Here is a 51819-nt window from a genome sequence, read left to right as displayed (position 1 = left end):
GACCGGCGGGCACGCGTGCTGCCGTGCCCGCCGGTCCCGCGTGCTCCGCGTCAGGCGGCCGTGCAGGTCACCGTGGCGCCCGCACCCGACCCGGTGCCCTGGAACCCGAACACGGTGCTCTGTCCGGCGCCGAGGCGCCCGTTCCACGGCGCGTTGGTGACCGTGAGCGGTGAGGTGCCCGTCGACTGGCCGCTCCACACGTTCGTGACCGTCCCCGACGGCAGGGTCACGGCGACCCGCCACCCGTCGACCGCCGCGTTGGCGGCGACCTTCACCTCGGAGACGAACCCGCCGGGCCAGCTGCTGACGACCGTGTACGTCGCGGTGCACCGGCCCTGCGGGGCGGGCGAGCTCGTGGTCCCGCCGGTCGGCTCGTCCGTCGGGCCGCCGGTCGGCTCGTGGGTGGGCTCGTCGGTGGGCTCCTGCGTGGGCTCGTCCGTCGGGCCGGGACCCGGGTCGACGTCGGCCCAGGCGTCCTTCAGGAACGCGGCGATCGTGTCCCAGCTCGGGTTCGGGCTGCCCTGCGTGACGGTCTCACGGCACCCCTGCGTCGTGCGGACCGTCTGCTGGCCGTAGCGCGACGAGCTCGTGACGTCCGCGTGGCTGTGGCCGGCGCCCGGGACGGAGAAGAACCGCGTGTCGACGCACGCGGCCTTGAGCGCGTCGTACAGGATCTCGGTCTGCGCGTGCGGCACGACGTTGTCGGCCCGCCCGTGCAGGAGCAGCATCGGCGGGTCGTTCGCGTCGACGTAGCGGATCGGGTCGGCCTGCCGGGCCTTGTCGGGGCACGACGGGACCGCGCAGCCGAGCAGCTGCGCCTCGGGCGCGTCGGGGCTGTTGTGGTCGATCCAGCCGCCCTGGTCCTGCTGCGCGAGCCGGATGAAGTCGGTGGGGCCGAAGAAGTCGACACCGGCCTGCACCGCGCTCGACACGCCGGTGGTCCCGATCTGCCCCTCGAGCGCCGCCACGCCGCCGGTGAGGGCGCCCATCGCGGCGACCCACCCGCCCGACGAGTCGCCCATCGTCGCGAACCGTGCAGGGTCGATCCGGTACTGCGCCGCGTTGGCGCGCAGGTACCGGATCGCCGCCTTGATGTCGTACACCTGGGCGGGGAACTTCGCCTGCGAGCTCGACCGGACGCTGACGCCCGCCACCGCGATCCCGCGGGGGTTGAGCTGCTGGGCGATGGCGTTGGCCCCCGACTTGCCGTCGTCGGACGTCCAGGCGGAGCCCGTCGACCACACGACGAGCGGCCACGGCCCGGCGCCGTCGGGGACGTACAGGTCGAGCAGGTGCCCGCGGCTGCCGGCCGGGTCGGCCGGTGCGTACGCGACGTTCGTCGTCGTCTGCACCGCGTTCGCCTCGGTCCCGACGGCCGCCACGACCCCCGCGGCGACGAGCGCGGCGACCGCCCACCGCGCCGTCACCCTGATGCGTGCGCTCCACATGACTGTGTCTCCCCTCGAGCGTGGTGTGATCGATCACACCTTCCTGAGGAAGATCGGTGCGGGACCAGGTCCCGAATCCTTTCGGCGTCATGCCCGCACATTTCGGACGAGAGGCCACGAGGGGCGCCCCGCGAACGGGACGCCCCTCGTGCCGAACTGATCGGGAGCAGCCGATCAGACGTCGAAGTAGAGCCTGGTCCACGGTTCCTCCTGGGTGTCGTCGCAGGTCACAGGCCTGGGACCTGCGGTCCTGCCGGATGGGTTGCATCTGCTGTGCGTCTCCGGGGCGCCTGATGAGCGTCCCTGGGACGCTGTTGTGGCAAAGATGTGTCAGCAACCTGGGCGCGGAGACGACTGGTGCCAGGTGGCGAGTCGGTACCCGTCATCGCCCTGGCGAGGGCGACAAGGATGAGCAACCCGTTCGGCGGATTGGGCGCTACGCGGGCACCCCGAGGATGCAGGACGCGACGCGCTGGGCGAGCGGCTCGGAGATGCTGAGTCGGGCCATCGACCTCTCGACCGCCACGAGGTCCAGCGGTTCGCGATCGAGGAACGGCTCGATGTCCGCCAGGCGGCTGTAAGGGCTCCGTCGTCGCTCGATCCGCGCCTCCAGCCGCGCCGGCTTCACGAGTGTGAGCCACGTCTCGGCGGCCTGATGCAGATCCACCGTTCCGGCCTCGAACTCTCCGCGAGCCACGGCGGCCACGATCTCCCACCGCTCCGCCTCGTCGGTACGCCCGCCGCGGCGCGCCGCCTCGGCCCAGCGTCGGGTCATTCGCTGCATCTGCTCGAGTGCCCGCTGGTGCCGGCGAGGAAGCAGCTCGACTTCGATCTCCTCCGCGCGCAGGAGGAAGCGGGCAAGGAGGTCCTCGCAGCGGTCGTCGAACGACGCACTGGGTGGGTCCTCGACCAGGAGCTCACGCAGGCGCCCGGCCACGCGGTCCAAACCGACGACGGCGTCGCGGCGACCGTCTTCCAGCAGGAGCCATCGCGGCGCGCCGGATGCTGCGCCACGGACCGCGAAGAACGTCCACGCGGTCCGGGTCCGCACGGGACTGATGCGTGCCAGGACTCGGTGGCGTGCGTCGCGGTGAGCCTCGTACGTCTCGGCGGGGATCAGCGCGGTCGGCCCGGAGACCAGGGCGCGGACCGGTTCCAGGGCGTCCTGCAGGCCGTCCCACTGGCCGCGCGCCGCGGCCGCCAGACTCACGAAGTCCTCAGGAGTCACGACCGTCCCAGGTGTCGACGGGATCGGCAGGTTGGACCCGAGCAGCGCCGCGCTCTCCTCGTTGCGAGCCGCCAGCAGGTCGTCGGCGCGGGTGGCGAAGGACGGCGAGTCCGCCGGCCAGAACACCTCGATGCGGTCGTGGGGGCTGTCCATGCGATCGACCCGACCGACCCGTTGCTCAGCCACGCGCAACGTCGTGGGCATGTCGAACTGCACCACCGCAGAGCCGCCCTGGAGGTTGATCCCCTCGTTCATCGCGTCGGAGCAGAGCGCGATTCCGCGTGTCTGCGAGTCCACGGCGAAGATCCGCCGTACCTCCTCGCGCTCCTTCCTGGCGCCGCCAGTCGCCACGACCACCGGTGCCCCGACCTGCGGCGTCAGCGACTTGATGACAGCCAACGTGATCGGGTGGTGGTCGAAGGCGAGGACCCGCTCGTGTCGGCGCGCGAGGTCGGCGACGAACGCTGCCTTGGTCCGCTCACGACGGTCGCCGAGGTCGAGGGCGAGACGTTCCAGGACGCGGTACCGGTCCGCCTCGTCCTCGCACGCGTCGCGCCATGCCGCGGCGTCGGAGAGCCACGCGGGGAGCTCACAGGCGAGATCGATGCGCGGAGGCCCAGCCTCCTGTGCCGCCATCAGGCTGGCGTACATGTCGCCGGTCGGCTGAGGCTTGGCCAGACCGCTGATCCCCAGTCGTCGCACGGCCTCGTCGGTGCCGACGACGTGCTCGAGCAGCGCGGCCTGCGACGAGCGCATCGCGGCCCGCACCTGGTGGGCGGCCAGTCCCCGCGCAGCGCCGACCCTGGTGTCGAGCCACTGTTGATCGGTGTACTCCCGGCGCAGCCACTCGGGCAGGGTGATCGTCCGCCCGATGCGCGCGATCCCGGTGAGCTGGGCGGCAACGTCCCGAGTCTCGTCGGCGATGCGGCGTTCACGCTCCGTCTCACCGGTCGCGTAGGTCCGGGTGACGTGCTCGGGGTAGCGGCAGACGCGCCCGGTCACGGGGTGCAGATACGCGCTCGGATCCGCGTCGACGAGCTCGTTCAGCATGCCCTTGGTACGCCGGACGGTGAAGCGTTGGATCTCGGACCGAAGAAGCGCCTGCTCGTCGGACGTGAGCTTCCACTCGGTGTGTCGGCGGTTGAGGCGGTCGAGGATCGACAGCGTCGCATCCTCGAAGTTGTCCGCGCCGAGCTGGTCGACGAGCGACAGCAGGTCCTGTGCGCTGCGGTTGATCGGTGTCGCCGTGAACATCAGCACGTGGTCGGCGGCAGTAGCACGGACCTGAACGGAGCGGTTCGAGCCCCGGGCCAGGAAGTTGTGGGCCTCGTCGATCGCAAGGATCTGCGCGGCCGCGACCGCGCCTTCCTCGACGCGGGGGCCCTGCTTCGACGCCCGGCTGAGCTTGCCGTGCGAGACGGTATTGAGCGTCAGGCCACAGGACACGGCCTCCCGTCGCCACTGGTCTTCGACAGCAGGAGGGCAGACGAGCACGGTCAGGTCACCCCGGACGCGTCCCGTGCTCCACAGACGGTCCCGAACGGCGCGCGTGAGGTGCGCGCCCATGCGCGTCTTGCCGGACCCGGTGGCATCCGCCACCAGCACGCTCCCGACGTTCTCCACGACCCACAGCGCTTCGGAGATCCCCGCGATCTGTGACGGCCACAGCCGGGAGAGACCGGCGGTCTCGCCGAGGTACCCGGCCGCCCACTGCCCTTCGAGCAGGTCCGCGCACGCACGGGCGAGGGCCTCCTGCCACGAGACGAACTGCAGCATGTCCCGCAGCAGCGCACGGAGCTCCTCGCCCCACGGCTGTCCGACCGACCAGTAGTTCTCCGCCGCCTTCCGCGCACGGTCGTAACCTTCCCAGTCCGACGAGCGCGTGTAGCGGACATTGGCCTCGAACTGCGTGCTCAGGCCGGCCTCGGTGAAGTTGCTGGACCCGATCGTCGCCGCCCGATCGCCGACGTAGATCTTGGCGTGCAGGCGAGTGCGACCCGGCACGAACCGCACCTCGAACCAGCCTTGGTCGAGCGCCTCGATCGTCTGCACGATCTTGGCCGACAGAAGCAGAGAGACGCCGTGCTGCTCGATCCAGTACGAGCGGACGTCTTCCGTAAACGCTGCAGATGCTGACCCGAAGGCGACCCGCTCCGTCGCGAACGGCTCCGTGCCGAGCAGCACGCGCACCGAGCCATGGTCAGCCCTGTGCGCCGCCGCCGCGACCAACTCGATGAGCTTGGTGATCGAGGCGAAGCCCGCCAGGACCAGCGGCGCGCGAGACGAGACGAGGTCTTCCCACACGACGTCGCGGACGTGAGCGCCGGCGTGGTTCACGGGGAGCAACGCGGGGTCCGGCCAGGTGAGATGTCCGAGCTGCAGGCTGAGGTGAGGCTCGGGAGTCGACGAGAAGAGATCCGGCATGCCGGGGTCGGGACGTCCGCGCCCGCGTCCGTGCCTGACCATGCGTTCCTCCAGCGGCGAGTGGTGCCCGCAGCGTAGAGCGGGCCACTGACATGCGGTTTCGCCGACGGCGCAGCAGGGCTCAGGGGGCGGTGTCGTCGTGCAGCACGACCCGCGAGAGCTCGACAAGGTCGCCGCGACGCCAGTAGTGGAGGCGCCGCGCCGACGGGGAGTTGCGCTGCAGCGCGACGCGGTAGCAGACCGCGCCGTCCTTGCGCGCCACCGCGGGCGCCCCGCCGCTCTCGGTCACTCGCAGCTCGTGGTTCTCGAGCGCGGACAGCCGGGCGGGATCGGCGACGACGACGTCCGCCACGACCTCGGCGAGCTTGCGCCACGACACCGGTCCGAGGTTGTCGAGCGAGTCGGCGAAGCGGTCACCGACCTTCCAGTCGCCGAGCGGCCAGCGCGGCTTCTCCCCGGCGGGGACACGGCGCGCCCATGCCTGCGTCACGCTGAGCCGGAGCGCGTCGACGGGGTCGCCGAACCATTCTCGAGGGTCGCTGTCGTCGATGTCCGTGCTGCCCGTCGTCGCCTTGGCCGCTCGCTCGAGCTGCTGGCGCCGGACGTCGGTCCGTCGGTACTTCTCCCGGAATGCACGCAAGCTCGCCTCCACGGAGTCGAGCTCACGCTCGAGATGCTCAGCATGGCGGCGCAGCTCCGTGAGCTCGTGGGAGGCGCCGAGGGCTAGGTCGAGGCGGCGTCTCAGCTCGGCTGAGCGGCTCTGCTCGGCCGAGAGGGCGAGACTCAGGTCGCGGACGGCTCCACGATCTGCAGGCGACGGAGCGGGGACCGGCTCGTCGGGCGCTCGGACCGCCGGACGAACAGCAATGCCTGCGCGGACGTCGCGCGGCGTCGGCCCTCCCGGTGCCGACGGAGCCTGCGGCACAGGCCCGGCCTCGGACTGGAGTTCCGCGTCTACCGATTCCGCCGGGGGAAAGCCGAGCGCGGCATCCGGCGCCGGGCTAGGGAGAGCATCGTCGGCAGGGGCAGAGAGCTGCGGCGCTGCGGGGGCGACGAGCCAGGGCGGTCCGCCGTCGAGGAGCGCCGGCGCTTGCATCGTCGCCTCGTCGTCGTCGACGTCGAGAAGCGACAGCTGGATCACCGGCTCGCTGTCGGTGACACGCGCGACGACGACGTCGCCGACGGTGAAGAGCGCTGTGAGCCGGTCCAGCTCGTTCGCTGTCACCGAGCCAGCGGTGGTGACCACCTCAGTGCCCGGCTGGAGGCGCAAGGTCAACGCTGCGTCGTCGACGGCGGCCACCTCGGCGAGCACCGCTACACCCGCACGGTAACGGGGCCGCGTGCTGGCGGGTACGCATTCGTCCGGCGGTTCGAGGTCGAGCCGCCTGGTGGCCGGGTCGATCCGTCCCCGCACACGTTGGCCGTTCCGGACGAGCCGCTCGAGGGGCACGTCGAACCCGCTGAGCTCCTCCCAGAGCGTCGCCATGCTGCCGTCATCGAGCCGGACCATGGCTCTGCTGCCGAACAGGCCCACGACGGTACCGTCGACCGCCGGACGCGACGCCACGGAGGCCCGCGGCGTGTACAGCCCCGCAGAAACGGCGGCCGCCATCGCATCGCTGAGGATCTGGTCCGTCACGCGGTCGCGCTCGCGGACCGAGTACGCGAACCGCAGGGGCGCCGTTCTCGGCGCCGACACCCAGTCGTGGTCGACGGGGTACACACGGGAAGCACCGCCGTAGACCTGGGTCAGAGGCGGCATCACCGACGAGAACGCCCACGACACGTCAGACGTCGGCATGACGACGACCTCAGCGAGCCCGCGCAGGTCGTCGACGAGGGCGTCCACGTCGGCGTACGCCTCGCTCGCCCCGTTCGCGACCGTGACGACCGCAACAGGCCACCGCCGTCCGGGCGTCAGCAGTCGGTGCGCGAGGAGGCGAGCAGCGTCGTCATCGGCGATGTCCACGCGGCCGGTCGGCACGGTGACGGCCCCGGGCGGCTCGACGCTCGATGCCCGGCCGGGCGTCTTCAGCTCGCGGCTGCGCTTACGCCTGACCATCTGGGCTCCCATCCGCCATCGACATGCTGCACAGCATCCCGGGACCGGCTGACATCGCCGTCACCTGAGCGCGGTGGGCGTGCCGGAGGCGACGCCTGCGAGCGGCTCGGCGCCGAGAGCGACGATCGTCGCGGCGAGGTCGGTGACCTGGGCGAGCAACGCCGCTGGCTCGACGTCGAGGTCGAGGGCGTGCTGGTGGATCTCGACCCTCGAGCCGACGACTCGGTGACGCGCCTCGGTCTCGTTGCCCTTCGCGTACACCAGGTGGCCTCGCGCGAGCCCGCGGACGGTGCAGTAGGCGAGCATCTGGTACAGGTCCGCGTTCGGGTACCCGCTCGGCTTCTCCGCCTTGTACTTCGCGTCGACGACGGCCGTCGGCCGACGCGAACCCGGGCCGTACCAGACGATGTCCGGCTTCATCGAGACCGACGCTGCCTCGTCCAGGTGCCACCGGTCCTGCGCGCGGCAGCGCCCGCCGTGGGCGGTGAGCGCGGCGCCGAGCGCCTCGGTCAGGAAGTCCTCGAACAGTTTGGCCATGTCGAGCATGAAGCCGTCGATGCGGACGAGCCCGGCCTCCTGTTCGACGGAGCTCCCGCGCAGGACCAGCTCGCCGAGGCCGAGGGCGACCTGGTATCGCGTGTTGAGCCGCGACCGCGACCAGGCCGGAAGGACAGTCCCGCTCGGCAGAGCACTCACGTCCGCGAACGCGCGCGCGAGGTGTCGCAACGTCCGACGCGTGCCAGCCGGCAACCCGTCCAGGCGGAGGAGCCGGTGGGTGGCGGCACGCAGGATCTGGTTCTCGGGGATGTCGACGTCGAAGTCGTCGTAGCGGATCTCGAGCGGCAGGGGCAGCCCGTGGTGACGGGTGAGCTGGTCGGTGGTGCGGATGCGGCCACGGAGTACCGGTGAGGCGACTTCCTCGACGCGGTAGCCCTGCAGCAGGCCCTGGGCGGTTGCCTTCTCCGCCTGGCGCGCGAAGGCCGATGCGACGGCCGTGAGCAGGTCGGAGTTCTCGTCGAGCTCGACGTCCTCGTCGCGCCAGAGGGCCCCGTCCCGGGCGTAGCCGACGAGGAAGAGCAGCCGGCGGATGTCGACCTTCGGGCGGACCAGCAGGTCGACCCCGGCGACGCGCGCGACCCCGACCTTCGCGGCCGGCCCGACGACCCACCACCCGGACGCGACCGCGGGGACCGCCGTGACGAGTCCGCTGGCGCGCAGGGCGAGGCCGGTCTGGTCATCGAGTCGCACCTCGACGGACGGTCCGTTCTCGACCAGCTCGACGGCGGTCATGGGGCGGGGCTGTCCGTCGGGGCCTCGGTGCCGTCGGAAGGCTGGTGCGCGTCGGACGCCGAGCTCGCCGTCCGAGCAATCCGCGCTCGGATCGTCGTCAGCGAGTAGTGCGCCTCGACGTCGATGCCCTCACCGAAGTGATGCTCCTCGAGGAGCGGCAGGATCGACGTCTCCCAGACGGTCTCCAGCCCGCCGTCGCGGTACACCTCGTCTCGCATGAAGTACGACGGGCCGATGCGGAAGTCCTGGTCCTGGATCAGGTCGTTGAGGTGGTCGAGTACGTCGGCCGTGGTGTGCGGCAGCCCGCGGCGGTCGAGCCACCGGCGCAGCATGCTGCGAGTCGGCTCGACGCCAGGGTGCAGCGCCTTGAACGCAAACCGGCGGCGCATCGCCGCGTCCACCAGCGCGATCGAGCGGTCGGCGGTGTTCATCGTGCCGATGATGAAGACGTTCGACGGCATGGTGAACCCCGCCTCGTCACCCGTGCTGTACAGCAGGTCGATGGCGCGGTCGCGGTACTCCAGCAGGAAGTAGAGCTCGCCGAACACCTTGGCGAGGTTGGCGCGGTTGATCTCGTCGACGATCAAGACGTACGGCGTCGACGGGTTCTCCCGTGCGGCGTCGACCAGGCGACGGAATGGGCCGGGCGTCAACGCGAAGCCGACGGTTGTCGACCCATCCTTGGGCGCCACGGGCCGGTAGCCCTCGAAGAAGTCCTCGTACGAGTACGCGGGGTGGAACTGCACGAGCTTCACCGCCGACTCGTCGGTCAGGTGCTGGGCGATGGCCTGTGCGAGGTAGGTCTTGCCCGTGCCGGGCGGGCCGTAGAACACGATCTGCCGACGGTCGCGGAGCAGGTCGATCACCGACTGCACCCACCCTCGGTCGACGAGCAGCCCGTCGGCGAGCTCGTCCGTCGCGGCGCGCAGGACGAGCGCGACCGGTGCGGTCTTCGCCGCCTTGGTGGCCTCGGCCGCGTCCTGCGCGACCAGTCCGGCAAGTGCGGCGAGCTCGCTGGTGAGGTCGACGACCGTGTGCTGGCTGGACAGCTTCGGCTTGAGCCCCGCGGGCAGGTCGGTCAGGTCGATCGGGTGGGCAGCGTTACGCCACTCGACGCTCCGGCGCAGGTTCGACCGGTCGTCGGACGACCGCACCGACGTGACATCACCTGTGACGTCCCCGAGATAGAAGCTGCCGCCGTCGTTGGCCAGCACCAAGTCGCCGACCTGGATGCGGTTGATGAACAGGTCGAGCTCCGCAACCTTCTCGTTGCGGGTGTTGTAGGACTTCTGCGCGTAGTCCTCCTCGACGACGGCGACGATGTCCGGGCGGCTCAACGGCAGCGCGAGGGAGCGGATCTGGCTGGCCGCGACCGAGACCGAGCCTCGCTCGAGCCACGTCGGGACGAGGTTCTTACCGTTGACGTTGTTGCCCCGCACGAGCCAGGCGCGGCGGGTGACCGGCTCGGCCGACTCGGCGAGCAGCTCCCGTAGGTCGTAGCTCGTCAGCCGCGCGGCCTGGCTCGCACGCCCGGAATCGTCGAAGTCCACGCCCTCGGCGCGCAACAGCTCGCGGGGGTCGTCGGTGCGCTCGGGGTCGCTCCATCGAAAGCCGTCCGAGACGAGACCGTCGGAGGTCAGTACCCGGTACGCGGCCGGGTGGTCGGTCTGCGAGATCCAGCCTCCGACGTTCTGGTTCGCCAGGCCCGTGAGCTGCGCCAGGTCGCCGTACGACGTCCACAGACCAGCTTCGACCAGGTCCAGAGCTGCGCGCAGCGTCTCGGACTTCGCGTCGGCCTCCATCCCCGCCTGGGCACGACGGCGCGCGCGCTGGAGCGCGTTGTACTCCCGGCGGAGGGTCACCATGAGGTCGTCGTCGGAGATCGCCGCACCCAGGGCGGTGCGCCCCGCGTCGGTCAGGGACCAGCCACCCTCCCGCGCGACCCAACCGATCGCGCGTGCGCCGCTGACCTCGAAGCGCACACCGGTCTCGAACCGGCGCGTTCCGGAGTCGTTGGTGCTGAGCTCGTACTCGGTCAGCGGCAGGGTCTCGGCCAGGCGCTGCAGGGCGACGGCCGGCCGAAGCGGCTCCGCGGCATCCCGCAGCAACCGAAACGTCGTCCCGACGAGAAGCGCGAGACGAATCGACTCGCGCGGAGGTCCCTCGGACATGGTGACGAAGCCTCCGTCAGTGGTCATGGCGCGGGCCGTGGCCGGCGGGCGGGTCGAGCGGGCTGGTGTACACGGTGCCGGCGGCCGCGGCGGCGGTCATGGCGTCGTACGTCTCCAGGATCAGGCGCTTGGTGCGGAACTCGCCGTGGTCGCGTTCCTCGTACTTGCGCACGACGAAGAACGAGTCCATGACGTGCTCGACCTCGTCGCGGGCGAGGCCGTAGAGCAGAAACATCGCGGCGTCGAGCTCGGCGCGCAATCGCTCGCGGCGCTGGTTGTCCCAGCGGAAGGGTCCTCCGGAATCCTTCAAGTCGGCGGCATACGGCCGCAGGCGGGTAGACGAGTACGCCAGTTCCAACACCCGAGACTCGACCCAGTACCTGAGCGGCCCACTGCTGACGGCGGACACGACGAGGTCGAAGTCATCGGGCGCGGGTGCAGCAAGCTGCTTGACGATGAAGTACGTCATGCCGGTGCCGCTGAGCTTCTGGCGGGCGACGTAATCGAAGCAGTAGCTCGACCACACAGCGTGCAGAAGCGGCGCCTGATCGGGCGTCGTCGGCCACGTGAGCGGGAACTTGTGACCAACGGCCGAGCGAGGTAGGACGCTCGGGACGAAGGTGCGCTCGTTGCTGGCGTTGGTGATGTCGCGCCAGCCGAGGAACCAGTCGCGGTCCCAGCGGTTGGCGATGGCGGTCTCGACGTCCATCTCGGCGACCCAGTAGCGGGCGAGCGGCTCGAGGTCGGGGTCATCGTGCTGTGCGTCGGTCAGGCGCGGGAGGGTGCCCTTGTTGAGCTGGGCCTGGGTGGCGTCGGCGTACGTCGAGTACCGGTGGTCATAGTGCGAGAGCATCTTCGCCTCGTAGAGCGGCAGCCACCGCTGCGCACCGAGCGCCCACGCCCACCCGTCGAACTCGGCACCACGCTCGCGCAGTTCGTCGGCGGTCTCAAACAGGCCCGAGTCGTTTGCCATGTGGAAGAGCGTCGCGAACCGCAGTCCCCACGGGTTCTCGCCTGTGGCGTCGTTCACGAGCACGGGGTGACGGCGGTAGATGCCGAGCGTGATCTCGGCGTCCTGCCGCGTGCGGAAGATCGGCAGCGTCCCGGTGTTCGGGTTGAGTGCAAGAACTTCATCCGCCGTGATCGCGAAGCGTCGCGAGAGCGCGTCGGTGACGTACCGCGTGTAGAACGCGAGGTTGGCTGTGGGTGAACGTCGGCCGCCGGTGATGGATGTCACGGCGAAGCGGAACTGGTTGTGCACACCGTCGAAGATCTTCGCCTCGTTCTCGAAGTCGTAGAACGCGGCGAGTCGGCCATTCGAGACCGTGTCGGCGAAGAAGGCCGACGTCGTTGCATCGGTCGCCAGGCCGGTTGGCGTGATGATGCCCATCCGCCCGTCGTGGGCGATCGACGACCGGAACAGCTCGGCGAACACGCTGTAGGTGTTCACGTCACCGACGCCGCACAGCGGGTACCGGCCCGACTTGCGTAGGTAGTGGCTCATCCCCTCCGCGACCCGACTCGCGGCGGCCCACTCGTCGGCGAGTCCGGGGTTGCTCGCGGTCAGCGCGGCGATCAGCCGCTTGCGCGCGGCGGCGTTCGCGGCCCCCGCGATCGCGGCGTCGCGCTGAGCGAAGAACTCCTGCTCCTGCAGCTTGATCCGCTCCCACGGCGGGTTGCCGATCATGGCGGTGAAGCCGCCGGTCCAGCCGTGGTCGCCCGTGGGGGTGGTCGTGTCGAAGACGTCGGGGAACTCGAGGTGCCAGTGGAAGAACTGGTGCTGGGCGGCCAGGCGTTGGACGGTGCGCACGAGGTCGTCGGGTGCGGTGCCGTCGCGCAGCGAGTCGAGGACGCCGGTGGTGATGGTGGTGGTGCCGGGGGTCTTGGGCTGGACGAACGCGGCGCACCAGGCGTCGGCGTGCAGGCGTTCGCGGGCGACGTCCGGGGAGGCCTGGAACTGGGCGTAGGCGCGTTGGGCGGCGTGGACCTCGCGCAGGCGGGGCGTTCCGGTGGCGGGGGCGACGGCCGTCGAGAGGCGGCCGCGCAGGTCGATCGTGCTGGTGCCGACGTCGACCAGGTCGAACAGGGAGCCGGTGTCGGTGGGAGCCTCGCGCTCGGTCTTGTTGCGCCTCTTCAGGGCGGTCGTGAATGTCTTGTCGTCGCCGGCCAGGGCGGTGAACGCGTCGTCGGGGATGCCGTTCGCGAGCAGAGCGGGCGTGGTGCCGAGCAGGGCGTTGCCGACCTTGATGTGCGCGTCGAGGAACGACAGCGGCCGGCCCGCCTGCATGGACTCCAGCCACAGGGAGACCTTCGCGAGCTCGGCGGCCAGGGGGTTGAGGTCGACGCCGTAGATGCAGGAGCCGACCACGTCGTACAGGGCGTCCTGCAGGTGGGAGGGCGTCGGGTCGATCTCACCGGAACGGACCACGGCCAGGCGCTCGGCGATGCGCCGGGCCGCAGCGACCAGGAAGTGCCCGGAGCCGCACGCCGGGTCGCACACGCTCATCGCGAGCAGCGCCGCCTCGGGGTCGGCCGCACGTTCGGCCTCGTCGAGCAGCGGGGTCAGGGTCTCGTCGAGCACGAGGTCGATCAGTGAGGACGGCGTGTAGTACGAGCCGGTGGTCTTGCGGTCGTTGCCGGCCAGGTTCTCCAGGGTGAACGTCTGCTCGACACGGTCGTAGCGGGGCACGAGCTCGAGCAAGGACTCGTAGATCGAGCCGAGCTCCTCCGCGCCGAGGTTCTTGTAGTCGACCGTGCGCAGCGGCTGCCCCTTGGGGCGCACCGTCGACAGGTGCCGCACGGCGGACAGCAGCGCGTCGTTGGGCAGCTCGGCGTCGGCGAACAACTCGGTGCCGTCGTCGTCGAACAGACCACCTAGGCCGGGCAGGGCCAGCTCGGGGCAGCCGTCGTCCTGCCCAAGGCGGGACAGGACGAGCCGCTGCGCCTGCCACAGGTCGCCGTGCCGGGTGCCGAGGCGCTTGAGCGCGAGCCGGCGCAGCCGGGCCGTGGAGAAGTACTCCCGGTACCGGGCTTGGGCGATGGGGTTCGCGTCGGTCGGGTGCAGGGCCTGGCGGTCCTCGGCGACGAACAGGAACAGCAGCCGGTAGACCAGCCGCAGCAGGGCCTGGTGGTAGTCGGCCAGGTGCAGCGAGTCGTCGGCCAACCGCTCGCGCAGGCCGGTGTTCTGCGGCGCCCGCAAGAACCCCGTGCCCAGGTCCGCGATCGCCCGCTGGACCCCGTCGGACAGCAACGACAGCGCCCGCGCACCCGACACGATCGCCGTCGAACGCCACCGCTCCAGCCAGCAGTCGCTCGGCCCGGCGCCCTCGGTGAGCACCTCGACCCGGGACTGATGCAGCAGCAAGAACAGCACCACGAAATCGGCGAACAGCTCCCCGGTGAAGATCGCCTCCAGGTCGAACTCCACGAACGACTGCGCCGACAGCGACGTCGAGTCACGCAGCAGCCGCAGCACCCGGCCGTTGGACACCACCGCCCACAGGTGCTCGTCGGAGCGGTTCAACAGCTCCTGCACCATCGCGTGCGGGGCCCGCTCGGCCGCGCCCGGTACACCCTTCGTCCGGTGGTCCAGGTCGACACCCCAACCCAACAGGTGCATGGGCACCGCGCCCCAGGCGTGCGACACCGGGAAGGCCTTGCCCGCCGCGCTGATCCCGCCCGCGGGCGTGGCCTGCAGGCGCCCGTAGCCGAGCTCACGGAACACCACCTGCAACCACCGCTCGCGGGTCAGCCCGACGGCTGGGTCGCCCTGCGGCAGGCGGGCCAGCGCGTCCTGGAACGACGGCCACACTCCGACCAGATACGCCCACGCCCGGTTCGCCGCCTCACGCGGAGACTCCCCGGCCGCCAGGTGGTACTCCCGACCCGAGAACCCACCCAGGTCACCGTCACCCGCCGCCACCCGCGACAACAGATCCGACGGCAACAACGCCCCCACAGACCGCACCGCGGTCAGGTCCCCGGCCATCAACGGCTCCCCACGACCGGCAGGTACAGGTAGACGCCGAGTACGTCGACCGGTGTCTGCGCACGCACGCGCAGGCCCTGGCGACCCGCGCCGGCCCCGGCTCGGACCCGGCGGTGGCTCTCCAAGAGCTGCCCGGCGCGCTCCTGCGCGCGGGCGTCCAGCGTGGCGCCGAGCGCACTGACCCTGGTCAGTGCAGCCGAGACGAGATCGCGTGCCTGGTCGGAGGGCACGTTTGCCTCGGCGGGCGCGGCCAGCAGGTCGGCGACCTCCTGCGGGCTGAGGAGCTGCGGGCTGTCCGGTTGCCCGCGGAAGGCGATCACCTCGCAGTCCTCGGCGATCAGGGTGCGCGGGCCGTCGGCCGTCGGGAGGTCGAGGTGGAACCGGTAGCGCAGCAGGAGCGCCGTGGTCCGCGCATCGACGTGGCTCGTGCGGACGACGCCTGCGCGGCGGGCGGGTGCTCGACGGTTCGTCGTCGCCGGGTCGAGTGCGGTGTCGAGGACGTACCGGGCGACGGCCTCGACGCTCGGGTCCGTGCGCGTCAGCAAGGCGTGCCGCCGAGGGACCGGCAGGTGCCGGTGGAACGGCAGCGGCGAGGCATAGCCCGCGGGGAGCGCGTCGCGCAGACCGGGCGCGAGGGTGTCGGTCACGGCCTCGAACCCGTCGGTGGCCGGGCTCACCGACGCGCCGAGCGCGCGCAGAGACTCCTCGACGAACGGCTCGATCTGCGCGTGGGAGCCGAGTGCCGCACGGACCTCTGCGACCTCCTGCGCGACCTCGTCCGGGTGGATAGTGCCCTGCGCGTACTTGGTCCGCGACGCCTTCTCCGTCTCGGCCGCCGAGCGCCACTCGACCTCGAGTCGCCGGTCCGCTTCCGCCAGGCCCAGGTCGAGCTCGAGCTGCTCGTGGTCGACCCCGCGCAGCACCAGGCCCTCCATGAGGGCCTCCAGGAGCGAGTCCGACTGGCTCGGGACCGGCACGGAGACGCCGGTGGCCTTGCTGATGGCCTGGTGGCGACGGATGAGGATGTCGAGCACCAGGCCGTCGATGCTGTTGTCCTTGCCGTAGATCGTGACCGCCCGCACCGTCGGGGCGGTCTGCCCGAAGCGGTCGACGCGGCCCTCGCGCTGCTCGTGGCGGGTCGGGTTCCACGCGAGGTCGTAGTGGACGACCGCCTGGAAAGCGTCCTGCAGGTTGACGCCCTCCGAAAGGCAGTCGGTCGCGACCAGGACGTGCCGGGCGTCGGTCGCGGTGAGCGTCCGGATCCGCTCCTGGCGCTCGGCGGGTGGCAGCGTGCCCGTGACGACGGCGACTTCCGCGGTCTTCTTCAGCGCGTCCGCCAGGTGCTTGCCGACGTAGTCGGCGGTGTCGATGAACCGGCAGAACACGATCGGGTCGAAGCCATCGGCGAGAAGGCCCTTGACCTCCTTGATCAGGGTCGCGAGCTTCGCGTCCGCGGCCGGGCCGAGCAGCGACTCCGCCGTCTGGGCGAGCGCGCGCAGGCGGGTCCGCTCCGACGACGTCGTGGTCTCCGTGTCCTCCGTCATCGCGCCGGGCGTCACGTCGACGGCCTCGACGGCCTCGTCGTCCGCGGCGTCCAGGACGCTTGCCCGACCGAGCGCATCGGCCTCCGCGATGTCCGCAGCCTCGGCGGCCGCGGCACGCATCCGCAGCGTCGCGGCCGCCGCGGCGGGCGATGAGGCGAGCGTGCGCAGGAGCGCGAGCACCGACCACCAGCGGACCCGCTGGCGCACCGACCCGTCGTCGGCGCTGCGGACCTGCTCGCGCGCGTAGTCGAGCACCTTGGTGAACAGCGCGCGGTACTCGGGCTTGAGCGCATACGCGACTTCGCGCAGCTCGCGGTCCGACGGGAACTGCGTGTCCTCGTCGAGGTAGCGGCGGATGTCGCCGCGTCGGCGCTGAACGAAGTGACGCGCGAGCCGCTCACGCCCCCGCGGGTGGTCGAGGTCGATCGTCGCCAGCTCCGGGTCGAGCAGGCCGACGAGGTTGCGGAAGCCCTCGTCCTTGCCGGAGTGCGGCGTGGCCGTGACAAGGATCAGGTGTCGCTTCGGATCGCGCGCCAGGTCGACCAGCAGCTCGTGGCGGCGGTGGCGCTGTCGGCCGCTCCCGGCCGACTCGTCGGAGACGGCGGTGTGCGCCTCGTCGACGATCACCAGGTCGGGGCAGTGGTTGAGGAACTCGGCCCGGTGCCGGTCGGACTTGATGAAGTCCGTGGATACGACGACGTGCGGGTACCGGTCGAACAGCGACTCGTTCATCATCAGGTCGCGTTCGAGGCGACGGACGGTCGACGTGAGCACGAGCTCGGCGTCGATGTGGAACTTGCTTGCGAGCTCGGCCTGCCACTGCTCGGCCAGCGCGGGGCTGCACAGCACGGCGAGGCGCTTCGCGTCGCCCTGCGCGAGCAGCTCCGCTGCGATGAGGCCGGCCTCGACGGTCTTGCCGATGCCGACGTCGTCTGCGACGAGCATGCGGACCGTGTCCTGCTTGAGGGCCATCAGGAGCGGGACGAGCTGGTAGGCGCGCGGCTCGACGGCAATCCCGGCGAGTGAGCGGAACGGCCCGGCCGACGAGCGGAACCCGAGCTGGAGTGCGGTGCGCAGCAGTCCCGCGCTGGTCGCGTCACCGAGGTCGTCCGAACTTGGCAGCGGGTAGGTCGCGTCCTCGACCCGTTCGAGCGCGGTGTGCAGGCCGGCGACGTCGTCGTTGCCGCCACCGAGCGGCCGGAGCAGCAGGAACTCCTGGTCGCTGTCGGGGAGCACGACCCACTCGCGTCCGCGGGCGCGCACCAGGGAGCCGGGCGCGTACGTCGTCGTGGTCATGGGGTGTGCTCCAGATCAGTTGCGGGTGGTGCCGAAGACGGACGGGTAGCGACCGACGACGGCCTCCCAGGCGTCGTCGTGCCGGACGCGGATGACCATCCAGCCGAGGTCCTCCAGGCGTTCCTGGGCGTCGAGGTCGCGTGCCTGCTGGGCCTCGCCGTCATGCACCGGTCCGTCGACGAACACGGCGACCGGCCCGGTCGGCAGGTCGAAGACGAGGTCGGGACGGGCCTTGGCCTCCGTGACGTCGACCTGTGCACGGTCGGGCAGGCGGTAGGAGTGCTCGTCGAGCCACGTCACGAACGTCCGCTCCAACCCCGAGTCGGCGAGCGCCGACAGCGAGTCGCGCTGGTCGGCGCGAGACCGGCCGCCCGCGCCGGTGCGCACCTCGGCCCCCGCGAGCTCCAGCAGCAGGTCGCGCACGAGGTGACGGTCGATGAACGCGTGCTCGTGCTGGTTGCCGTAGGCCAGCAGGCACTCGTAGCAGGCGAGCTCGCAGCGCTCCGCACCCGGGCCGGCGTCGGGCGCGTGCCCTAGGTCGGCGCCCGTCTCCGGGTCGAAGTGCGCGATCTGGAGCGCCTTGCGCGCCACGCTCGCCAGCGCCGTCTGCTCGCTGACCAACCGTCGCAGCGCGCCCGCGCCGCCCTCGGCGGCTTCCGTGAACAGCATCCGGCCGCGGTGGTCGAGGTCGGGCAGCCGCTGCGACTCGAGCTCGGAGTCCTCCAGCTGGAAGACGGCTTCGGCGCCCCGCTCGAGCGCGTAGCGCAGGGTCGTGGCCGCGGCGTCGTCGAGCGGCCGCGCGAGCCGCAGCAGCAGGATGTTGCGCCGGTCCTCGACGTACGGGATGACCTTCAGGACCGTCTTGGCGTCCTCCAGCGAGAGCAGCGCGTCCGCGTCCACCGTCGCGTCGGCGGCGTCCTTCTTCTGTGCCCACCGCCCCGTCGCACCGTCGAGGAAGAAGCCACGGTCGTTCGGGTCCTTGCGTCGCCGCCGCCCGACGTTCGCCACGCGGATCGTCGCGCTGTCACCGTACGTGAGCAGCGCGACCGGGTGACCGTCGGCGACTGCCTCGGCGTCGACCCGCCCGGGCCGGTCGCCGTGGTCGTGGAACCGGTAGGAGACCTCGAGCTCGAAGCCGGCGCGGCGGCGCTCCTCCTCGTCGCTGCTGATGCGCTCGCGGCGACGCGTGAAGACGGTCTGGAGGCGCAACAGGTTGTACGTCTTCAGGCCGAGCTGTACCCCGCACGAGTCGCACACGTCGGCACCCTGGGAGATCGGGTGGTGGTAGCCGCACGCCTCGCAGCGGCGTGCCTCCTCGGTGTCCGGCTGACCGGCCTGCTCCGCCGAGCGTGGGAGCTGCACGCGCTCGACCTCGTAGCGGGCGCCCTCGTGGTAGATGAGCGAGCCGGGGCCGAACTCGCTGATCGCCAGGAACCGGGGACGCTGCAGGTAGTCGCCGTCGCGCTTCCCGCGACCGCCGGGGATGTACGCGGCCAGCGGGAGACGCGGGAAGGAGTACCCGGGCAGGAAGCCCTCGGAGGCGAAGTAGCGGTAGGAGTAGAAGTCCGTCTGGCCGTGCTCGGAGTCCTCATTGCGCAGCAGCGCGAGCTGGTTCTTCGACTCCCACGCCCGGCGTGAGGCGGCGTCCTTCTCGAACCGTGGGGCCCGCGGGTCCACGGCCAGCTTGGACTGCGCGTGGTACTCCGCCAGGGCGGTCCGGTACAGCAGGCGCCAGCGCTCCAGGGCGGCATCGAACGCCGTCGGTGCGCCGCGCACCTGGTCTGCGACCCAGCCGTCGTACCACCACAGAACCTGGTCGGCATCGTCCCAGGCCTTGCGCAGCTCGTCGATCACGGCGTCGGCTCGCACGGCCGCCCGGCGCTGGACGTCGGGCTCGGTCAGCGCGCGCCACACCTGCGGGATCACGTCGAGCGTCGGCTGCTCGCCCGACGCGTCGACGATGTCGGTGATGCGCGACTTCAGCGACTGGCCGGTCTCCGCGAGCCAGACCGCGTGTACGTGCGAGCGGACCAGGTCCTCGTTCGCGAGGTCGAGACGGGGCGCCGCGACCGACCCCGCGACCATGTCGCGCGAGTTGCGGAAGTAGTAGGTGTCGTGCGCGTTGCCGGTCGCGCAGTACGTCACGACGAGCGCGGGCTGCCCGCTACGGCCCGCGCGGCCGGAGCGCTGCGCGTAGTTGGCCGGGGTGGGCGGCACGTTGCGCAGGCCGACGGCGTTCAGGCTCGCGATGTCGACGCCCAGCTCCATCGTCGGCGAGCAGAACAGCAGCGGCAGCGTGCCGTCGCGGAAGTCGTGCTCGCGCTCCTCACGCTGTGGACCGGGCACCTGGGCGGTGTGCTCCATCGCGTGCAGACCGCGCAATCCCGCGGCGACCTCCTGGTAGAGGTCGACGAAGAACGGGTTGACGCGGATCACGGCCTCGCTGTCGGTGCTCTTGCGCAGCGGGTCCTCGGCGCCCTTCGTCCCGTCACCGGCGCGCCAGCGGATCGCCGAAGCCTTGAGTCGGTAGCCCGGGACGCCCTCGACCTCGTCGGCCTCCGTGAGCAGGCCACCCTCGTCGCACAGGACACGAAACATGTCCCGGATCACGAGCTCCGCGTCGTCGGTGCTCAGGTCCCGGCCGAGCGCGGCATCCCGGCGCAGGTACCGTCCGAACGCCGATCGGCCGGAGACGAACAGGTCGTCCCGCCCCTTCCGCTTCGTCGTGCCCCGCGGGTAGACGACGCCCGCCGCGACGACCCTCTCGTCATCCGGCAGCGCCCACTGGCCGGTCAGATGCTGACGCGAGTCGCGCTGGATCTGCTCGAAACCGAGCGGCGTCAGGCAGTCGACGTCGACCGCGAGCACGCGACGCATCTCGTGCAGCAGGATCGCGCACAGCTCCTCGCGCAGCTGGGCCGGCGCGTCGCGCAGTCTCGGGTGGGTGCCGGTCCAGATCTCGTCGGTGGCGGCGATCTCCGGCAGGTCGACGTAGGCGACCTTGAGCAGCCCGGTCTGCTCGAGGTTGGGCATCGTGATGCGCCAGCCGCGCTGCAGGTCGGCGTAGATGCGGTACTCGATCACGGCGCGCAGGGCGCGCTGCGCCGACTCCTTGGCGGAGAACCGCGCGTCGGGGTTCGCCGCGAAGTCCGGCATCTGCAGGTTCAGCGCATCGGTGACGCGCTGGGACACCACCTCGTGCGTCAGACCGTCGGGCTCGTCCGCGAGCGCCCGGTAGAGCGCGCCCCGCAGCTGCGAGATCTGTACGAAGTCGTTGAAGTGACCGGCCTGGAGCGATGCGTCCTGGCGGTTGTCCACGAACGTGAGCAGCTTACGGGCGTCGGCCGGCAGTTCGCCCGGACTGAGCTCTTTGAGCGAGCGCACCACGCTCGCCGCGACGACCGTGACCGCCGACGAACGGCCTTCGCGGTCGAGCGTGGCGAGCTTGGCGTAGTCGTTGCCGCGGACCTGCTCGTACGAGACGCGGCACCGCATGCAGAAGGCAAACGGCGTCGAGACGAACCATGCGCGCAGCCCAGCACCCGGGGCCGTGGTGGAGCCGTCGGGCGCGATCCAGACCTCGCTCGGCAGGTACTTCTGCTTGGTGTCCAGCACCACGATCGCCCCGGACGGGTCGGTCGTGAGCCAGTGGTCGGGGAGCCGGTTCTCGAGCACGGGGTCTGCGGGCCAGGGCAGATCGCTGGACACGTAGAGGTAGCCCGTGACGGCGTCGCCCCCGGATGCGTCCGCGTCCTGGCGAGGCACGAAGGCCTCCCGCCCACCGGCCGTCTTGGCGACGACCAGGTACTCCTGTCCGCACTCACGGCAGAACCCGAGCGGGAGCAGTGCCTTGCTCGCGTCGCCCGGCACGCGGAGCTGGTAGGTGCTCGTGATGTAGCGCTCGTCCTCGGGCTCGAGCGAGACGTAGACGGTGTCGCCCTTCGAGAGGAACTGGTGCAACCGGAACGCGAACAGCGGACGATTCGTCGACGGGTGGCGCGCATTGGAGCCGACAAGCAGGACCGACTGGATCGCCGCGGCAGCCACGGCCACGTCGACACCCGTGCGTTCAGCCAGGCCGGCAGCGGCGGCACTGACTGTCGTCGGCTTGCGACGGATGAGCCGGCCGCTCTCGGCTTCGGTGTCGAGGCCGAACGTCGTCTCGACCCATCGGGCCAGCGGCTCGCGCGCGAGCTCGGCGTAGCTCATCCCTGCGAACCTGCCGACACTCCGGAGCGAGCCCGACAGCTCGGCGTCGGTCGTCGGCCCGTGCGACGTCGCCCTCGTCAGCGACTCGCCGATGACGCTATCCGGCGTGACCTCCGAGCCGAACAGTCGCGTCGCGACGTCGGCAACCGTCGACTTCTGCTCGGCTACGGACCCGCCCGACGCCATCGTCGCCGAGGTGCCGATCACTTGGAGGTTGTCCGACGCGCACGCGTCGCGCAGGCGCCTGACCAAGAGCGCCACGTCCGCCCCCTGGCGCCCGCGGTAGGTGTGGAGCTCGTCGAGCACGAGGAAACGCAGGCCGTTCGCGGCGCGGATCAGGTGCAGGCGCTCGTCGGGCCGGGTCAGGACCAGTTCGAGCATCACGTAGTTCGTCAGCAGGATGTCGGGAGGGTTCGCCAGGATCTCGCGCCGCCGCTCCTCGGACTCCTGGCCCGTGTACCGCGCGAACGCCACGGGTTCCTGCCCGGCGGGGTAGCCGTAGCGCAGGAACTTCTCGAGCTCGAGCGTCTGGGAGTTCGCGAGGGCGTTCATCGGGTAGACGACGATCGCCTTGACGCCCGGCACCGGAGAGCCACCGGCCGTCGCTCGTTCGCGGAGCACCGCGTCGACGATGGGCACGATGTAGGCCAGCGACTTGCCCGATCCCGTACCCGTCGTCAGGGTGTACGACTTCCCGCTGCGGGCCGCCTCGATCGCCTCGCGCTGGTGGCGGTGCAGAGTGAGCGTCGCCGACCCAGGATCGTCCGCATGTTTCTTGACGCGGAAGATGCGAGCGTTCTCGGGGTGCAGGACTCCCTCAGCGACGAGGTCGGCGACGGTTCCGCCGGTCTCGAAGCTCGGGTTCAGGCTGAGCCACGGATCCGGCCACTGCTCCCCGCCGTCGAGGAGCTTGGTCACGTGCTCGGAGATGCGCCGGTCTCGGACCTCGACGGTTCCCGACGTGAAGCTCCGGTAGTCCGCGATCAGTCGGTCGCGAATCCGAAAGACGTCCACGGCTCTGTGACTCCTCGTCGTCGGACTACGGCGAATCGAGTCTGCCACCGACTGCCGGGTCCGTGGGGCAACCGTGCACGCCACGGGCGAATTGCGGTGTCTTCCGCCGGATCCAGGAGGGCCCGATCGCGGCTGACTGCGGGCTCCCGCCGGTCGTGCGCGGCCCACAGTCACAGTGCGAAGCGCGCGTGTCGCCCCACCACGTCGACGTGCCTGGGCGATATCGTCGCCGCAGGAGGGGCGACGATGGCGGCACGGCAGCGGCTCACCGTGTTCCTGTTGGAGGGCGTCGAGGAGTTCACGGACGCCCTCGATGACGAGCGCACGCCCGAGCTGGTCGCGCTCGAGCCGGCCACCGGAGTCGACGGTGCCTTCTTCTGGGAGTCGCGCCCTCCGAGCCCACCCCCTTGGGTGGGTTACGTCCGACCTGCTCTGACCCAGCTTCCTCCGGCATTGAGGACGTCGTCGGCATCCGGTCTGCTCGTACTGCGCGCCGCAGGAACGATCTTCGCGATCACGTTCGGGTACGGACGTGGCTTCCTGGACCAGTCGCGAATCGTCCGTCAGTTCGGCCTCAAGGTCGCACTCAACACGATCGATCCTGAACACTTGCGCAGCCTCGACACGAAGGCGTTCGAGAGCATGGTCGTGGCGAAGACCACCCAGGCGAGTCGCACGACGGATCTCAGCGCGTTCGGCGTCGACATCGCGCGTGACATCCTGCGGGCTGTCACGGGCAGTCCGAGGGAGGAGCGTTTCGGCAGGACGATCGCTGGCGCGGACGCCGTCGTGCTGAACCTCCCCGGCACCGTCGCCGACCTGCCCACGATCTGCGGAGACCTGCTCGACGCGTATCGGTCCGAGTCGTACAAGGAACGATTCGGGTGGGTCGACGACCTCTCGATCGTCCAGGACCGCGACCGTATAGCGGAGCTTGACGACCGCGTAGTCGACGAGCTCCGCACACGCGACACGACCGCGACGCATCTCGCGACGCCGGACCCTGTCAACTGGGACGAGATCGACAGCTTCGCGATCACCGGTACCCACCCGGCCGAGTACGAGGACCTCGATCTCGACCGCTACCTCGCCGACCTCGAGGACGGCGACCTCGCCGCCTTGACGCCAGCACTTCTGAGATCTCGGAAGGTCAAGGTGCGCTACACGCGGTCGTCGAACTGGGACGCGCGATGGCCGCTCTACCACGCTCTCGTGAGCGAGCAGGAACTGGACGGCGCCCTCTACGTCCTGATCGAAGGGCGGTGGTTCGAGGTCAGCAGGAGCCTCGCGGATCGCGTCGACCAGTTCGTCGGCCGGCTCGACTCCTCGCCGCTGACATTCCCTGCTTCGCTGCCCGGCGAGACGGAGCCGGAGTACAACCTGCGTGTCGCCGCTGTCGACCCTGAGCGACGGCTGTGCCTCGATGCGAAAGTCCTTCGCCCTGGCGGGGCGACCACCGGCATCGAGTTCTGCGACGTGCTCACGTGCGACGGCGTCATGGTGCATGTCAAGCGCAAGTCCCGCTCATCGACCCTGAGCCACCTCTTCGCTCAAGGCACCGTGGCGGCGACGACCTTGCTGACGGACGCGGAGTTCCGAGCGCGACTGCGTGCCGAGATCGTCAGTGACGCCGGCGACCGTGCGGGTTGGTCGGATCTCATCCCCGGGCCTGGCGAGGCTCCGGATCGCTCGGCGTTCACCGTCAGTTTCGTCGTCGTCGCGAACTCGAGTCGTGTCGGCAACAACTGGCTCCCGTTCTTCAGCAGGCTGAACCTGATGCAGCAGGGCCGCACGCTCGACAACCTTGGCATCCGCTACACGCTGGATCGCGTCGACGCCGCGTAGCGTTGGTCATCGACGCGCGCGCAGTTCCCGGGACGGTGCCCTCGACGCACGACCCACGGGGCCTGCCCCCGCTTCTGCGTGCTCTCCTCGAGTCGGTCGAGATAGGCCGAGTCAGCCGGCCGTTGGCCGAACGCGCTTGCCGGCGTGCGCCACCGGAGACGGCGTCGATCCGCTCGCTCACCGGCCGTGTCGCCCGGTGGCTTTCCGCTCGGCCACTTCGTCGGACGACCGGCGACGCGTCTGGGAGCCCAGAACGAGGGGTCGGAGGAGGTTGCCGTAGTTCGTGATATTCCAGGCGCAGCTCCTGCTGACGCCCCATCCGATGGCCAACGCAGCCACCGACACCGCCACTCCCGCAATCTGGCCCCGCGCGGCGCCCTCCGGGGCGGCTGACTACGCCAAGGCGTTCATCGTCTCGAACGCGGCATCGAGATGCTCCGCGCCCGTGCGCGTCTCGGCGACCGAGAGGCTCTCCCATCCGCCCACCTGGAGGAGCCGGCCAGGCGGCATCGCCGCCGTGTCGATCATGTCGCGGGCGAACCGGTGACGCAGCGAGTGCCGGGTGTGCACCATCGGGGTGACCTTGACCATCGCGCGTGTGCCGTTGTTCAGGTTCCGAACCTCATCGACCACCACGTACTCCCAACCGGCGTCCTTCTGCGCGCTGACGATGAGGTCGTTCAGGTTGCTCGACCACCACATCCCGCCGCGCGCGGCGGGGAACAGGAGCGCATCGGGGTTGCGTCCAGCGAGTTGTTCCTGGCGCGCGACCTCGACCCGCGCCAGCAGTTCGTCCCGTAGGTCGAATCCGTAGTCCGGCAGGATCCCGACGGGAACAGCGCGGCGCTTGCCGTGCTTGGGGAGTGCACGCCTCGACTTGCTCCCGCTGTTGTTGTCCCGCTGCCAGTCGACAGCGATCTGCCAGCCGCGCGCGACGCGGACGACGTCATCGGCCGTGAGCTGAATGAGTTCGCCGATTCGCAAGCCCGTCGCCACCGCGAGGTAGACGGCGAGTGCGCCCCAGCCCACGCGCATCTGCATCTGCTTCGCCAGAGCAACGACCTTCGAGGGCGTCGGGCAGTCTTCCTCGCCGACGTAGATGTCCGCACGCCCCTGAACTCGCACGTTCCGGTGTCGTCTTGGTCTGCGACTGGGCTGCGGGAATCGTGGGTCGAGCACCGGCGCGTTCATGGGCAGGAACTCCAGCCGCTCACGTGTGATCGCACGCGCCTCGTACGCCCAGCGCGGGAACCCGCGCACGTGCCGTGTCGTCTCTCGGACCATCCCACGGGTGCCGCACGCTGAGCGCATGAGGTCGATCGTTCGACCGTCCAAGGCCGAGATTGGCATCCGTCGCTGGTCGTCCGACAGGCCGCTGATCGCACGGTTGAGCCCTTGCCGCACCTTCGTCCAGTGGTTCGGCGTCCAGTCCTCGTCGAGTAGCTGACCGGACTTGTCACGCTTGCGGCCACCCGGCGTGGAGACGTACCGCGCAACCATCGTCGCCAGATCCTCCTGATCGTTCTCGCCCGCTGCGCGGGCCAGGTCGAGATTCAGGCGCTCGGCCTTCGCCAGGGCCGTCGCCGCGTCGAGGCCGGCGTTCGGGTACTTCCTGCGTCCGTCGCGGTCGGTGTAGATGAGCCGGTAGTAGGGCTTGCTCGCTGCGGGCTTGAGGATCGTCACTCGCCCGAGAACGTGTCCCGACGCCCGGCTCATCGGTGTGCCAATCGGTGTGCCACAGACGGGCGCGTGGTCGGAAGCGATGCGAGAAGCGCTTCGGCATCGGTCTGGGCGGTCGACGGCGCCGCGGGATCGACCGTCGGCTCGCGGAGCGTCGCCGGTCCGGCGAGGGCCGGAGTGTCGGCAGTGCCGGTGAGCGCGCTGAGGAACGACAGAACCTGGGCAGGCATCCAGTACTTGCGTCCGTTGGACGCGGCGCCGAGCCGAAACGGCGACGGGAACCCGTCAGTGGCGGCGAGCGCGCGAGCCGAACGGACAGACTGCCGGACGGCAAGGGCGATGTGCTCGATCGTCCAGATCGGGTCGCCGAAGGACGGTGGGGGCAGGGGAGTGGTGCGCTTGTTCATGCGGTGGACGGTGCGAGGCCGCGCCCAGCGCGCATGCGGAACCACAGAGTTGTGGCAAGACAGTGGCAGCCCAGCCACCGCGAAGGTGGCTGGGCTGCCGTTCCTGCAGGTCACCGCCTCACGGGAGCAGCCGTGAGGCGGGACGATCACACGTCGTAGTAGAGCTCGGACACGGACCCGTGTGGCGGTGGGTAACGGCAGGCGACGGCTGACGGGTGTTTCCGCAGGTCAAGGCGTTGCGTCTCGATGTGACGTGACGGGCCGCGAGGGGCCTGTTGCGGACTTCCTGCGGACTAGAGGTCCCGAACCGCATGCAAGCGGCGCGCGACCTCCTTGCCCTCCATCCAAGCCTCAAGCGACGAGCGCCGAAACCTGTATGGCGACCTCCGGCCACTGCCGAATCTCATCGCGGGTATCTCTCCGCGGCGCGCTAGCTCGCGAACACCCTCGGGAGTGAGCCCGAGCAGCTCGGCAGTCTCACGGACGTTCAGGACCTCTTTGCTCACGCCGCCGCACGCTACCGACCGCGGCAGACCCGGTCGCCAGGGAGGTAGTCGCTGAATCGATGCATCGCCTGCCCGGAGCGGCCGGTGCTAGCCCACCTGCACGGGTACCTCGAGAGTGACATCCTGGACGTAGGCGGCAACCTTGGAACGGTCCACGTCCTCCGCGTACACGTCTGCCGGCTCGCACTCGAAGACCCGAGCAACACCGCCGATCGTCACCGTGGCGGTGTACGTCCGCTGCGACGTTGCACCCGTGAGGGTGTTGAGGCGAGCGTCGACCTGCGTCCACGTGGTGCCGGAGAGGCGGGCGGTCACCGTCAGCTTCCCGGTCTCCAGCACGGCCCCGATCAGCGCCCGGCCGTGCTGGTAGCCGCCCTCCACCACGCGGCGGCGCCACGTCCGGGCTGGCAGCGTCAGAGCCACCAGTTCCCACGGGGTGGAGCCGATCGTCACCGGGGCGCTCGGGTGGGAGAACTGGACGCTGGCGGTCACGAACGCCTGCCCGAGGTGTTCGCCGCGGCGCGGGCGTTCCGCATGGCCGTAGCGACCCGCGTGCTGTCGATCGTGACCGGCACCGTGACGGCGACAGTCGCGTCACCGATGGCCCGCAGGAGGGCACGATCCTCCGCTGACAGGACGACGGTCATCGGCTGCGCGGGCGGGGTCATCTGGACCGTCTTGGGGACCGTCGCCTGCGCCTGGTCGGGTGCGGACGGTGAGGTGATCCCACCCTCAGCCACCGGGCGGACCTTGACCTCGACACCTGTGCTAGACGCCTTGTTCGCAGCGTCCTGCAGCGCGGCGACCACGTCCGTCCCGGAGAGCGCGGTCGTGACAGCGGAGCTCATCGTCTCCCCGATGGTCGCGCCGTACTTCTTGAGGTACTCGGCCTGCTTGGCGGGGTCGGCGTTCGCGATCAGATCCGCGATCGCGCCGGCGACTTCAGGGCCCTTGGTCTGCAGCTCTTCCGCGAGCGCACTGCCGCCCGCGGCGGCGATCTTCGCGAGGTTGTCCTTGAACGCCTTCGTGCGCTCGGCCTGCTCGTCGAGGTCCGTGATGAGCTCGTCGATCGTGAGGTTGACGTCCTTGGCGTAGTCCTCCCAGGAGTCCTTGGAGTCCTTCGTCGCCGCGGCCGTTGCCTCAGCCGCCTCGCGCTCGGCCGACTTCTTCTCGTCCAGCAGCCGCGAGTACGCGCTGATCGGATCGACGGCGTCCTTGACCGACTCCCGGAACGCCTCCTGAGCCCGAGCAGCATCCTCAGCGGCTCGCGCTGCCTCGACGTTCGAGTCAGCGAGCCCAGCCGTGACGTCGGTGTACATCTGCGCGATCTGCGAGCCGCGGTCGAGCGTGAAGTCCCTGTCCTCCAGAGCGTCCTTCGCTCGCTTCAGCGCAGCGACCTGCTCCTCATTCGCCCGGATGTACTCCGTCATCGGGCTGGCAGCCGACTTGTACGCGTCGACTCCACCGTTCAGCAGGCCGTCCTGGTACGCCTTGAGCTTCCCGGTCACAGCGTCGTAAGAGCGCTGGAGGGCTTCGGAGTCCCCGGCCATGCCGCGGGCGTAGTCGCTGAACGAGACGCCGGCCTCCCGGGCTGCGTCCGCCCACGTCTGCAGCGCGATCTTGCCGTCCTCTGCGGTCGACGCCGCCTCGCGGAGGTTGTCGATGACGTTGCCGTCGTCGAGCTTGAGGTCTCCCAGGTCGATGAGCTCACCTGCGATCTCCGCGATCTGCTCAGCTGTCTCCTGGGCCTCTTCCCGAGCTTGCTCCATGTGGGATCGGAGGATGCCCAGCCCGGCCGCGGCGGCCACGCCAGCCGCGACACCGGCGGGCCCGAAGCCAGCGAACATCTCCGCGCCGAGGCCCTGGAAGCCATCCGCGATCGAGTCACGCGTACCGTCGAAGCTCGCGGCCGTCTCGATCGCGTTCTGCCTGGCGGAGTCCTTGATCTCATCGAGACCCTCGGCAGCGCGCTTCGACCCCTTCTCGATCTCCGGGCCGACGGATCGGCCAGCCGTGTCGGCGTCCGAACGGATCTTCCGGAACGACTCCGTGAAGCTCTTCTCGATCTTCTCGGGCGCGTCCGCGCCCTCCTTGGCGACGTCATCGAGAGCGTCAGCGACACCCTCGAGGGACGTCTCCACGTCCTTAGTCCCGCGGAGGAACTCACGCACGTTCGCGACGAACGACAGATTGATGCCAGCCACGTCAGCTGCCCTTCTCTGCGGCCTCGGAGTACTTCCTGACGATCAACTGGACCCACATCGACACCACCCGCGGAGCCACCCGTGCGAACGCCGCGTACACGACCCGCCCGCCCTTCGTCCGGGCCGGCAACTGCGCCCGCGTGCGACGGGTGACCTCGTGCGGTCGACCGCTCGGAGAGATCCGTTCGTAGGTGCGCTTCACACGGCGGTCCGCGCCGAACTCGACCGCATGCCACGACTGAGCGGGGACCAGCCCTCCTCGGAGCCGACGGCGTGACGTAGCGGCCACAGCAACAGGTGGGTTCCCGGCGCTGATCCGGGCACCCTGCACGAGGACACGCGAGTCCATCCGGGACTGCGCTCCTTCAGCGACAGCGGCTCGCCACACCGGGTTGAAGATCGCCCGGGTCGCCTTGTTGATGTCAGACCGCAGCGTCCGGTCGGCTGCCTTCATCGCGAGGACTGCGGCACGAAGCTGGCGTGAGCCTCGAACCTCGATCACGCGACCGTCACCGCCCCATCGACGGGGAGCAGAGCCTCAGCCGTCGACCACTCCTCGGCGTCGCCGCCGACCTGACCCGGGGTCGCGAGGACCCGGGCCGTGACCTCGGGGCCGCCCTCGATCGGGGTGAACACGGCGTCGACGAACTCGCCGGCGTGGTCGAGGAGGTAACGCGTCAGCGACCCCGCGGTGAGGTCCTGGACGTAGCCGATCGAGCATGTCCATCGGACGCCCTTGAACACCGGCCGGTACGCGTCCGAGTTCAACCCGGGTTCGAGCCAGTCCCACACCGGCTCAGGCGTGAACGAAGCACGGTCGACCGCCGCCACGAAGTCGTCGTCCCCGATGACCAGTGTGGCGGCGGTCAGGAAGATCGGGGCGACCGGCTGAACGGCCGCCACGGGATCAGCTCGCGACCGGGTCGATGAACTGCGGCTTGCCCTGGACCCCGAGGGTCGCGGTGCCCTCGACGTACGAGCCGTCCGCGGACCCGCCGATCGCGGCGGGCGACATCGTCAGGGTCGCGGCGATCGTCGGACCATCCTCGAGCGGGAGGAAGGTGCAGTCGAACGCTTCGCCCTCGTGGTCGAGCATGAAGCGCAGCAGGCCGTCGGGAGCGACGTCCTGCACGAAGCCGATCGTGCACGTCCACGTCGCCGGTGAGACCGCCGACAGCGGGTAGCCGCTGATCGACGTCCACGGCTTCGTCGATGTGGACGGGTTGAACACGACCTGCGAGATGTGGTCGGAGTACTCGTTGTCACCGATCGTGAAGATGGCGTTGACGAGGGAGTACGGCTGAACGACGTTGATCTTCGTCATCTTCAGCACCTACTTTCGGAGTCGATCGTTCCCACGGCGGTCACCGTGAGCTCGTACGCGTGGCCAGCGGTGTCGTCGTACTTCGTGCGCTGAGCGCTGTCCCACTGAATCCAGGTCGCCGGCTCAAGGACCGCCAGCACGTCCAGCAGCGCCTCATCCAGGACGGCGTCTGCCTTGTCCTGGTCCTCGACGCCCACCAGGACGGCGACCTTCAGCTGGAACGTCAGAGCGGTCATCTTCAGCCTGGTCACCCGCTGTACGGAGTCCTGCCACACAGCGACCGTGGGCACCGAGATCGGCTGACCGAACACGTTCGACCCACCGACCCGGTACTTCGGCTTGCCCGCACTCCGCGGCAGCTCGTCCTCGAAGAGCGCGATCAGCCCGAGCCTCGGGTTCTCTGGGGCGCTCATCCGAACACCGGCACGGGGTTGCGCGGGCGGAGCAGGCTCTTCACGGCCCGATCGAGTGGGTAGACGGTCACGGTCATCCCGTCCGCTCCGATGAGCTCGTCCCCGGTCCCGGCGATCGTCGCCCGGTAAAGGGCGCGGGCCTGCATCGCCTGCGCCAGCAGGTAGTTCTCCGGTACGTCTTCACCGTCAGCCACGGCTGGCGCGAACGCCTCGCACTGGATCCGGGCGGAGGTGAGCAGGTTCGCCAGGTGCGCCTGGTCCGCCTCGTCCGAGAACTCGAACGGGGCGTTCGGCCAGTACTCGGCCACCCACTCTTCGGCAGTCAGCCAACCTCGAGGCTCAGCCATCCTGCTCACCTCCCCCTCAGATCAGGACTGGATGGACCCATCGACCAGCGCGAGACCGCCGGGCTCGTCGATCTGCACCAGGCCGTAGCCGTGCAGGGCGGGGTCGATCCCGCCCTTCGCGATGTCCAGGCCCTCGACACGGATCGGGGAACCGGGCAGTTCGCGGAACGTCGCCGCCGCACGCGTCCCGACGAGGACCTGACCGTCCTGCAGGACCGGGTTCTCGTCCTGGTCGTACGGCGTGGGCAGCACCTTGAACCCGCCCACCGCGCCCTCCGAGAGGGACGACAGCGACTGCGTGAGCAGCTCGAGCGTGTGGTCCTTCGGGGTGAGCGCGTACTCGCGCCAGTCCGACTCGGACAGGAACGCGAACGTCGGGACGCCCTTGCGGTTGACCGCGAGGGCAGCGTCGACGAGCTTGATCAGCACGTCCGGGCCGTCGTACCCGATCGGCGCGAGGCCGGTCGTGACGGGCGTCGCGGCCTCGACCAGCTTCTCGAGCGCGTACGCGTCGGACTCGATGGCGTAGGACTCGCGCATGGCCGTGAAGTACGCCTCCCAGAACTCGGGGTTCGGGAAGTCCTTCATCTCGCGGGCGATGTCGTGCGCGCCGGCGAACGGCTGGGCAGAGAACGTCTCCGGCTCCGCGTCGACCTCGTTCGACGGGACGGCCGTCTTGTTGCCGCCCCACCGCTCCATGCGCGGCTTCGCGGTCCAGTTCCAGCCCTTGACGTGGAAGGCCGTGAGGTCCTTCGATCCGAGCTGCGGGACGACGACCCGCTGATGCTGCACGCCGGACCAGAACTGGCCGACCCAGTCCGGGACGATGATCTTGTCACCGAGCGAACCCTCGCCAGAGAACGTGATGTCCTCGAGCGCAGCGAACAGGGTGTCCGCCCGGCCCGCCTCGCGGATCTGGTCAAGACCCGTCCGGTCACCGTTGCGGTGGTACATCGCCAGAGCGGCGAACAGGTGGCCCGGCGTGATCGCCGGGGCAGTCTTGCGTCGAGCCGCGAAGCCACCCGCAGGTGCCTGCGCGTTGAGGTTCTCAGGCACGGGGGCCTCCGTCTTCTCCGGCTCGTCGGCCGGCTCATCCGAGACGGGAGTCGTCTCGGTCGTGTAGGTGCTGGTCGTGACGCGCTGGTACTGCACGCCATCGACCGTGATCACCTCCCGCGTCACCGACTCGGAGTCAGAGTCGGCCGGGATCTCGGGAGGGAGCGCGTCGCCGGTGGGCTCGGCGTCGTCGCCTGCGTCCTCGGCAAGCAGGGTCGCGGACGGGAACGCGCCGCGGTCCACGAACGCCGCACCGAACACGCGGCCCTTGATGGCCTTGCCATCACGGATCACGACACCGGTCGCCTCCACGGACAGCGCCTTCGTCTTGCCGTCGTCGATGTCGTTGAGGAGCTGGTCGCCCTCGGGCGTCGCGGCGATCTTGAACGACGCGAACAGACCTGCCTCGGTGTCGTTCGTCGTGAGCACGCGTCCGACGGGGTCCTCGCGCTTGTGCGCCAGGTTCGCGGTCAGGACCAGCGGGTCCGATGGGACCTCGAACACTCCCCGGTCCACGGAGAAGCGACCGAGGTTCGTCCTTCCGACCTCGCCGTACGGGAGCAGGAGTCCGGAGACGACACGGTCTTCACGGTTGGCCGTCAGCGTCCCGGCCTCGATCGTCACGTTCGTCATCAGGTCACTCCCAGTACCGGTTGTAGGTGTAGGTCACCTCGACGAGCTCGTGCGCGGTGGAGCGGGCGAGCCCTGACACCGTGATCTCGTCGGGCGTGATGTGAATGCTCGAGACCGCATCCGAATGAACGCCGAGCAGGCTGCAGATCTGGTCGACCGGGTCCATGTACTCCGGCGGGTCTGCGGCGTTGTCGAAGAGCGGCACACCCGTGAGCGTCCGCACCGGCCGAAAGAAGCCGTCTGGGATCGCGGAGGTAGCCGCTCGGCGTCTGAAGCGCATGTCACTAGTCCTTCGATGCGGGGCCCTGGGCGGGCTGGTTCGGGGTGGACAGGTACGCGAGGTCGAACGCGATCCGCGTGCCCGATTCGCACACGTCGTCCATCGACAGGCGCGCCTCGATCGGCGTCGCCCAGAACGAGAGGCTGTAGTCGACGAGTTCGTTCCGTCGGCCCTCCTGCGTCGAGTACGTCAGCGACGCAGTGGCCGTGGAACCGTCGAGTAGCGCCCCTGGCAAGGCGAGGAAGTTCGCGGCGTCGAGACGCTCGGCGTTGCGGCCCTCGACGAACATGTCCGTGGCCTTGTCACCGTGGACCTTCACCTCGACGCTCGCCGGGGTGACCGCGGTGCCGCCACGGCGACGGACCGCCTCCCACTGGGACAGCGCCTGGTCGATCTCAGGGGCGTTCAGGTCAGCGTTCGGGTCCGTCATGTGCAGCTCTACCGCCGGGACCGGCGTCTCGACGCGCTGCGAGTACGCCCGGGTCGTGTTCCGCGCCGCGCGGATCATGTCCCGGCCGATCTCGAGCAACCCGTCCTGCGGGCCCTCGAAGAAGATCACCTCGTCGGCGCGTGCCTTGACCCCGTCCACGAGGATGTTCAGGTCCTTGTCGAGCGACCACCACTGCGGGGGCACGCGCAACGCGTCCGTGATCCGCCCGTCCGCGTCGCGTTCCACGGTCCACAGGCACATCCCGTTGAAGATCAGGTCGTCCAGCGTCCAGAGCATCCGCGACTGCGGGGACACTCCGGTGTCAGTCCGGTACAGCCACGCGTCCGCGTCGACCTGCTCCGCGCCGCGGAACTTCGCCATCGGCTGACGCGACAGCGTCCCGCAGATCAGGGCACGGCCCTTCGCGATCGACGGCACCCGCATCGCCTCGAGCCGCGTGATCGCGTCCGTCTCGACGTCACCGAACAGGTCGCTCAGAACGATCCGCGACAGGTGGGTGTTGTCGGTCCACGGCATCTGCAGCCCGACGTTGGGGTAGGCGAGCTCACCGCCGGTGCGCCCAACACCGGCGGCGAGCTTCAGCCTCGACCACAACCCCACGCCCGAAGGATGCGGGGTCCCCTGCCACACACAGCAGAACGTCGTCGAGCGGGACGGGTACACCCGGTTCGGGGCCAGTGATCCACGGCCCGCCGTCGCCGAAGATGACGACCATCAGACGCCCGCGGTGCGGATCTGCACCGGCTGCGGAGCAGGCGTCTGGTCGAAGTGCCACAGCCCGATCGACGCCGCGACCGCTGGCGAGATCTCGCTCATGCCCGGGCGTCGCCCGAACGCACGACCATCACGCCCCGCGGGCCGCCACCCGACCGACTCGATCGCCGCATTCAAGTCCGGCTGGTTGGCGTGACGCACCCGGCCCTCGCGGATCTCCGTCGCGAACAGCTGCGCCGCTCCACCGACATGCAGCCACCGCAGCGGCGCGACGGTGACGCCCGGACGCTGCCGCCGAATCTCCGCGGCGATCGTCACGTTCCCGCCGATCTCGTCGAACACGACAGGCACCTTCAGGGCGCGTGCCGCCTGGTGGGCGAACTTCGCCGCCCACGACACCCCCGGCTTGAACGCCAGCACCTCGAAGCACGCCTTGCCGTCGTCGTCACGCCACACCTCGACGACCGCGCAGCACGTCTGATCCTTCGGCGCGTCGAACGCGATCACCGACCGCCTCGGCCGCGCCAGGAAGTCGTCCTGCCCGCCAGCTCGCCACGCGTCAACATCAAGGGCGCCCGTCGACGCATCCGTCGGCCACAGACACAGGTACTCGCGGGCGAACGACACCAGGTCCATCGCGGCACGCCGCTTCTCCAGCGTCCGCATCGGAGTCAGCACCGTGCCATCCGGCTTCCTCGACGACGGGCCGGGATGCACTCGGCGCCACACCCTCCGGTCCTCCGGGTCCTCGTCATCTCGGATGCAGTAGTCCAGGATCCCCAGATCGGGGTCTGCGCCCGCACGCCCCTGCTCGAGCAGCGACCAGAACATGCCAGTCCGCGACCGGCCCGGCGTACCCGACACGATCAGCTGCGCCAGCGGTCCACGGGTGTCCATCAGCGGACGCACGGCGTCGAGGAAATCCTGCCCCTTGTCGCCCTCGTGCTCCCCCGCCTCGTCGACGAGGATGTCGTCCGCCGCAGCCGACCGCACCGCCCCCGGCTCAGGAGGCACGACCCAGATCCGCGACCCGTTCGGGAAGTCGATCCGCTCCCGCCCACCGTTGCGGTACACCACCGCGAGCGACGGGTCGTCCGACCGCTCCTGCGAGTACCGGGCATGCCCCGTCGCCACCAGCAGCTGCGCATGCTCGAGCAGGATCCGAGACGCCACGTTCCCCGACTGCGCCGTCACCACGCACCGGTAACCGTCCCTCGTCACCGCACGGCCAACGATCACCGCCCACACCGACGTCGTCTTCGTCGACCGCCGCGGCATCTCGATCACGCACGTGTCGAACCGAGCCCCACCACCACGCCGCGCCTCAAGAAGCCGCGCAACCCGAACGCCCTGATCAAACAGCGGCAGCCCCAGCATCGCCGCGCCCCGGTTCGCCACCGAGATGTCCGTGTCCTTCGGGACCTTGCTCGCGTACGTCGGCCGCGCCACGCGTCACCTCTTTCTGACACCAGCCCCGCATCTGTCACCTACACGCACAAGCGGAGGGGTCAGCAGAGCGTGGGTTGTCCTGCCCTCTCAAAGATGCGGACCGGGTGCCACGGCCGGAGCAGTCACCAGCGGGGGCGGATCTTCTGTTCCCGTGAGGTGGGCCAATTCGGTGCCTCGTGCCGTGCGTTCGTGATGGCGGATCCTCGGAGGCCGCCTGCTCGGGTGTTGCAGGGCGGGCATTCGGCGGCGAGGTTGTGGGGGTTGTCGGTGCCCCCGTCCATGCGGTCGGTGAGGTGGCCGGCGTGCCAGGTGTCTTCGTCGAGGTCGAGGTCTCGTCCGCAGCGCCAGCAGTGTTGGAATCGTCCGCGTGCGCGGATGGTGCGGCGGGCGTTGCGGGACTTCGAGCCGGACCACGTGCGGGTCATGCTCGGGCGGCGACGCGGGCCCGGTGCGCTGCGTTGTAGTGCCTGGCGCACATGCCTTGAGTGAAGGCGGAGCGGTCGCAGCCGGGGTCGCTGCATCGGGGCGCGTCAGGGTTGTTGCGGCGCAGGGCCTGGTAGTGCGTTAGGCAGAGGTCGCGTGCCTTGACGGGGCGGTCGCAGCCGTCGTGGGTGCACGTGGCCCCCGTACCCCATCGCGAACGCCAGTGCTCGTAGTGCTTGGAGCAGAAGCCGCGGCATCTTGGGTTCGCGATCTGGTTGCAGCTCGTGTCGGCGCATAGCCGTGTATCTCGAGTGTGGGAGGGCGAGTGCGCGAGGGCCTCTTCGAGGCGCTCTTTGCGCAGGAGAAACGTCAGTGGGTCTCCGGGGTACGGGACGTGGTGGCCGGGGGCGTCAGGCCAGCGCTCTCGCGTGTACCCGTCGTCGATCAGCGTGTCTGCGTAGAGGGGGATCCACGCGTCTTCGTAGTCCTCCGTGAGCGCCTCGAGGGATACTCGGCTGGACTCGGCGTGGCGGCGCACAGCTTCCCATGGGGCGTGCGCTACGTCTTTCCTGCCGTAGACATCCGAGCGCTGCTGATGTACCGCGTGGCGGAGACGGGCGTTGAGGTGTCCGTACCAGAGCCTCCGGTGGTCAAGCGAGTCCGCCCGGTCCTCGTGCTTGATCGCGAGGCTGACGGCCTTGTCCCAGAGGTACGACTCGCGGTCGTCGTCTAGGTACGAGTCGCCCGTCGGTGGGGTGGTCCGGGCGATCCGGGAGATGATCGATCTGACCTCGGGGTCGTCGAGAAGTTCTCGCCAGTTGTGCTCTGCCACGTCAGATCCACCCCTGCACGCGGCGGTCGAGCTCTAGGAGCAGCGCCTCGATCTCGTCATCGGGTGACGGTTCGGGTGTGCGGTCGGTGTGGAGGTTGATCCACCGCCGGCGGGCACGTGCGCGGGATCGCTCGGACGGCCCGCACTCGCCCTCGCGGTCGTGGGGTGGGACTGCTGCGGCGTGCATGGCGTCATGGTCAGCGAGGGCCTGTCAGACGCGAGCCGGGGCGGTGCCCCCCTTCTCGAAAGGCACCGCCCCGGTCGGGACTTCACACCAACCACGCACATCCCGGAGCGAGTCGGGATGGTCACCCAGCGAGGCTGGTGGGTGTTCCGGCCACCACGTCCCGTACCCCGGAGCACCTTCTGTGAAGCACGGGCATCGTCGCAGTGAGGGTGTCACGCTTCGGTGCCGATCCCGGTCCGACCGTCAGGGCCACCCCAGACGGTCCCGATCGCGAGGTGCTGAGGCAGGTCCTTCTCGCCGAAGGGCCCGCCCATAGCTTCGACCTGGACGTCGAACAGCGCCCTCCGGACATCGCCCGGCGCCAACTTGTAGACCTTCCCGGAGGTGGTCCTGATCAGGAAGCGCGTGCACTCCAGTGCAGCATCGGGGTGCATCCCCTCGAGGCCGACGGTCCAGCTCATGATCTGCGCCTCCCGCGCCTCGTCGTCCACGGCGCGGGGCACGAAGCCGGCGCCCTCGAGGAGCATCAGGATCACGAGAACCTCGTCCCGGTTCACGCTTGCGCCCCCGTGATGGCGCGGACGCGGTCGAGCGTCGCCGATCGTTCGACGCTCAGCTTCCGAGCGAACGATGACGGGCGTACCGGCCGGTCTGCAGCGAACTCGGCACCGCGAATGAGCCAGGTCGTGAAGGCGCTGTTCCAGTTCGCGGCGGTCCTTGCTTGCGCCTCGGCATGCAGGCGGAACTTCGTTGCCTCGACGGCCACGTCAAGGCCGGTCGAGGCTGCCCTTGCGCGGTGCTCGGGCGTTGGCTCCCACTGCTCAGGGAGACGACTGCGCCGGAGTGAGCGCTCTCTCTCGGTCTCGTTGGTCTCGTTGGTCTCGTTCCTTACTTGTGGGGCACCCGCTCCCTGGGGGGGTGTGCACCCATGCACCGGGGGGGTGGGCACCGGTGCCCCGGGGGTGCGCACAGGTGCGCCATGCACGGTGAACGAGTTCTCGGCTTGCCCCCGGGGCCCTGGGTTCTCGTGGATCTCGAGCCAGCCTGCGTCGCGAAGCTCGTAGGCCGCGCGGCGGGCGGTGTCGCGAGAGACACCCATCCACCCGGCGAGAGTCGTCCAGCTCACCGGCTCGTAGCCGGAGACCTCGTCGAGCATGGCGAAGACGACCTTCGCGTGGCTCGAGAGCGCTGGGTCGCGGAGCAGTTCCTTGCTGATGCGGCCGAACTTGGCGATGGTGGAGCGGACGTTGGAGGCCATGGGCTTGGCCTTTCGGGTCAGGTCGGGGTGTGGGTATGGGTCTGGCCTCGATTGCGGTGACTCCATCGAGGCTCAGCGGTAACGCCGCCACCCGGCCCGCACTCAACGCCTGCGGTCGGCTCCACCAGTAACGCCGGTGTCCTCGGCCCCCGTCACCGGGGTAGCACCACCGTAGGAGGGCCCCTGTCACCAAGGAGCCCTCCCACGGTGCATCAGGCCGCCACGGCGCCCTGCCACGTCCTCAGGAGACCTCCGTGACGGGCGCGCCTGCGGGACAGCGCGTACCCGACGTGGCGGATCGCACCGCGGTTGTGAGCCCGCTGGAACGCTGCCCCGAGCTCACCCGGGCGCACCTGGCCCGGGTCGAGCCCGTACATCGGGTCCCAGGCGTCGTCGGCGGTGAACGCTGCTCCCGTCGCGGCGAGGTGCTCGATGATCCGGTCCAGTACCGCGTCCTGCCACGCGTCAGGCTCCGGGAGAGTCCTCACGACGCCAGCCCCTCGGCGGCGCGCTCCAACTCGCGAGCACACCACCGCGCCTGGTCTCCGGTCAGTTCGTACGTGCGGCCGTCGATCGCGATGTGCACACCAGCGGGCGCGGCGTGTACCCGGAGGGTTGCCGCTGCACGAGGCGGTGCGGTGAAGGTCGGGCGCAGTGTCGGCGGGCGGCCCGGGTCGCTGTTCGGGACGTCCATCAGGCCACCCACCGCGTCCCGGACTCGACGCTCAGGAAGCCACCAGGCATCAGCGCTACCGCGTGGGCGACGAGCTCGGACGCGAGGCACAACGCATCGACGGGCGACAGGTCCACGCTGATCGACTCCTCGCACTCCCGGTGCTCCAGTGCGAGGGTGATCCGGGCGTCCTTGTGCGACGGCATCGTCCCGTCGCTGATCGCGTACCCGGTCAGGCTCATTTCACCGAACGCCTGCTGGTAGTTCAGCTCCGACGCGGGGCTGTGGTGGATGACGTCACCATCAAGGACGTCGCAGTGCTCGACCTTGCACCACTTCTCGTGGTGGACCGTGTCGGTGCCCTGTGCGATGCTCTGCATGTCGAACTCCTTCGTGGGGGTGCTGACCACGTCCTCGGCCGGCTGCAACCGGTGCGAGGACTTCTCTGTAGCGGCGGTCGCGGTTGTCACGCCGCGCCGCCGGTTGCGGTGGCTGCGAGCTCCTGCTCGATCCAGCGGTTCAGGTCGTCCTCGAAGATGCGGAGCCGACCCGCGACGAGGCCGAACTTCGGCCCGCGGTTCTGCTGCCGCATCCACCGGTACTGCGCCTTACTGATGCCCGTGCGCTCGCTCGCCTCGTCGAGCGTGAGCAACTTCCGTGTCATCTCTCTCCCCATCTTGCGCGGGGCGCTTGGCGTATCCAAGCGCCTCAGGTGAGGCTGAACGTAACGCGACGAATCTTCCTTGTCAAGCGTCTCGGGTGAGGCTACGTTGTGACTCATGGCGCATAGCGACGGCTCTCATCGGTTCGCTCGGGAAGTGGGCGAGCGTGTTCGCGATCTTCGGCGCGCCCGCGGGTGGTCGCAGTCCGACCTGGCGGACGCGCTGACACGCCTCGGGTTCCCGATGCACCAGACAACCCTCGCCAAACTCGAGCGAGCCCAGCGACCCACGCCGCTAGAGGACCTGTACGCCTTGAGCCAAGTATTTGGCGTGCCGGTGGTGGGTCTCCTGGCGAAGGCCGATCTCACGGATCGCCCGGCGCTGGAAGAGAGGCTTCGGGACCTTGTCGAGGAGCGCTCCTTCTTTGCCGGGCGCAGCGACGAACTCGAGCGCGAGCGACTTGCGATGTTGAGTGCGCTAGCAGAGATAGACGCGAAGATCGACGCACTGCGCCTGGAAATCGGCGGCGGCGATGGCCAGCATCAAGAAGCGCCCTGACGGCGCCTGGCGCGCCCGCTATCGCGACGCCGCGGGCAAAGAACACGCGAGGCACTTCGCCCGCAAGACAGACGCCCAGCGGTGGCTAGACGAGGTCACGGCGAGCGTCGTCACGGGCACGTACGTGGACCCGAAGACCGCGAAGACGACCGTGGAACAGTGGTGCGCGACATGGCTCGAGGGCTATGCGACCCGGCGCCCGTCGACCGTGCGACAGGCGAGGGTGCACGTAGCGAAGATCGTCGATGCGTTCGGGGCGATGCCGCTGCAGGCCGTACGCCCCTCGCACGTGAAGGCCTGGACCGCGAAGCTCAAGGCCGACGGGGCGGCGGACTCCTACGTCTACGCGCTGCATGGGCGGCTCTCGCAGATCCTTGCGGACGCGGTGCACGACGGTGTGCTGCCGCGGAACCCGTGCTCGCGCCGGACGTCACCGGGGGCGGGTCGTCAGCGCCCGTACGTGGCGACGGGAGAGCAGGTCTGGGCCCTGCACGACTCGATGCCGGAGCACCTGCGCGACGCAGTCCTCCTCGGCGCGTTCGTCGGCCTGCGCACGGCCGAGACCTGCGGCCTGCGGGTCACCGACGTCGACCTCATGCGCGGCGTCGTGTCGCCCGCGGTGCAGTGGCCGGCAGAGCCGCTCAAGACCGAGACGTCGCGAACGCCGGTGCCGATCCCGCACGAGCTCTCGCTCTTACTCGCGGACGGCGCGAACGAACGCACGTGGATGGTCGAGCAGCCCACGGGGGAGCAGGTTCCCCCTTGGCAGATCGACCGCGCGGTCCGGGCGGTGCGTGAGGCGGTGGGACTGCCGGATGGGTTCCGGTTCCACGACCTGCGTCACCACTACGCCAGCCTCCTGATCGAGGCGGGCCTCTCGGTGAAGGTCGTGCAGGAGCGACTCCGCCACGCGTCCGCGAAGACGACGCTCGACACGTACTCGCACCTGTTCCCGGGCACGGAAGAGGCCACGCGCTCGGCGATCGGAGCAGCGATCACGGAGCGCGTGGCCTCGGTCCAGGCGACGTCTTGCGGACTGTCTGCGGACTAGGCCCCCGCTCGGGCAGCGTCAGTGCAGGTCAGGCCGTCGGGGCCGATCAGACGTCGTAGTAGAGCTCGAACTCGTGCGGGTGCGGACGCAGCCGGATCGGGTCGACCTCTGCCGAGCGCTTGTAGTCGATCCACGTCTGGATCAGGTCCGGCGTGAACACGTTGCCGGCCGTGAGCCAGTCGTGGTCCGCCTCGAGGTTGTCGAGCACCTCGGACAGCGAGCCCGGGACCTGCTGGATGAGGGCGTGCTCCTCGGGGGGCAGCTCGTACAGGTCCTTGTCGACCGGCTCCGGCGGCTCGATGCGGTTCTGGATGCCGTCGAGGCCGGCCATGAGCATGGCCGCGAACGCGAGGTACGGGTTCGACGACGGGTCCGGCACGCGGAACTCGATGCGCTTGGCCTTCGGGTTCGAGCCGGTGACCGGGATGCGGATGCACGCGGAGCGGTTGCGGGCCGAGTAGACCAGGTTGACCGGGGCCTCGAAGCCGGGGACCAGGCGGTGGTAGGAGTTCACCGTCGGGTTCGTGAACGCGAGCAGCGCGGGGGCGTGCTTGAGCAGACCGCCGATGTACCAGCGCGCGAGGTCGGACAGGCCGCCGTAGCCCTTCTCGTCGAAGAACAGCGGCTCGCCGTCCTTCCACAGCGACTGGTGCACGTGCATGCCCGAGCCGTTGTCGCCGAACAGGGGCTTCGGCATGAACGTCGCGGTGCGGCCGTTGGCGTGCGCGACGTTCTTCACGACGTACTTGAACAGCTGCACCTTGTCCGCGGACTTGGCGAGCGTGTCGAAGCGGTAGTTGATCTCCGCCTGGCCGGCGGTGCCGACCTCGTGGTGGGCGCGCTCGACCTGCAGGCCGAGCTCGTCGAGCTGCAGCGAGATCTGGTCGCGCAGGTCCGCGAAGTGGTCGACCGGGGGGACCGGGAAGTAGCCACCCTTGTAGGGCGTCTTGTGGCCGAGGTTGCCACCCTCCTCGACGCGGCCCGTGTTCCAGGCGGCCTCGATGGAGTCGATGTAGTAGTACGACGCGTTCTGCTTCGTCTCGAAGCGGATGTCGTCGAAGATGTAGAACTCGGCCTCGGGGGCGAAGAACGCCGTGTCCGCGATGCCGGTCGACTTCAGGTACGCCTCGGCCTTCGCGGCGACCTGGCGCGGGTCGCGGCTGTAGGGCTCGTCGGTGTACGGGTCGACGATGTGGAAGTTGATGTTCAGCGTCTTCTCGGCACGGAACGGGTCGACGTAGGCCGTCGAGACGTCGGGCACGAGCTTCATGTCCGACTCGTGGATCGCCTGGAAGCCACGGATCGAGGAGCCGTCGAACATCTGGCCGTCGGTGAAGAAGTCCGCGTCCAGCGACTGGGCCGGGACGTTGAAGTGCTGCATGACGCCGGGCAGGTCGCAGAACCGCACGTCGACGAACTTGACGTCCTCGCTCTTGATGAACGCCAGGACTTCCTCTGGCTTGCTGAACATCCGCTGCTCCTCGGTTGGTGGTGCCCCCATCGGGCTGTGCCGAAACTAGGCCGGGGGGATTTCTCGGGTGTGTGTCCTTTGTTACCGCGAGGTTACGGGGACCGCCCTCGTGTAACGATCGTGCGAATCGGCCGGCTTGACCCGCCTTGCGCCCGCAGCTCGGCCCCACGTGCGCGGACGGGGCGGACGCACCCGCGCACGTAGGCTGAGGCGGTGACGACGAGGCAGAACGTGGGGTCGTGGCTCGAGGGCGGGCCGTCGGGCGAGGGCGACCATGGCGCCGGGCTCGGACTGGCGCCGAGCGGACCGGGGTCGGCCGCGCCGCTCGGCCGCCGCGCGCTCGCCCTGGTGCTCGACTGGACCCTGTCGCTGCTCCTCGCGTCGGCGTTCTTCTCGTCGTCCGAGGGGCCGTTCTTGGAGCGTGCGGACCCGATGGTGACGCTCGCGGTGTTCGCCGTCGAGAGCCTGCTCCTCGTCGGCACGCTCGGGTTCACGGTGGGGCACCGGGTGCTCGGGCTGCGCGTGCGCCGCGCGGGCGCGACCCCCGACGGCCCGCTGCCCGACGACGGCCGCGCGCCCGGTCTCGGCCGTGCGGCGGTGCGCACCGTGCTGCTGTGCCTCGTGATCCCCGCGGTCGTGTGGGACTCCGACGGTCGCGGGCTGCACGACCGCTCCGCGGGCACCGCGATCGTCCGCCGCTGAGCCGGCGGCACCACGACCGTACGACGAAGGGCCCCGCCGCAGGACGGGGCCCTTCGTCGTGGGTGCGAGCACGGCGCGGGACGTCAGCGGCCGCGCATCCCTTTGCGGTCCGGGCGCATGCGCATGGGGTCGATGCCCTTCGGGACGGGCAGGCGGGCACCGCCGAGCGCCTGCAGGCGCTTGGTGACCTCGGCGACCTCGGGCTTGGTGAGGCGCGGCTTGAGCTTGCGCACCGCGGCGGGCAGCTTGCGCAGCGGCACCTGGCCCTCGCCGCGGCCGGCGACGATGACCGTGACGGGGACGGTGGGCAGCACGCGGGTCGTGCGCTTGCGCTCCGACTCGAGCAGACGCGCGACGTTGCCCGTGCCCTCGCCGACGAGCACGACGCCCGGCCGGCCGACACCGCGGAACACCATGTCCTGCGAGCGGGGGTCGATCGCGACGGGCTCCTCGACGAACGTCCAGCCGCGGCGCAGCGTGCGCAGCGCCGCGAGCGCGGCACCCGGCTGTCCCTCGATGCGGGAGTACGCGGCGGCCTCGGCGCGGCGCGCGAGCAGGAACATCGCGACGAGCAGCGCGAACGGCAGCGACATCAGCACGAAGTAGATGACCGCGTCGAGCAGGACGCCGACGATCACGCCGATCCCGACGACGACGACGAACGCCCCGACGACGACCCAGGTGACGGCGGGATCGGTCTCCCGCGTCATCTTGTACGCCTCCCACAGCTGGTGGTACCAGCGCAACTTCTTGGTCTTGGGCGCGTTCGAGGAGGCGGACTTGTCTCGGGCCATGGTCGCGAGTCTACCGAGCCGCGGGACCCGTCCCGCGCGCGTCAGCGGGCGAGCAGGCTGGACGCCTCCTGGCGGGCCGTCGTCGGCTCGCCGAGGTGCGCGAGGGCCTCGGGGATGGGCAGCCCGCGGCGGCGCATCGCCTGTCCCCACAGCCGCCCGGCGCGGTACGACGAGCGCACCAGCGGACCCGACATCACGCCCAGGAAGCCGAGGTCCTCCGCGACCTGGGACAGCGCGACGAACTCCTCGGGCCGGACCCAGCGCTCCACGGGGTGGTGCCGCACCGACGGGCGCAGGTACTGCGTGATCGTGATGAGGTCGCAGCCGGCCTCGTGCAGCGCGCCGAGCGCGTCGACGACCTCGTCGTACGTCTCGCCCATGCCGAGGATGAGGTTGGACTTGGTGACGAGCCCGGCCTCGCGCGCCCGCGTGATCACGGACAGCGAGCGCTCGTAGCGGAACGCGGGACGGATCTGCTTGAAGATCCGCGGCACGGTCTCGAGGTTGTGCGCGAGCACCTCGGGGCGCGAGTCGTTCACCTCGTCGAGCAGCTCGGGGATCGCGTTGAAGTCCGGGATGAGCAGCTCGACGCCCGTGCCGGGGTTGAGCGCGTGGATCTGCCGGACGGTCTCGGCGTACAGCCACGCACCGCCGTCGGGCAGGTCGTCGCGGGCGACGCCCGTGACGGTCGAGTACTTCAGCCCCATCGCCTGCACGGACTCCGCGACGCGTCGCGGCTCGTCGGCGTCGAAGTCCGCGGGCTTGCCCGTGTCGATCTGGCAGAAGTCACAGCGCCGCGTGCACTGGTCGCCGCCGATGAGGAACGTGGCCTCGCGGTCCTCCCAGCACTCGAAGATGTTGGGACAGCCCGCCTCCTCGCACACCGTGTGCAGGCCCTCGCGCCGCACGAGGCCCTTGAGCTCGGAGTACTCCGGGCCCATGGTCGCGCGCGTGCGGATCCACTCGGGCTTCTTCTCGATGGGCGTGGCGGCGTTGCGGGCCTCGACGCGCAGCATCCGGCGCCCTTCGGGTGCGATCGTCACGCGAGCCACACTAGCCGCCGCGGCCGCACCTGCACCCGCGCGCCCCGGGAGGCGGGCGTCACACTCGTCGGGACCCAGGTCCCGTGCCCTCGCGCCGCGCGCCGGAGAGGCTGGACGTGGCGGCAAGGAGGCCCCGAGGGAGGGAGACCCACATGCGAGTCCTGGTGACGGTCGCGTCCCGGCACGGCGCGACCAAGGAGATGGGCGACGTGGTCGCCGAGGTGCTCCGCGAGGCGGGGCACGTCGTGGACGTCGTCGAGCCCGACGACGTCGACCGGGTCATGCCGTACGACGCGGTCGTGCTGGGCTCGGCGGTCTACGTCGGCCGGCTCTCGGCCTCGCTGCGCGACCTCGTGGTGCGTCAGGGCGCGCACCTGCGGCTGCGTCCGGTGTGGCTCTTCTGGTCGGGTCCCGTGGGCGCGAACCCGGCGACGAGCGAGCCCGACGACGTGCAGGCGATGGTCGAGGCGACCGGTGCGCGCGAGGCACGCTGCTTCGTCGGCGCGCTCGACAAGGCGTCGCTGTCGTTGTCGGAGCGGGCGCTCGTCGCGCTCGTGCGGGCGCAGGACGGCGACTACCGCGACCTCGACGCGGTGCGCGCGTGGGCCGTGGGCGTGGCTGCGGAGCTGCAGACCGCGGCCTGACGCCCGGGGTCGGTCCTGGCGGTGGGCGCCCTCAGGCCGGCGACGGTCCCGGTGCCGTGAGCGCGGGCTCGTCGTCGGGCGTGCCCGCTGCCACCACGCCCGCGAGCGCGTCCCGCAGGTGGCGCTGCACCGGGGCGAGGACGTCGGCGATCGACACCCGCCGGCCGCACTCGACGCTCAGCGACGTCACGTCGGCGTCGGGGATCCCGCACGGCACGATGCGGTCGAACGCGTGCAGGTCCGGCTCGCAGTTCAGCGCGAACCCGTGCATCGTCACGCCGCGCGAGACGCGCACGCCGATCTGCGCGACCTTGCGCTGCAGACCCCCCGGTCGCGCCTCGAACCACACGCCGCTGCGTCCCTCGACGCGCACGGCGGCCAGCCCCAGGTCGGCGCACGTCCGGATGAGCGCCTCCTCGAGCGCGCGGACGTACCGCACGACGTCCACCGGCTCGCGCAGCCGCACGATCGGGTAGCCGACGAGCTGGCCCGGGCCGTGCCACGTGATGCGACCGCCCCGGTCGACGTCGACGACCGGCGTGCCGTCGACCGGCCGGTCCCAGCGCGCCGTGCGTCGGCCGGCGGTGTAGACGTCCTCGTGCTCGCACAACAGCACGGTGTCCTCGCGCACACCGTCGGCGACCTCCGCGTGCACCTGGCGCTGCAGGTCCCACGTCGGCAGGTAGGGGACGAGCCGGTCGCCCAGGTCGAGCTCCTCGAACCGCATGCCCTCACCCTAGGCGCTGCCCGCGCGCCTAGGGTGAGGCGCATGGGGACGCTACGGGTCGCTCTGGTCGGGTACGGCGGTGCGGGACGCGGGATCCACGCACGTCTCGTGCGCGCCGCGGGGCAACGGGTCGTGGCGGTCGTCACGCGCAGCCGGGCGGCGCAGGTCGAGGCGGACTGGCCGGGCGCGCGTGTGCTGGCGGACGTCGGGTCGCTGCTGGCGGACCTGTCCGACGTCGACCTCGTCGTGGTGGCGAGCCCGACCGGCGACCACGTCGCGCACGTCCGGGCGGCGCTCGACGCGGGCGTGCACGTGCTCGCCGACAAGCCCCTCGCGACGACCGCGCGGGACGCGGCGGACCTCGTCGCGCGCGGCGGGGACCGGCTGACGGTGTTCCAGAACCGCCGGTGGGACCCCGAGCAGCTCGCGCTGCGCGGGCTGCTCGCGCGGGGGGAGCTCGGCGACGTGCACCGGTTCGAGCGGCGCTGGGAGAGGTTCCGGCCGCAGCCGCAGGACCGCTGGAAGGAGAACGACGTCGAGGCCGGCGGGTTGCTGCTCGACCTCGGCACGCACCTCGTGGACTCCGCGGTGCAGCTGTTCGGGGCGGTGCGCGAGGTCTACGCCGAGCTCGCGGCGCGCAGCACGCCGGCGGTCGACGACGTCTTCCTCGCCCTGCGTCACCGGTCCGGCGTGCTCAGCCACCTGCAGGCGGGCGGGCTGGTCGGTGCGCCCGGCCCGCGCACGCGCGTGCTCGGCTCGGCCGGCGCGTACCTCGTGACGAGCTTCGAGGGCGAGCCGACGCCGTTCGGTGCCCTGGACGACGCGTACGAGGAGGGCCGGCGGCCGGGGGAGCCCGTGCACGAGGGCTGGTTCGTCCAGGGCGCGCAGCGCACCGCCGTGCCCGCCCCGACCGGCGGGCACCACGAGATCTACCCCGCTCTCGCGGCGTGGGTCCGGGGAGACGCACCCGCCCCCGTCGACCCCGCGGACACCGTCGAGACGGCCCGCGTGCTCGACGCCGCGCTCGTCTCCGCGCAGACCCGCACGGTGGTCCCGGTGGTCTGACGGCGGCTGACGGTGGCCTCACGGGGCTCCCTGTGGATGACGCCCGACGGCGTCCGCCCAGATCGGGTTGCATGCGGTCCATGGACGCACGGGTGGACCCAGCGGTGGACCGGGCGCTCGCCGCGGCGGGCTTCCGCGCGGCGGCGCGCGACGCGCACGGCTCGTGGCGTGCGGTCGCGCTCGACGGCTCGGACCGGACGGTCGACCTGCACGTGCTCCCGCAGGACGCGACGACGGGTGCGCGCGCCCGTGCGTTGCAGTCCGTCCGGCACGAGCACCTGGCGCGCGTGCTCGAGGTCGTCCCGCTCGACGACGCTCGGCTGGGCGTGTTCGCCGAGCACGTCGACGGCATCCCGCTCGACCGGCTGTGCGCCGCGCGTGACGCGCTCTCGCCCGGCGAGGCGGCGACCGTCGCGATCCCCGTCGCGCAGGCGCTCGAGGCGCTGCACGAGGCCGGGGTGCAGCACGGGGCGCTGAGCGCGGGGGCCGTCGTCGTCGGACGCGACGGTCGGCCGGTGCTCGCGGGGCTCGGCGCGGCGCTCCACCACGTGCCACGGGCGCACGACGAGTCCGCCGAGGACGTGCGGGCGCTCCTGACCGCGGTGCTCACGTACCTGGCACCCGACGACGGACCGTCCGGACCGGGCGAGGGGCTGCGCGGCGCGCTCGAGGAGCTGTGGCGCGAGGACGCGCCCGCCGCGGGTCGGGTCGTCGACCGCTGCTTCCGGGTCGCCGTACCGTGCGCGGTGCGCCTGCCGCCCGCGCCGGACCGCGAGGTGCCCCGCCGGGGCGTACCGGGCGGCGACGAGGCCCGCGCCGCCACGCGCAGCATCGCCGCGCTGCGCGAGGCGGGCCGCGGCGGCACCGGAGCGCACCGCGTGCGGCCCGCCTCGCGCGCCCGGGCGGTGCGGCCCCTGCTCGTCGGCGCGCTCGCCCTCGGGCTGGCCGCCGTCGGGACCTGCGCCGTGCTGGTCGCCCCGTGGCGCGGGACGACGGACGGCGGATCGGCCGTGGCCTCGGTGCCCTCGTCAGCCGCGCCGCGGGCGACGGGGACGCCGGTCGGGGCGGTGTCGCAGCGCCTCGCTCCCGACGACGCCGCGGTGGCGCTCACGCAGCGGCGTGCCGCGCTGCTCGAAGCCGGCGAGCGGGCGGCGCTCGCGCAGGTCGAGGTCGCAGGCTCGCCCGCGCACGACGCCGACGTGCGGATGCTCGCCGGCCTCGGTGACGACCGGGTGGCGGGGCTCGAGGTCACGGTCACGCGCGTCGAGGCCCTCGACGACGGAGCCGGCGACGAGGCGCGGGTGCGCCTCACGAGCACGACCAGCGCGTACGAGCGCGTCTCGCCGGACGGGACACGCCGCCCCGGCGGACCGGCCACGACGTCCACGGTCGTGCTGGTCCTGCGGTGGACCGAGCAGGGGTGGCGCGTCTGGGACGTCGCCGCGGGGGAGTGAGGCTCAGGCGCTCCCGGCGGTCCACCGTGCCGCGGTCTCGAGGTCGGCGTGCTCCGGGACGAACCCGCTTGCGTCGAGGACGGCCGGGACCGCCCGCACCGAGCCGAGCACCTCGGACGCGAAGTCGCGCAGCGCGAGCCGCAGCGCGAACGCCGGCACCGGCACGACCGCGGGTCGGCCGAGCGCCCCGGCGAGCGCGGCCACCACGTCCGCGTTGCGGTCGGCGCGGGTGACGAGGTTGACCGGCCCCGCGACGTCCGCGGTCAGCAGGTGCTCGATCGCGCGGACCTCGTCGTGCAGCGTGATCCACGGCCAGAACTGGCGTCCGGACCCCAGGCGCCCGCCCAGCCCGGCGCGCAGCACGGGCCACAGCGGGCGCAGCGCGCCGCCGCCACGGCCCAGCACGACGCCCGTGCGCAGCAGCACGACCCGCGCGCCGGCCTCCCGCGCGGGCGCGGTCGCCTCCTCCCACTGCCGGACCACCTCGGCGAAGAACGTCGTGCCGAGCGGCTCCCGCTCGTCCAGCTCGGTCTCCCCGCGGTCGCCGTACGCGCCGATACCGGAGGCCTGCAGGAGCGCCGGGCGAGGCCCGTCGAGACCGGCGATCGTGCGCGCCAGCAGCCCGGCGGTGTCGACCCGCGACGCGACGACGTCCCGCTTCCGGGCCGCCGTGAGCGGCCGCGTGCCGGGGTTGGTGCCGGCAAGGTCGACCACGGCGTCGACCCCGGCGAGCGCGGCGGGATCGAGCCGACCGCGCGCGGGGTCCCAGGACACCTCGGCCGGGCCGCTCGCCGGCCGGCGCACGAGCACCCGGACGTCGTGGCCGGCGTCCCGCAGCCGCGCGAGCAGAGCGGTGCCGATGAAGCCGTGCGAGCCCGCGACCAGGATCTCCATGCTCGCCACCCTAGGCAGCGCGCGGCACCTGCGCCCGCCCGTTCGGCATCCGGGGTCGTCCGGGTACGCCGGAGGCCCGGCCCCTCGCAGGGACCGGGCCTCCGGACGGGGTCACAGACCGAGCTCGGCCTCGAACGCGCCCTCCTCGAGACGGGCCTTGACCGCAGCGAGGTAGCGCGACGCGTCGGCTCCGTCGACCAGGCGGTGGTCGTAGGACAGGCACAGGTAGCACATGGAGCGCACCGTGATGACGTCCTCGCCCTCCGGGCCCTTGACCACGGCCGGGCGCTTGACGATCGCACCCGTGCCGAGGATCGCGGACGTCCCGACCGGGACGATCGGGGTGTCGATGATCGCGCCACCCGAGCCGGTGTTCGTGACGGTGAACGTCGCGCCCGACAGCTCGTCCGGCGAGACCTTGTTGCCGCGCGTGCGGGTCGCGAGGTCCGCGATCTTGCGCGACAGGCCCGCGAGGTTGAGGTCGCCCGCGTCGCGGATGACGGGCACGACGAGGCCGCGCTCGGTGTCGACGGCGATGCCGACGTTCTCCTGGCCGTGGTACGTGATCTGGTTGCCCTCGAGGACCCCGTTGATCTTCGGGAACGCCTTGAGGCCCTCGATCGCGGCGAGCACGAAGAACGGCAGGAACGTGAGGTTGGTGCCCTCGCGCGCCTTGAAGTCCTCCTTCGCGGCGGCCCGCAGACGGGCGATCTTGGTCACGTCGACCTCGACCACCGTCGTGAGCTGGGCCTGCGTGTGCAGCGCCTCGACCATGCGCTCGGCGATGATCTGACGCAGGCGGCTGGCCTTCTCGGTGGTGCCGCGCAGGGGCGAGACGGCAGGGACCTTGGGCGCGGCCGGGGCCGCTGCGGGCGCGGCGGGTGCCGCAGGAGCGGCCGCTGCCGCCTTCGCCGCCTCGGCCTTCGCCGCGGCCTCGAGGACGTCCTCCTTGCGGATCCGACCGCCCACGCCCGTGCCCGTCAGGGTCGAGACGTCGACGCCCTTGTCCGCCGCCAGCTTGCGCACGAGCGGGGTGAGGTAGCCGCCGGCGGCTGCGGGTGCGGCCGCAGCGGCGGGTGCCGGGGCGGCGGGCGCCGCAGCGGCCGGCGCCTGGGCCGGAGCAGCCGGAGCGGAGGCGGCGGGTGCCGGGGCCGCGGGTGCCGGGGCGGCCGGAGCCTGCGCCGCGGGCTCGGGCGTGGCCGGCACGGGGGCCGGCTGCGCGGGCGCGGCGGGGGCCTCGGCCGGTGCGGCCGCGGCGCCGGACCCGACCCGAGCGAGCACGGCACCGACCTCGACCGTCTCGTCCTCCTGGACGAGGATCTCGACGAGCGTGCCCGCCACGGGCGACGGGATCTCGGTGTCGACCTTGTCGGTCGAGATCTCGAGCAGCGGCTCGTC

42 protein-coding genes and 1 pseudogene are annotated in these 51819 nt (G+C 70.9%); 8 read left to right on the top strand and 35 right to left on the bottom strand.

The features are described from left to right. Positions 1–50 precede the first annotated feature (50 nt). The 8 genes from CUD01_RS17085 to CUD01_RS09465 form a co-directional block, all read right to left on the bottom strand. Positions 51–1448: a cellulose binding domain-containing protein gene (locus tag CUD01_RS17085; RefSeq protein WP_141320588.1), complete on the bottom strand. Its 1398-nt coding sequence runs from the start codon at positions 1446–1448 to the stop codon at positions 51–53. A gap of 436 nt (positions 1449–1884) precedes the next feature. Then, a complete protein-coding gene (locus CUD01_RS09495) occupies positions 1885–5100 on the bottom strand; it encodes an SNF2-related protein (protein WP_166771988.1) in 3216 nt (1071 codons plus the stop codon). A gap of 121 nt (positions 5101–5221) precedes the next feature. Continuing rightward, complete coding sequence (locus CUD01_RS09490; protein WP_141320584.1) at positions 5222–6949, bottom strand: hypothetical protein; 1728 nt, start codon at positions 6947–6949, stop codon at positions 5222–5224. Between the two features lie 273 nt (positions 6950–7222). Beyond that, a complete protein-coding gene (locus CUD01_RS09485; RefSeq protein ID WP_141320582.1) occupies positions 7223–8452 on the bottom strand; it encodes an McrC family protein in 1230 nt (409 codons plus the stop codon). Next, positions 8449–10623, bottom strand: coding sequence for an McrB family protein (locus CUD01_RS09480; RefSeq protein WP_141320580.1), 2175 nt, complete (start codon positions 10621–10623; stop codon positions 8449–8451). Before CUD01_RS09480 ends, CUD01_RS09485 begins: the two co-directional genes overlap by 4 nt. A 16-nt stretch (positions 10624–10639) precedes the next feature. Next, positions 10640–14545, bottom strand: coding sequence for an Eco57I restriction-modification methylase domain-containing protein (locus CUD01_RS09475; protein ID WP_244937732.1), 3906 nt, complete (start codon positions 14543–14545; stop codon positions 10640–10642). Positions 14546–14610: 65 nt separating this feature from the next. After that, positions 14611–17451: a DUF8741 domain-containing protein gene (locus CUD01_RS09470; RefSeq protein ID WP_141320576.1), complete on the bottom strand. Its 2841-nt coding sequence runs from the start codon at positions 17449–17451 to the stop codon at positions 14611–14613. Between the two features lie 15 nt (positions 17452–17466). Further along, entirely contained in the window at positions 17467–22674 is a 5208-nt protein-coding gene (locus CUD01_RS09465; RefSeq protein WP_141320574.1) for a DEAD/DEAH box helicase, read from the bottom strand. A 246-nt stretch (positions 22675–22920) separates the two neighbouring features. Between CUD01_RS09465 and CUD01_RS09460 the strand changes: the two genes are divergently transcribed. After that, positions 22921–24519 (top strand): DUF6119 family protein, encoded by a 1599-nt coding sequence (locus tag CUD01_RS09460; protein WP_141320572.1) that lies wholly within the window; start codon positions 22921–22923, stop codon positions 24517–24519. A 393-nt stretch (positions 24520–24912) separates the two neighbouring features. Here CUD01_RS09460 and CUD01_RS09455 read toward each other — a convergent pair whose 3' ends face one another. The 21 genes from CUD01_RS09455 to CUD01_RS16545 all read right to left on the bottom strand — a co-directional run bounded on the left by CUD01_RS09455 (position 24913) and on the right by CUD01_RS16545 (position 40020). After that, on the bottom strand, positions 24913–26202 hold the full coding sequence (locus CUD01_RS09455) for a tyrosine-type recombinase/integrase (protein WP_166771989.1): 1290 nt from the start codon (positions 26200–26202) through the stop codon (positions 24913–24915). A gap of 29 nt (positions 26203–26231) precedes the next feature. Beyond that, on the bottom strand, positions 26232–26606 hold the full coding sequence (locus CUD01_RS09450; protein WP_141320568.1) for a hypothetical protein: 375 nt from the start codon (positions 26604–26606) through the stop codon (positions 26232–26234). Between the two features lie 293 nt (positions 26607–26899). Continuing rightward, a complete protein-coding gene (locus CUD01_RS17390) occupies positions 26900–27112 on the bottom strand; it encodes a helix-turn-helix domain-containing protein (protein ID WP_166771990.1) in 213 nt (70 codons plus the stop codon). A gap of 87 nt (positions 27113–27199) precedes the next feature. Continuing rightward, the gene (locus CUD01_RS09440; protein WP_141320566.1) at positions 27200–27604 is read right to left on the bottom strand and encodes a hypothetical protein; all 405 of its coding nucleotides are present in this window, start codon (positions 27602–27604) and stop codon (positions 27200–27202) included. Then, entirely contained in the window at positions 27601–29316 is a 1716-nt protein-coding gene (locus tag CUD01_RS09435; protein ID WP_141320564.1) for a hypothetical protein, read from the bottom strand. Before CUD01_RS09435 ends, CUD01_RS09440 begins: the two co-directional genes overlap by 4 nt. Position 29317: 1 nt before the next feature. Next, a complete protein-coding gene (locus CUD01_RS09430) occupies positions 29318–29818 on the bottom strand; it encodes a hypothetical protein (protein WP_141320562.1) in 501 nt (166 codons plus the stop codon). Next, positions 29815–30219 (bottom strand): hypothetical protein, encoded by a 405-nt coding sequence (locus CUD01_RS09425; protein ID WP_141320560.1) that lies wholly within the window; start codon positions 30217–30219, stop codon positions 29815–29817. The genes CUD01_RS09430 and CUD01_RS09425 overlap by 4 nt, the downstream gene beginning before the upstream one ends. Positions 30220–30223: 4 nt before the next feature. Continuing rightward, positions 30224–30640, bottom strand: coding sequence for a hypothetical protein (locus CUD01_RS09420; RefSeq protein WP_141320558.1), 417 nt, complete (start codon positions 30638–30640; stop codon positions 30224–30226). Between the two features lie 2 nt (positions 30641–30642). Beyond that, positions 30643–31053 carry a hypothetical protein gene (locus CUD01_RS09415; protein WP_141320556.1) on the bottom strand — a complete coding sequence of 137 codons (411 nt, stop codon included), beginning with the start codon at positions 31051–31053 and terminating at the stop codon, positions 30643–30645. Then, positions 31050–31361 (bottom strand): head-tail connector protein, encoded by a 312-nt coding sequence (locus CUD01_RS09410; protein ID WP_141320554.1) that lies wholly within the window; start codon positions 31359–31361, stop codon positions 31050–31052. The genes CUD01_RS09415 and CUD01_RS09410 overlap by 4 nt, the downstream gene beginning before the upstream one ends. Positions 31362–31421: 60 nt before the next feature. Further along, positions 31422–33089 (bottom strand): hypothetical protein, encoded by a 1668-nt coding sequence (locus tag CUD01_RS09405; protein ID WP_141320552.1) that lies wholly within the window; start codon positions 33087–33089, stop codon positions 31422–31424. A 4-nt stretch (positions 33090–33093) separates the two neighbouring features. Then, positions 33094–33294, bottom strand: a complete 201-nt coding sequence (locus CUD01_RS09400; RefSeq protein ID WP_141320550.1) for a hypothetical protein — start codon at positions 33292–33294, stop codon at positions 33094–33096. A 79-nt stretch (positions 33295–33373) separates the two neighbouring features. Next, positions 33374–34420, bottom strand: a complete 1047-nt coding sequence (locus CUD01_RS09395) for a phage portal protein (protein ID WP_141320548.1) — start codon at positions 34418–34420, stop codon at positions 33374–33376. Positions 34421–34534: 114 nt separating this feature from the next. After that, on the bottom strand, positions 34535–35932 hold the full coding sequence (locus CUD01_RS09390; RefSeq protein WP_141320546.1) for a terminase large subunit domain-containing protein: 1398 nt from the start codon (positions 35930–35932) through the stop codon (positions 34535–34537). A 173-nt stretch (positions 35933–36105) separates the two neighbouring features. Then, positions 36106–36408 (bottom strand): HNH endonuclease, encoded by a 303-nt coding sequence (locus CUD01_RS17385; RefSeq protein ID WP_166771992.1) that lies wholly within the window; start codon positions 36406–36408, stop codon positions 36106–36108. Continuing rightward, the gene (locus CUD01_RS16550) at positions 36405–37238 is read right to left on the bottom strand and encodes a hypothetical protein (protein ID WP_166771993.1); all 834 of its coding nucleotides are present in this window, start codon (positions 37236–37238) and stop codon (positions 36405–36407) included. The genes CUD01_RS17385 and CUD01_RS16550 overlap by 4 nt, the downstream gene beginning before the upstream one ends. A 399-nt stretch (positions 37239–37637) precedes the next feature. Further along, complete coding sequence (locus CUD01_RS09375; protein WP_141320540.1) at positions 37638–37961, bottom strand: hypothetical protein; 324 nt, start codon at positions 37959–37961, stop codon at positions 37638–37640. A 17-nt stretch (positions 37962–37978) separates the two neighbouring features. Further along, positions 37979–38683, bottom strand: coding sequence for a helix-turn-helix domain-containing protein (locus tag CUD01_RS09370; protein ID WP_141320538.1), 705 nt, complete (start codon positions 38681–38683; stop codon positions 37979–37981). 212 nt (positions 38684–38895) lie between these two features. Then, the gene (locus CUD01_RS09365) at positions 38896–39171 is read right to left on the bottom strand and encodes a hypothetical protein (protein ID WP_141320536.1); all 276 of its coding nucleotides are present in this window, start codon (positions 39169–39171) and stop codon (positions 38896–38898) included. A gap of 205 nt (positions 39172–39376) precedes the next feature. Then, positions 39377–39736, bottom strand: coding sequence for a DUF6907 domain-containing protein (locus CUD01_RS09360; RefSeq protein ID WP_141320534.1), 360 nt, complete (start codon positions 39734–39736; stop codon positions 39377–39379). Positions 39737–39822: 86 nt separating this feature from the next. Continuing rightward, on the bottom strand, positions 39823–40020 hold the full coding sequence (locus CUD01_RS16545) for a helix-turn-helix transcriptional regulator (protein WP_166771994.1): 198 nt from the start codon (positions 40018–40020) through the stop codon (positions 39823–39825). A gap of 115 nt (positions 40021–40135) precedes the next feature. Between CUD01_RS16545 and CUD01_RS09350 the strand changes: the two genes are divergently transcribed. The 3 genes and pseudogenes from CUD01_RS09350 to CUD01_RS09345 all read left to right on the top strand — a co-directional run bounded on the left by CUD01_RS09350 (position 40136) and on the right by CUD01_RS09345 (position 41627). Continuing rightward, a complete protein-coding gene (locus CUD01_RS09350) occupies positions 40136–40576 on the top strand; it encodes a helix-turn-helix domain-containing protein (protein WP_141320530.1) in 441 nt (146 codons plus the stop codon). Beyond that, positions 40551–40622 (top strand): annotated as a pseudogene (locus tag CUD01_RS17465) (hypothetical protein); the annotation flags it as partial. The gene CUD01_RS09350 and the pseudogene CUD01_RS17465, both read left to right, overlap by 26 nt. A gap of 177 nt (positions 40623–40799) precedes the next feature. Continuing rightward, on the top strand, positions 40800–41627 hold the full coding sequence (locus tag CUD01_RS09345) for a site-specific integrase (RefSeq protein ID WP_481753023.1): 828 nt from the start codon (positions 40800–40802) through the stop codon (positions 41625–41627). Between the two features lie 46 nt (positions 41628–41673). On the opposite strand, the gene glnA is transcribed toward CUD01_RS09345, so the two are convergent. Then, a complete protein-coding gene (gene glnA / locus CUD01_RS09340) occupies positions 41674–43098 on the bottom strand; it encodes a type I glutamate--ammonia ligase (RefSeq protein ID WP_141320525.1) in 1425 nt (474 codons plus the stop codon). A 213-nt stretch (positions 43099–43311) separates the two neighbouring features. Between glnA and CUD01_RS09335 the strand changes: the two genes are divergently transcribed. Beyond that, the gene (locus CUD01_RS09335) at positions 43312–43800 is read left to right on the top strand and encodes an RDD family protein (RefSeq protein WP_141320523.1); all 489 of its coding nucleotides are present in this window, start codon (positions 43312–43314) and stop codon (positions 43798–43800) included. An 83-nt stretch (positions 43801–43883) separates the two neighbouring features. On the opposite strand, the gene CUD01_RS09330 is transcribed toward CUD01_RS09335, so the two are convergent. Both CUD01_RS09330 and lipA read right to left on the bottom strand, forming a co-directional pair. Continuing rightward, entirely contained in the window at positions 43884–44594 is a 711-nt protein-coding gene (locus tag CUD01_RS09330; RefSeq protein WP_141320521.1) for a DUF4191 domain-containing protein, read from the bottom strand. A gap of 41 nt (positions 44595–44635) precedes the next feature. Next, positions 44636–45637 carry a lipoyl synthase gene (gene lipA / locus CUD01_RS09325; RefSeq protein ID WP_094180259.1) on the bottom strand — a complete coding sequence of 334 codons (1002 nt, stop codon included), beginning with the start codon at positions 45635–45637 and terminating at the stop codon, positions 44636–44638. 152 nt (positions 45638–45789) lie between these two features. Here lipA and CUD01_RS09320 point away from each other — a divergent pair, with 152 nt between their 5' ends. Next, on the top strand, positions 45790–46281 hold the full coding sequence (locus CUD01_RS09320) for a flavodoxin domain-containing protein (RefSeq protein ID WP_141320519.1): 492 nt from the start codon (positions 45790–45792) through the stop codon (positions 46279–46281). A gap of 31 nt (positions 46282–46312) precedes the next feature. Here CUD01_RS09320 and lipB read toward each other — a convergent pair whose 3' ends face one another. Then, positions 46313–47008 carry a lipoyl(octanoyl) transferase LipB gene (gene lipB, locus CUD01_RS09315; RefSeq protein WP_094180257.1) on the bottom strand — a complete coding sequence of 232 codons (696 nt, stop codon included), beginning with the start codon at positions 47006–47008 and terminating at the stop codon, positions 46313–46315. Positions 47009–47050: 42 nt separating this feature from the next. Between lipB and CUD01_RS09310 the strand changes: the two genes are divergently transcribed. After that, on the top strand, positions 47051–48073 hold the full coding sequence (locus CUD01_RS09310) for a Gfo/Idh/MocA family protein (RefSeq protein ID WP_141320517.1): 1023 nt from the start codon (positions 47051–47053) through the stop codon (positions 48071–48073). Between the two features lie 80 nt (positions 48074–48153). Further along, entirely contained in the window at positions 48154–49527 is a 1374-nt protein-coding gene (locus tag CUD01_RS09305) for a protein kinase family protein (protein ID WP_141320515.1), read from the top strand. 3 nt (positions 49528–49530) lie between these two features. Here CUD01_RS09305 and CUD01_RS09300 read toward each other — a convergent pair whose 3' ends face one another. Together CUD01_RS09300 and sucB are read right to left on the bottom strand one after the other, a co-directional pair. After that, positions 49531–50421, bottom strand: a complete 891-nt coding sequence (locus tag CUD01_RS09300) for a TIGR01777 family oxidoreductase (RefSeq protein WP_141320513.1) — start codon at positions 50419–50421, stop codon at positions 49531–49533. A gap of 111 nt (positions 50422–50532) precedes the next feature. Further along, the coding region (sucB, locus tag CUD01_RS09295) for a 2-oxoglutarate dehydrogenase, E2 component, dihydrolipoamide succinyltransferase (RefSeq protein WP_141320512.1) at positions 50533–51819 on the bottom strand (1287 nt) is incomplete at its 5' end.

This window comes from Cellulomonas uda (genome assembly GCF_006538705.1).
Classification (GTDB): Bacteria; Actinomycetota; Actinomycetes; order Actinomycetales; family Cellulomonadaceae; genus Cellulomonas; species Cellulomonas uda.
Note: the sequence above shows the minus strand (reverse complement) of the source record. Positions and strands in the feature narration are given on the sequence as shown.

Excerpts from the sequence above, each read along its gene's own strand:
- CUD01_RS17085 (WP_141320588.1), bottom strand. The coding sequence starts at position 1,448 with ATGTGGAGCGCACGCATCAGGGTGACGGCGCGGTGGGCGGTCGCCGCG.
- CUD01_RS09495 (WP_166771988.1), bottom strand. The coding sequence starts at position 5,100 with ATGCCGGATCTCTTCTCGTCGACTCCCGAGCCTCACCTCAGCCTGCAG.
- CUD01_RS09485 (WP_141320582.1), bottom strand. The coding sequence starts at position 8,452 with ATGACCGCCGTCGAGCTGGTCGAGAACGGACCGTCCGTCGAGGTGCGA.
- CUD01_RS09480 (WP_141320580.1), bottom strand. The coding sequence starts at position 10,623 with ATGTCCGAGGGACCTCCGCGCGAGTCGATTCGTCTCGCGCTTCTCGTC.
- CUD01_RS09470 (WP_141320576.1), bottom strand. The coding sequence starts at position 17,451 with ATGACCACGACGACGTACGCGCCCGGCTCCCTGGTGCGCGCCCGCGGA.
- CUD01_RS09460 (WP_141320572.1), top strand. The coding sequence starts at position 22,921 with ATGGCGGCACGGCAGCGGCTCACCGTGTTCCTGTTGGAGGGCGTCGAG.
- CUD01_RS09450 (WP_141320568.1), bottom strand. The coding sequence starts at position 26,606 with ATGAACAAGCGCACCACTCCCCTGCCCCCACCGTCCTTCGGCGACCCG.
- CUD01_RS09420 (WP_141320558.1), bottom strand. The coding sequence starts at position 30,640 with ATGACGAAGATCAACGTCGTTCAGCCGTACTCCCTCGTCAACGCCATC.
- CUD01_RS09415 (WP_141320556.1), bottom strand. The coding sequence starts at position 31,053 with ATGAGCGCCCCAGAGAACCCGAGGCTCGGGCTGATCGCGCTCTTCGAG.
- CUD01_RS09405 (WP_141320552.1), bottom strand. The coding sequence starts at position 33,089 with ATGACGAACGTGACGATCGAGGCCGGGACGCTGACGGCCAACCGTGAA.
- CUD01_RS17385 (WP_166771992.1), bottom strand. The coding sequence starts at position 36,408 with ATGACCCGCACGTGGTCCGGCTCGAAGTCCCGCAACGCCCGCCGCACC.
- CUD01_RS09370 (WP_141320538.1), bottom strand. The coding sequence starts at position 38,683 with ATGGCCTCCAACGTCCGCTCCACCATCGCCAAGTTCGGCCGCATCAGC.
- CUD01_RS09360 (WP_141320534.1), bottom strand. The coding sequence starts at position 39,736 with ATGCAGAGCATCGCACAGGGCACCGACACGGTCCACCACGAGAAGTGG.
- CUD01_RS16545 (WP_166771994.1), bottom strand. The coding sequence starts at position 40,020 with ATGACACGGAAGTTGCTCACGCTCGACGAGGCGAGCGAGCGCACGGGC.
- CUD01_RS09350 (WP_141320530.1), top strand. The coding sequence starts at position 40,136 with ATGGCGCATAGCGACGGCTCTCATCGGTTCGCTCGGGAAGTGGGCGAG.
- glnA (WP_141320525.1), bottom strand. The coding sequence starts at position 43,098 with ATGTTCAGCAAGCCAGAGGAAGTCCTGGCGTTCATCAAGAGCGAGGAC.
- CUD01_RS09330 (WP_141320521.1), bottom strand. The coding sequence starts at position 44,594 with ATGGCCCGAGACAAGTCCGCCTCCTCGAACGCGCCCAAGACCAAGAAG.
- CUD01_RS09320 (WP_141320519.1), top strand. The coding sequence starts at position 45,790 with ATGCGAGTCCTGGTGACGGTCGCGTCCCGGCACGGCGCGACCAAGGAG.
- lipB (WP_094180257.1), bottom strand. The coding sequence starts at position 47,008 with ATGCGGTTCGAGGAGCTCGACCTGGGCGACCGGCTCGTCCCCTACCTG.
- CUD01_RS09310 (WP_141320517.1), top strand. The coding sequence starts at position 47,051 with ATGGGGACGCTACGGGTCGCTCTGGTCGGGTACGGCGGTGCGGGACGC.
- CUD01_RS09305 (WP_141320515.1), top strand. The coding sequence starts at position 48,154 with ATGGACGCACGGGTGGACCCAGCGGTGGACCGGGCGCTCGCCGCGGCG.
- CUD01_RS09300 (WP_141320513.1), bottom strand. The coding sequence starts at position 50,421 with ATGGAGATCCTGGTCGCGGGCTCGCACGGCTTCATCGGCACCGCTCTG.